This is a genomic window from Paenibacillus sp. HGH0039, from assembly GCF_000411255.1.
GTDB lineage: Bacteria > Bacillota > Bacilli > Paenibacillales > NBRC-103111 > Paenibacillus_F.
The window spans coordinates 161,131-218,801 of sequence record NZ_KE150413.1 but is presented as its reverse complement, the minus strand read 5'-3'; the positions used below and the strand labels follow the sequence as shown (position 1 = coordinate 218,801).

Annotated in this window: 52 protein-coding genes and 1 pseudogene (1 of these 53 running past the window's edge); 11 read left to right on the top strand and 42 right to left on the bottom strand. The window is 52.3% G+C overall.

The genetic code is table 11. From position 1 onward, the window contains the following. The 5 genes from HMPREF1207_RS15290 to HMPREF1207_RS15270 all read right to left on the bottom strand — a co-directional run. Positions 1-68, bottom strand: the start of a protein-coding gene (locus HMPREF1207_RS15290; RefSeq protein ID WP_009675656.1) for a sugar phosphate isomerase/epimerase family protein. The gene continues 940 nt to the left of window position 1, outside the view; 68 of the gene's 1,008 nt are visible here — the first part of the coding sequence; it begins with the start codon at positions 66-68; the stop codon falls past the left edge of the window. Positions 69-85: 17 nt separating this feature from the next. Next, a complete protein-coding gene (locus HMPREF1207_RS15285; protein WP_009675692.1) occupies positions 86-910 on the bottom strand; it encodes a carbohydrate ABC transporter permease in 825 nt (274 codons plus the stop codon). A gap of 58 nt (positions 911-968) precedes the next feature. After that, the gene (locus tag HMPREF1207_RS15280; RefSeq protein ID WP_009675663.1) at positions 969-1,922 is read right to left on the bottom strand and encodes a carbohydrate ABC transporter permease; all 954 of its coding nucleotides are present in this window, start codon (positions 1,920-1,922) and stop codon (positions 969-971) included. A gap of 33 nt (positions 1,923-1,955) precedes the next feature. After that, a complete protein-coding gene (locus HMPREF1207_RS15275) occupies positions 1,956-3,311 on the bottom strand; it encodes an ABC transporter substrate-binding protein (protein ID WP_036740144.1) in 1,356 nt (451 codons plus the stop codon). A gap of 273 nt (positions 3,312-3,584) precedes the next feature. Next, a complete protein-coding gene (locus HMPREF1207_RS15270) occupies positions 3,585-5,858 on the bottom strand; it encodes an Ig-like domain-containing protein (protein ID WP_009675665.1) in 2,274 nt (757 codons plus the stop codon). Between the two features lie 239 nt (positions 5,859-6,097). Between HMPREF1207_RS15270 and HMPREF1207_RS15265 the strand changes: the two genes are divergently transcribed. The 4 genes from HMPREF1207_RS15265 to HMPREF1207_RS15250 all read left to right on the top strand — a co-directional run bounded on the left by HMPREF1207_RS15265 (position 6,098) and on the right by HMPREF1207_RS15250 (position 11,305). Further along, positions 6,098-8,215 (top strand): cache domain-containing sensor histidine kinase, encoded by a 2,118-nt coding sequence (locus HMPREF1207_RS15265; protein ID WP_009675733.1) that lies wholly within the window; start codon positions 6,098-6,100, stop codon positions 8,213-8,215. A 17-nt stretch (positions 8,216-8,232) separates the two neighbouring features. Then, positions 8,233-9,291: a helix-turn-helix domain-containing protein gene (locus HMPREF1207_RS15260; protein ID WP_009675704.1), complete on the top strand. Its 1,059-nt coding sequence runs from the start codon at positions 8,233-8,235 to the stop codon at positions 9,289-9,291. Positions 9,292-9,528: 237 nt separating this feature from the next. After that, positions 9,529-10,557 carry a YrpD family protein gene (locus tag HMPREF1207_RS15255; protein ID WP_231392147.1) on the top strand — a complete coding sequence of 343 codons (1,029 nt, stop codon included), beginning with the start codon at positions 9,529-9,531 and terminating at the stop codon, positions 10,555-10,557. Positions 10,558-10,843: 286 nt separating this feature from the next. Continuing rightward, positions 10,844-11,305, top strand: a complete 462-nt coding sequence (locus HMPREF1207_RS15250; RefSeq protein WP_009675745.1) for a hypothetical protein — start codon at positions 10,844-10,846, stop codon at positions 11,303-11,305. Positions 11,306-11,452: 147 nt separating this feature from the next. Here the strand turns inward: HMPREF1207_RS15250 and HMPREF1207_RS15245 are convergent, their stop codons facing one another. The 29 genes and pseudogenes from HMPREF1207_RS15245 to HMPREF1207_RS15115 all read right to left on the bottom strand — a co-directional run bounded on the left by HMPREF1207_RS15245 (position 11,453) and on the right by HMPREF1207_RS15115 (position 38,198). Beyond that, positions 11,453-11,935 (bottom strand): immunity protein YezG family protein, encoded by a 483-nt coding sequence (locus tag HMPREF1207_RS15245; protein ID WP_016423794.1) that lies wholly within the window; start codon positions 11,933-11,935, stop codon positions 11,453-11,455. Positions 11,936-11,986: 51 nt separating this feature from the next. Further along, entirely contained in the window at positions 11,987-12,442 is a 456-nt protein-coding gene (locus HMPREF1207_RS15240) for a DUF6630 family protein (protein WP_009675687.1), read from the bottom strand. A 23-nt stretch (positions 12,443-12,465) separates the two neighbouring features. Further along, positions 12,466-12,698, bottom strand: a pseudogene (locus HMPREF1207_RS30340) (hypothetical protein); the annotation flags it as partial. A 44-nt stretch (positions 12,699-12,742) separates the two neighbouring features. After that, the gene (locus tag HMPREF1207_RS15230) at positions 12,743-13,231 is read right to left on the bottom strand and encodes an antitoxin YezG family protein (protein ID WP_009675695.1); all 489 of its coding nucleotides are present in this window, start codon (positions 13,229-13,231) and stop codon (positions 12,743-12,745) included. Positions 13,232-13,368: 137 nt separating this feature from the next. Beyond that, the gene (locus HMPREF1207_RS29315; protein ID WP_231392146.1) at positions 13,369-13,422 is read right to left on the bottom strand and encodes an HNH endonuclease; all 54 of its coding nucleotides are present in this window, start codon (positions 13,420-13,422) and stop codon (positions 13,369-13,371) included. Positions 13,423-13,613: 191 nt separating this feature from the next. After that, on the bottom strand, positions 13,614-14,270 hold the full coding sequence (locus HMPREF1207_RS15225) for a hypothetical protein (protein WP_009675715.1): 657 nt from the start codon (positions 14,268-14,270) through the stop codon (positions 13,614-13,616). Positions 14,271-14,505: 235 nt separating this feature from the next. Further along, positions 14,506-15,048: a DUF6560 family protein gene (locus HMPREF1207_RS15220; RefSeq protein WP_016423792.1), complete on the bottom strand. Its 543-nt coding sequence runs from the start codon at positions 15,046-15,048 to the stop codon at positions 14,506-14,508. A 227-nt stretch (positions 15,049-15,275) separates the two neighbouring features. Further along, positions 15,276-15,989 (bottom strand): pentapeptide repeat-containing protein, encoded by a 714-nt coding sequence (locus tag HMPREF1207_RS15215; protein WP_016423791.1) that lies wholly within the window; start codon positions 15,987-15,989, stop codon positions 15,276-15,278. A 25-nt stretch (positions 15,990-16,014) separates the two neighbouring features. Next, entirely contained in the window at positions 16,015-16,806 is a 792-nt protein-coding gene (locus HMPREF1207_RS15210; RefSeq protein WP_009675666.1) for a hypothetical protein, read from the bottom strand. Between the two features lie 59 nt (positions 16,807-16,865). Then, complete coding sequence (locus HMPREF1207_RS28830) at positions 16,866-17,039, bottom strand: hypothetical protein (RefSeq protein ID WP_231392095.1); 174 nt, start codon at positions 17,037-17,039, stop codon at positions 16,866-16,868. Between the two features lie 835 nt (positions 17,040-17,874). Then, positions 17,875-18,312, bottom strand: coding sequence for an SMI1/KNR4 family protein (locus HMPREF1207_RS15205; RefSeq protein WP_009675699.1), 438 nt, complete (start codon positions 18,310-18,312; stop codon positions 17,875-17,877). A 5-nt stretch (positions 18,313-18,317) separates the two neighbouring features. Next, positions 18,318-21,083, bottom strand: a complete 2,766-nt coding sequence (locus tag HMPREF1207_RS15200; RefSeq protein ID WP_231392093.1) for an HNH endonuclease — start codon at positions 21,081-21,083, stop codon at positions 18,318-18,320. Positions 21,084-21,201: 118 nt separating this feature from the next. Next, positions 21,202-21,591, bottom strand: coding sequence for a DUF4280 domain-containing protein (locus tag HMPREF1207_RS15195; protein ID WP_009675709.1), 390 nt, complete (start codon positions 21,589-21,591; stop codon positions 21,202-21,204). A gap of 27 nt (positions 21,592-21,618) precedes the next feature. Beyond that, positions 21,619-22,050, bottom strand: coding sequence for a hypothetical protein (locus HMPREF1207_RS15190; RefSeq protein WP_231392092.1), 432 nt, complete (start codon positions 22,048-22,050; stop codon positions 21,619-21,621). Positions 22,051-22,193: 143 nt separating this feature from the next. Beyond that, positions 22,194-22,742: a hypothetical protein gene (locus tag HMPREF1207_RS15185; RefSeq protein WP_009675676.1), complete on the bottom strand. Its 549-nt coding sequence runs from the start codon at positions 22,740-22,742 to the stop codon at positions 22,194-22,196. Continuing rightward, a complete protein-coding gene (locus HMPREF1207_RS15180; protein WP_016423790.1) occupies positions 22,739-23,374 on the bottom strand; it encodes a hypothetical protein in 636 nt (211 codons plus the stop codon). Before HMPREF1207_RS15180 ends, HMPREF1207_RS15185 begins: the two co-directional genes overlap by 4 nt. Then, positions 23,371-24,783, bottom strand: coding sequence for a contractile injection system protein, VgrG/Pvc8 family (locus tag HMPREF1207_RS15175; RefSeq protein WP_009675672.1), 1,413 nt, complete (start codon positions 24,781-24,783; stop codon positions 23,371-23,373). The genes HMPREF1207_RS15180 and HMPREF1207_RS15175 overlap by 4 nt, the downstream gene beginning before the upstream one ends. Beyond that, positions 24,780-25,379, bottom strand: a complete 600-nt coding sequence (locus HMPREF1207_RS15170) for a hypothetical protein (protein WP_009675754.1) — start codon at positions 25,377-25,379, stop codon at positions 24,780-24,782. Before HMPREF1207_RS15170 ends, HMPREF1207_RS15175 begins: the two co-directional genes overlap by 4 nt. Before the next feature lie 29 nt (positions 25,380-25,408). Further along, positions 25,409-26,185, bottom strand: a complete 777-nt coding sequence (locus HMPREF1207_RS15165; RefSeq protein ID WP_009675762.1) for a hypothetical protein — start codon at positions 26,183-26,185, stop codon at positions 25,409-25,411. A 26-nt stretch (positions 26,186-26,211) separates the two neighbouring features. Further along, entirely contained in the window at positions 26,212-28,863 is a 2,652-nt protein-coding gene (locus tag HMPREF1207_RS15160; RefSeq protein ID WP_009675728.1) for a molecular chaperone, read from the bottom strand. A gap of 22 nt (positions 28,864-28,885) precedes the next feature. Further along, complete coding sequence (locus HMPREF1207_RS15155; protein WP_170318700.1) at positions 28,886-29,581, bottom strand: iron-dependent peroxidase; 696 nt, start codon at positions 29,579-29,581, stop codon at positions 28,886-28,888. Then, on the bottom strand, positions 29,572-30,858 hold the full coding sequence (locus tag HMPREF1207_RS15150; protein ID WP_009675674.1) for a hypothetical protein: 1,287 nt from the start codon (positions 30,856-30,858) through the stop codon (positions 29,572-29,574). The genes HMPREF1207_RS15155 and HMPREF1207_RS15150 overlap by 10 nt, the downstream gene beginning before the upstream one ends. After that, positions 30,855-32,621 carry a serine/threonine protein phosphatase gene (locus tag HMPREF1207_RS15145; protein WP_009675681.1) on the bottom strand — a complete coding sequence of 589 codons (1,767 nt, stop codon included), beginning with the start codon at positions 32,619-32,621 and terminating at the stop codon, positions 30,855-30,857. Before HMPREF1207_RS15145 ends, HMPREF1207_RS15150 begins: the two co-directional genes overlap by 4 nt. A 50-nt stretch (positions 32,622-32,671) precedes the next feature. Continuing rightward, complete coding sequence (locus HMPREF1207_RS15140) at positions 32,672-33,514, bottom strand: PP2C family protein-serine/threonine phosphatase (RefSeq protein ID WP_009675710.1); 843 nt, start codon at positions 33,512-33,514, stop codon at positions 32,672-32,674. Beyond that, a complete protein-coding gene (locus tag HMPREF1207_RS15135) occupies positions 33,514-34,050 on the bottom strand; it encodes an FHA domain-containing protein (RefSeq protein ID WP_009675759.1) in 537 nt (178 codons plus the stop codon). Before HMPREF1207_RS15135 ends, HMPREF1207_RS15140 begins: the two co-directional genes overlap by 1 nt. Positions 34,051-34,110: 60 nt before the next feature. Further along, on the bottom strand, positions 34,111-34,689 hold the full coding sequence (locus HMPREF1207_RS15130) for an FHA domain-containing protein (RefSeq protein WP_009675753.1): 579 nt from the start codon (positions 34,687-34,689) through the stop codon (positions 34,111-34,113). Between the two features lie 168 nt (positions 34,690-34,857). After that, on the bottom strand, positions 34,858-35,289 hold the full coding sequence (locus HMPREF1207_RS30585) for a DnaJ domain-containing protein (RefSeq protein WP_009675685.1): 432 nt from the start codon (positions 35,287-35,289) through the stop codon (positions 34,858-34,860). A gap of 195 nt (positions 35,290-35,484) precedes the next feature. Further along, the gene (locus HMPREF1207_RS15120) at positions 35,485-35,910 is read right to left on the bottom strand and encodes a hypothetical protein (protein WP_009675650.1); all 426 of its coding nucleotides are present in this window, start codon (positions 35,908-35,910) and stop codon (positions 35,485-35,487) included. A 119-nt stretch (positions 35,911-36,029) separates the two neighbouring features. Further along, entirely contained in the window at positions 36,030-38,198 is a 2,169-nt protein-coding gene (locus tag HMPREF1207_RS15115; RefSeq protein WP_009675680.1) for a hypothetical protein, read from the bottom strand. A gap of 428 nt (positions 38,199-38,626) precedes the next feature. Here HMPREF1207_RS15115 and HMPREF1207_RS15110 point away from each other — a divergent pair, with 428 nt between their 5' ends. Beyond that, on the top strand, positions 38,627-40,681 hold the full coding sequence (locus HMPREF1207_RS15110) for a VWA domain-containing protein (RefSeq protein ID WP_009675673.1): 2,055 nt from the start codon (positions 38,627-38,629) through the stop codon (positions 40,679-40,681). A 92-nt stretch (positions 40,682-40,773) separates the two neighbouring features. On the opposite strand, the gene HMPREF1207_RS15105 is transcribed toward HMPREF1207_RS15110, so the two are convergent. From HMPREF1207_RS15105 to HMPREF1207_RS15080, 6 genes are all read right to left on the bottom strand, one after another. Then, positions 40,774-41,763 (bottom strand): serine/threonine protein kinase, encoded by a 990-nt coding sequence (locus HMPREF1207_RS15105; RefSeq protein WP_009675678.1) that lies wholly within the window; start codon positions 41,761-41,763, stop codon positions 40,774-40,776. 213 nt (positions 41,764-41,976) lie between these two features. Then, on the bottom strand, positions 41,977-43,155 hold the full coding sequence (locus HMPREF1207_RS15100; protein ID WP_009675675.1) for a response regulator transcription factor: 1,179 nt from the start codon (positions 43,153-43,155) through the stop codon (positions 41,977-41,979). Next, positions 43,152-45,401, bottom strand: coding sequence for a histidine kinase (locus HMPREF1207_RS15095; RefSeq protein ID WP_009675726.1), 2,250 nt, complete (start codon positions 45,399-45,401; stop codon positions 43,152-43,154). The genes HMPREF1207_RS15100 and HMPREF1207_RS15095 overlap by 4 nt, the downstream gene beginning before the upstream one ends. Before the next feature lie 54 nt (positions 45,402-45,455). Next, positions 45,456-46,280, bottom strand: a complete 825-nt coding sequence (locus HMPREF1207_RS15090; RefSeq protein ID WP_009675707.1) for a carbohydrate ABC transporter permease — start codon at positions 46,278-46,280, stop codon at positions 45,456-45,458. Between the two features lie 14 nt (positions 46,281-46,294). After that, a complete protein-coding gene (locus HMPREF1207_RS15085; RefSeq protein WP_009675755.1) occupies positions 46,295-47,185 on the bottom strand; it encodes a carbohydrate ABC transporter permease in 891 nt (296 codons plus the stop codon). Positions 47,186-47,306: 121 nt separating this feature from the next. Next, positions 47,307-48,647 (bottom strand): extracellular solute-binding protein, encoded by a 1,341-nt coding sequence (locus HMPREF1207_RS15080; RefSeq protein WP_009675659.1) that lies wholly within the window; start codon positions 48,645-48,647, stop codon positions 47,307-47,309. Positions 48,648-48,887: 240 nt separating this feature from the next. Here HMPREF1207_RS15080 and HMPREF1207_RS15075 point away from each other — a divergent pair, with 240 nt between their 5' ends. The 5 genes from HMPREF1207_RS15075 (at position 48,888) to HMPREF1207_RS15055 (ending at position 54,167) form a co-directional block, all read left to right on the top strand. Next, positions 48,888-50,048 carry a Gfo/Idh/MocA family protein gene (locus HMPREF1207_RS15075; protein ID WP_009675662.1) on the top strand — a complete coding sequence of 387 codons (1,161 nt, stop codon included), beginning with the start codon at positions 48,888-48,890 and terminating at the stop codon, positions 50,046-50,048. Positions 50,049-50,363: 315 nt separating this feature from the next. Then, positions 50,364-51,221 carry an AraC family transcriptional regulator gene (locus HMPREF1207_RS15070; protein WP_009675667.1) on the top strand — a complete coding sequence of 286 codons (858 nt, stop codon included), beginning with the start codon at positions 50,364-50,366 and terminating at the stop codon, positions 51,219-51,221. 139 nt (positions 51,222-51,360) lie between these two features. After that, positions 51,361-52,461, top strand: a complete 1,101-nt coding sequence (locus HMPREF1207_RS15065; RefSeq protein ID WP_009675648.1) for a Gfo/Idh/MocA family protein — start codon at positions 51,361-51,363, stop codon at positions 52,459-52,461. Positions 52,462-52,674: 213 nt separating this feature from the next. Next, positions 52,675-53,535 carry a sugar phosphate isomerase/epimerase family protein gene (locus tag HMPREF1207_RS15060; RefSeq protein ID WP_009675764.1) on the top strand — a complete coding sequence of 287 codons (861 nt, stop codon included), beginning with the start codon at positions 52,675-52,677 and terminating at the stop codon, positions 53,533-53,535. 242 nt (positions 53,536-53,777) lie between these two features. Continuing rightward, positions 53,778-54,167, top strand: a complete 390-nt coding sequence (locus HMPREF1207_RS15055) for a hypothetical protein (protein WP_009675691.1) — start codon at positions 53,778-53,780, stop codon at positions 54,165-54,167. 98 nt (positions 54,168-54,265) lie between these two features. Here HMPREF1207_RS15055 and HMPREF1207_RS15050 read toward each other — a convergent pair whose 3' ends face one another. Both HMPREF1207_RS15050 and HMPREF1207_RS15045 read right to left on the bottom strand, forming a co-directional pair. Continuing rightward, positions 54,266-55,531, bottom strand: coding sequence for a glucuronate isomerase (locus HMPREF1207_RS15050; protein WP_009675706.1), 1,266 nt, complete (start codon positions 55,529-55,531; stop codon positions 54,266-54,268). A 64-nt stretch (positions 55,532-55,595) separates the two neighbouring features. Continuing rightward, positions 55,596-56,363: an SDR family oxidoreductase gene (locus HMPREF1207_RS15045; protein ID WP_009675671.1), complete on the bottom strand. Its 768-nt coding sequence runs from the start codon at positions 56,361-56,363 to the stop codon at positions 55,596-55,598. Positions 56,364-56,669: 306 nt separating this feature from the next. Here HMPREF1207_RS15045 and HMPREF1207_RS15040 point away from each other — a divergent pair, with 306 nt between their 5' ends. Beyond that, on the top strand, positions 56,670-57,524 hold the full coding sequence (locus HMPREF1207_RS15040) for an AraC family transcriptional regulator (protein WP_009675698.1): 855 nt from the start codon (positions 56,670-56,672) through the stop codon (positions 57,522-57,524). Positions 57,525-57,671 lie beyond the last annotated feature (147 nt).

The window sequence follows — 57,671 nt, the reverse complement described above, 5'->3', positions numbered from 1 at the left end:
GCCGTGATTTTCATCGCTTCCTGAATACTGTACTCCATGAGAGCCCCGCTAAATGCCGCGATTTTCATAAGGGAGCCGTCTCCTTTCACTTAATGCCCGAGGCACTGTGGTTCTGCACGAAATATTTTTCCGCGAACAGGAAAACAATCAGAATCGGCACGAGGCTTAGCAGAGCGGCCGCAACCATCAGCTGCTCGTTGCCGAACCACTGGCCCCCGAGGGAAAGAATCCCGATCGGAAGCGTAAACTTATCGTTCGAGGTCAAATAAATGACCGGCGTCAAAATTTCGTTCCATTTGCCCATAAACGTAAAGATCGCCAGCGTGGCCAGGGTAGGCCTCGCCATCGGCATGAAGATCCGCCAGTACACCTGGATCGGGTTGCAGCCCTCCAGCTTCGCGGACTCCTCGTACTCCTTCGGAATGTTCATGAACGCCTGCCTCATCAGGAAAATACCGAACGGCTGCGCGAGCCATTCGATCACCCATAGAGGCGTCAATGTATCGAGCAGTTGCAGCTTATTGAAAATAATAAAATGCGGGATGATGATGACGACCGGCGGGATCATCATCGTTCCGAGCACCATGACGAACAGCGCGTTCTTAAGCGGAAACCGGAGTCTGGCGAACGCATAGCCGACCATGGAGCACGAGAGCAGCGCCCCTATCACCGACAGCAGGGCAACGGTAAAGCTGTTCAGCGTGTACCCGCCGATATTGCCTAGCTTCAGCACCTCCGCGTAATTCGACCATTGGAAAATTTCCGGTATCCATTTCGGTGGTACGGTTGTGTACTCTTTATACGTTTTGAGCGAGTTCATCAGGGCCGTCGCAAACGGGACGATCATCACCAGCGACGACAAGATAATGGCCGTATAGCGAAGAATCGTCGGCAGCCTTTTATGTTTCATACAGGGTTCTCCTTTCCGGCGGCGGAACCGCACCAGAGTCCATTCCGGAGGATACGGGTCAATCGTAGTGGACCCATTTTTTCTGCACCTTCATTTGAATCAGGGTAAGCGTGAACAGGATCATGAACAGCACCCAGGCGATAGCCGAGGCATAACCCATCCGCATGAAGGTGAAGCCCTCGCGGTACAGATACAGCATCAGGACGAGGCTCGAATTGTTCGGACCGCCTGCGGAACTGATATCTCCGCCTCCCGTCAGAACGTACACCTGCTCGAAAGCCTGGAACGTGCTGATCGTACTCAGAATGACGACCAGGAACGTGGTCGGGGAGATGAGCGGAAACGTAATCGACAGAAATTTACGCAGTGTACCCGCTCCGTCTATTTCAGCCGCCTCGTACAAATCCTGGGGCACGCTCTGCAGTCCGGCCAGATAAATGACCATGATGTAGCCGATCCCCTTCCAGACGGCGATCAGAACCAGCAGCGGGATAACGAGCTTCCCGTCCTGCAGCCAGCGCTGCGGATCGAGACCCAGCGAAGCCAGAATCGAGTTGGCGAAGCCGAAACGGGGATTGAAGATGGCGTCAGACACATACAAAATGACCGTCCACGAAGAGATCACGGGGATGAAATGGGCCATCCGGAACAGCTTCAGCCCCTTCAGCTTCTGATTCAGCACGACGGCCAGGATCAGCGCCAGAATCGTCTGGGCCGGCACGAACAGAACCGCGAAATACAGCGTGTTCCACAACGATTTCCAGAAGAGAGCGTCTCCGAACAGACGCCCGTAGTTGTCCAGTCCCGTCCATTTCGGAGGGTTCATCATGTCGTACTGCGAGAAGCTGAAATAGAGCGAAGCGATAAGAGGCCCGGCGACGAATACGATAAAGTGAAGCAGGTAAGGGGAGACGAGCAGCAGTCCCCACTTCCCCTCCTGATCAAGTTTTCCAAGCTTTCTTGCCGGGGTCTGAGCTTTCGCATAGGCTTTGCCGCTTACGGTATCGTTCATAGAAAGCCCGACCTCCCTTCCGTAAATTGCGGTTTACTTCTTATAAAAATCATCCAGCACCTTCTGCACCGCCTTGTCGGCATCCGCCAGCGCGGCGTCTATAGGGGCGTCTCCGAGGAAAGCCCGCTGCGCGTTCTCGTTGAACTTCCCGACCCACTCTTCCCATACGGCGTTGTTGTCGAGCGTCTTGGCGAAGTCCAGGCTCTCGAGGAACGCCTTGCGGTTAGCCGGCTTCTCGCCCGCTTTCAGGAATACGTCGGAATTCGCGACGGATTTCTTCACCGGAATCGCTTCGCCGAGCGCCGCCCATTCTTTCTGGACGTCGTCCTCCGTGGCCCAGTATTTGATCCATTCCCAGGCTGCCTGCGCCTTGGCGTCCGCCGACTTCTGGTTCACGACCCAGGAGTTCGCGATAACCGGCGACACCCGCTTGCCGTCGGGCCCTTTGGGCAGCAGCGTGACATCGTAGTTCAGCTTCGCTTCGTTGGCGGCCAGCACGCGGGCGTAGATGCCGATGCGCATCGCCGCGGAGCCGCTCGGGAATACCGCCATGGAGCTCTGGAAGCTTTTCAGATCCACCGGGTCGGTAATAATGCCCTTCTTCATGCCGTCCACCATCCACTCGAACGCCTGCTTGTTCTGCGGGGTGTTGATGATCGACTTCTGTGCCGTCTCGTCCAGAACGCCGCCCCCGTAGGATTTCATCACCGAGAACCAGCCTTCCGTAATGCTGAAGAAGGTCAGCCCGAATTGGTTGACGTTCTTCGGATCGAAGCCGGATTCGTCCGCCTTCTTGCCCTTGGCGTCAAGCGTAAGGAGGGCCGCATTCTTCTTCAAGTCTTCCCACGTCCAATTCTCATTGGGGTAGGCCACTCCGGCTTTGTCGAACAAGTCCTTGTTGTAGAAAAGCGCTCCCACCTGAATGCCCTGCGGCACGGCCCAGTACTTCCCTTTGGCGTCTTTGTTGAAATCCAGCCCGTAGTAGTCGTCCTTCTTCAAATCTTTGCCGATCCATTCGGTGAGGTCTTTAACCGCGCCCCGCTCGGCGTATTTCATGACATAGACTCCGTCCGAGAGCCACACGTCCGGGGCCTGGCCGGCCGCGATCTGCGTATCGAGTTTCTGGTAAAACTGCCCGTAAGGCGCACTCTGGGTGTTCACTTTGATGTCCGGGTGCTTCTTCATAAACTTATCGATCAGTTCTTTCATCTTCGCATCCGACTTCCCGTCGGAATAATAACCGAGCAGAATTTCGACCGGCTTGCCGCCGTTGTCTTTGGATTCGCCGCCCGTTCCCGTCGTTTCCGCCGTCCCTTTCGAGCAGCCGGCACCTACTACAGCCAGTGTCAATGCCGATAGAAGCACGGTCGTCCAAGTCTTTCTTCTCATCTCTCGTTCAGCCCCTTGTCTCTTCAAAATGAGGTTGTTCGTTTGGTGGTTGACCACCGTCATGCGACGCCAAGCATCGCCCGCCGGGAGCCGCGCGCGGCATTCATTTGCGCGTTGAAAGCATGTCTTATAAAGTCCGCCGTCCTCGCGGATGCGGTTCGCGGTACGCCGGTTCGACCGGCCTTCGGTTCCGGCCGGCCGCCGCGGAATGCCGCAGCGCGCGCCTGCGATTCGCGCACGCCGCTTAACGCCGGAAGCCCGGAATGTCCGCCCCTACTCCCCCGCGCCGCCCCAGACGGCCGAAGCTTCACGCGGCTTATCGTAGGCATGCGCCCAGTAATAGCCGCCCGCCATCACCCGCCGAGGCGCGAAGCCGATCTCGCCGGACGCGGCCTGGACAAGCTCCGACACCGCGGTGAAAGTCCCGTCGCCGGCGGACCGGCCGTCCACGTACTTGCCGCCCATCCGCGTGAATCGCCCGTGGACCGCGGCCGCGACGGGTTCGCCCGTCCGCATGTCCGCCGTCTTCAGCCGGACCGTGGCTTTCGTGCCGTCGTATGTCACCTGCATGCCATCCACGATCATCGGCTTCAGGCCGGTGACGCCCGTCTTCGCGGATACTTCCGGCGAGGCCGGACCTTCGTTCCCCGACACGTCGACCGCCGCTACACGGTAGTAGTACACCGTGTCCGGCAGGAGACCGTCGTCCTTGAACGTCAGCCCGCGCGCGGTGCCGGCCAGCAGCTCCTCCGCAGGCTTGAATCCCCGGACCGTGCTCCGGTAGATCTTGTAGCCCTCGACTTCCATGTTATCGGAAGCCCGGCCGTAGGCCAGATCGATCCGCTGGTAGTCGAAAGCGGCCGCTTGGGGCTTGCCTTTCACTCCCGAAGGAGGCCGGTTGTCGGCAGGCGGCTGCCAGAAGCGGGCGCCGGGACCCCAGGCGGAAGGCAGCGCGCGCAGCGTATCGTAGTGATGCAGCGCGATTCCGCCGAATGCGGCGTTCCCCTCGAACGCGGCGTACACTTTATCCAGCTCCCGCTCCATATAGGAGCGCCCTTCCTCGCTGAAGGAGATCGTTTCCGGATCGCCTCCGTCCGCGATGTCTTTGGTCTCTACGCCGAGGATGACGGAGTTCGGCTTCCCGATTTTATTGGCATAGTCAATCTCTCCCTGCGCCTGCTGGATGATGCCGACGCTGCCCTCGGCCTGATCCCGGTAATCCATGATGGCGATATAGTCCGCCGTATCCTGGATATGCTCGGACAGCCATTTCGTCGAGCCGTTCCACGTAATGCTTTTCGCCGTGTCCGACGAATCGTACCATCTCGGGATAGCGGGACCGACCGGCAGAGACAGGCCCGACGCCTCTTTACGCTCCATCAGCGCGGCAAGCATATCGAGGTATTGAATCTGAACGTCCGGGTAGCCCGTTTTAAAATCAGGCAGCGAATACGGCTCCGTGTCCACGTTCACTCCGTCAAACTGTTCCGCAGACTCGGAAGCCAGGTTATAATTCAGCACTTTCTCGAATTCCCGGAGCGCGTCTTCCCTATATCTCGGATAAGTTCCGAAGTACGGCGGAACCGTGCCTCCCGCTATCAGCGCCTGCACGCGGTAGCCTTGGGCATGAGCCCATCGCACGAAATCCCGCACCTTGGGCCTCTCGTCCTCCAGCATGTCCGTGCCCCCTAATTTGTCGACCCCGAGATAAAGCGTCGTAACGGGGTCCTGCCCGAACGTCTTCGTATCCTTCGCCATCGCATCAAGCACTTGGCGGGAACCCGGCGTCCGGATGAGGTTGTAGGACGCGTTCTCCCAGATCCACATGGAGCGGTCCTGGCGGGGCAGCACGGTAACCGGCTTCGTTCTTTCCCCTCCGCCCGTCTGAACGTAGGTCGTCAGACTCCGGCCCGTATGGCCGCGGACGTCAGTCGCCCGGGCCTCGATGCTGTTCGTGCGGCTCCCCGTTTTCTTCGTGTCCCATTTGTAGATATAGCCGCTTCCCTTCTTCTCGGCCCGCTTCCAGTTCCCCCCGTTTATGCGAACCTCCACGGATTTAACCGGACTCGCGCCGTACACATTCACTGCTACGTCGGCAGTGCCGCTCACCTTGTCACGATCCGCAGGGCTCAAGATCGTTACCTGCGGGACGCCCGCGGCCGGATTGTGCACCGTCAGCCTGGTGAAGGCCGACCAGGCGTTGTACCGGGTCGCCGTATCCTTCGCCCTGGCGATCAGCTCGACTTCTCCGTCGTATGCGGTCGTATCCAGGTCATAATACCAGGTACCCGCATCGTCTCCGTCGGGATCGTCCATGTGCGCATCCGCCACTTTTTGTCCGTTGATCACCAGCTCGACCTCGTAAGCTCCCGCATAAGAGCCGCCGATTCTTACCGTACCGACCTCCAGCCAGCCTCCGTCCCTGTGGGAATCGATCGTCAGCAGGGAAGCCGCATTCCCCCTGGACACCGGAAACGTCATTAAACCAAGCAGAAGAACCAGTACGATAAGAGAACCTTTTTTCCAGCCGTTCCATACGGATGTCACGGGATCAACCTCCTTGTCGGATTCATGTTCGTTTTACGGCCCCCGGCAGGCGTGTATCTTGTTTCGCGCTTACCGACAGGCCCTTTTTTAACGGGTCCATAAAAATAAAGCGTTTTCAATGTGTAGTTGTAGTATACGAGATGAAAAAGCGGCCCCGCATGGTTTTTTATTTACAATTGGTGTTTTTTTGCTACACTATTTTTAACTTGGACAATGAAAAACGGAAAAGGGGTGTGACGATGAAGACCCGGAATTCCCAACGCAAAATCATTTCGATCCACCGGCGGCTGTTTATTCTGATCATTTTCTTCATCGCTCTGCCCGTCTTGGTGATGGGCTGGCTCTGGTACGAATCCTCCACCCGCACGATCGAGCAGTCCGCCATCGAAACGAACCGGCGCTTTATCGAACAAACCGGTAAAAACCTGGACTTGTATATCAAGAACCTGGAAAACTCCACCTACCCCATCGTAACCAGTCCCTTGACCCAGCAGTTTCTGGCGCCCGCTCTGCCCTCCGCTTACCCGTATTACCAGCTTACGGAAAAAGTCGAAAACGATCTGTTCGCGCAAATGATCTACGGACGCTCCGATATTGTCGGCATTTCCCTGGTCGGCAAAAACAGCCTGCAGATCAACGATTTCAGCGAGGCGAAAGAAATTCTGGATATGAACACGATCCGCAGCCGCAACGCGGACCTGCTGAAAAGGCTGGACACCCTCGGCAATTTCGAGATCCTCGGTTTAAATCGGGTCGGCTCCAGCCCCGTTCTGACCGTTGCGCGCAAGCTGCACAGCAGCTCGACCTATTTGTACGAGGGACTTCTGATCGTCGACCTTAATCTGGAGCAGATCGAAAATATATGCAAAGACGAATCGCAGGGAAGCTTCAGCGCCTGGGTCTCCTCCGCAGACGGAGAGCTTGTCTACCATCCGGACGCCTGGAAAATCGGCACGCGCATTTCCGGGGAGCAGTTGCTTCGGTTTCAGGGAGGGGAACACGCCTCCGCTTCCTTTTCCTTCCGGACGGATACGCCTCAGGGAGAGGAACTCGTCATTTATGAAACCTCCCGGGTAACCGATTGGATCGTCGGGGCCAACATTCCGATGGAGACCATTATCGGGAATCTGATCCGCCTGCGGAACATCTCTCTTGCGGCTGCGCTGCTGCTGTTCATGATTGCGCTTTCAATCGTGGGCGGCTATTCGCTCTCCATCACACGCTCCCTGACTTATTTGCAGCGATTGATGGCAAAGGTCGAGAACGGCGATTTTAATGTCCGGCTTACCTCCACGCGGGAGCGCAAAGACGAGATCGGGCTTGTGTTCCGCAGCTTTTCCAAGATGGTCAGTGAGCTCAACCGGCTTGTGAGGGAGGTTCATTCTTCCAAGCTGAAAGAACAGGAGCTTATTATCAAGCAGAAGGAATCGGCTCTGCAATCCATGCAAGCGCATATCAACCCTCATTTTCTGTATAATTCGCTGGAAATCATCAATTCTCATGCGATCCTCGAAAATAACCGCAGCATCAGCAAAATGACGGCGGCTCTGGCGCATATTTTCCGCTACAACACGGGAAACGCCGGACCTCTCGTATCGCTCGGCGAGGAAACGGCGCATATCCGCTCCTATCTGGAGATCCAGACTTCCCGCTTCCGCAATCTCCAGGTGGAGATTGACGTCGAGGAACCGTGGGTCCGTACCGTCCCGGCCGTCCGGCTGACGCTGCAGCCCCTGGTGGAAAACGCGTTTATTCACGGCTACCGCGACAAAAAGCCTACGTATATCGGCATTGTCGGAAAGCCCCGCGAAACGTACTACGCCGTCGAAATATCCGACCACGGCAGGGGCATGAGCGCGGAGGCGACGGGGAGGCTGACCTCGCTGCTTGCCGGTGTCACCGGGGAAGGGCCGGCGTACCCGGAACCGGGCGGCGCTGGTCCGGTTGGCCCGCGCGAAGCTCCAACGGCCGCTCCCGGCCATGCCTCTGAGGCAGCCCAGGAAGCGGCTGCGTCTTCCGCTGGCCGGGATGCGGGGGCCGCTGCCGGGAACGGGCCTGGAGCAGCCCCCGTGCCCGTGAACGATCCGGATGCGCCGCAGAGACCTGTCGCCGGGAACGACCCGGCTTCGGAGACCTTGAGCGGCCCGGGGACGCCTCAGAAGCCTGCCACCGCAAGGTCATGGCCGGATGCGGCCGGGACGCAGCCGGACGAGGGCGTCCGCCAAGGCGGAATCGGCCTGCTCAATGTGCATCAGCGCATCCGGCTTACGTTCGGGAAGGAGTACGGAGTCTTCCTCCTCTCTTCCTCTCCCGGCGCCGGAACCTGCTTCGAGATCCGCCTGCCGTATACCAACTAAATCAAGGAGGTCTTGCCATGTATCGGATGATGATTGTCGACGACGAATACATGATCCATTTGAGCGTCCGCAAAATGGTGGAAACTTCCGGACTGGACATTATCATCGCGGGCGAAGCGGAAGACGGTGAGGAAGCGCTCCGGCTTCTCGGGAGCTGTTCCCCGGACATCGTCCTGACGGATATCCGCATGCCCGAACTGGACGGGCTCTCCTTCATCGAAGCGGCGAAAAAGCGGAATGAACGGACCCAGTTCATTATTTTGTCGGGCTACAGCGATTTCGAGTACGCCCGGAAGGCAATCCGCTTCGGCGTTTCGGATTTTCTGCTGAAGCCCGTCGATCCCGACCAGTTCCGCGAAGCGCTCGGACGGGTGTACGATCAGCTCGCGAGCAGCGAGACGAAGCTGTCCCGCCAGCATGAATGGCTGCTGACGCTGCAGGGGCTGAGCGAAGAACTGCTGGAGCAGATCTGGGCCGCCTGCGAGGACAAAGCGCAGCTTCTGGCCGGGGAGGCGCTCCGGCATTACATGAGCTCGGGCCCGGCCGAGCTCAGCCCCCCGCAGTTTGCCCACCATTTCACGGGCATGCTGGAGACGGAGCTGGGCAAACGGGATTTCCGGTTTGCCCGCCCTTACGCAGACCGTGAATGGCCGGGCCGTGCGGCGGATCTCGGAGAGGCCCTGCGCGATGTCTTGAGCGCCATGATCCGTGAAATCAAAGGGACCCGCAACCTCGGGTCCCGGCAGAACATCCACCGGGCGATGCAGTACATGCAGGAGCACTTTGCCCGCGAAGATCTCTCGCTGAGCGAGGTGGCGGAGGCCATCGGCATGTCCGATGCGTATTTGAGCCGCACGTTCAAGGAGGAGACGAACGTGAACTTCGTGAAATACCTCATCCGGCTGCGGATGGAGAAAGCCAGGGACCTCTTGGAGCATACGGATTGTCCGACGACGGATGCCGCGTACCAGGTCGGCTTCTCCGACTACTCCCATTTCAGCAAAACGTTCAAAAAAACGTACGGGCTTACGCCTTCCGAGCTTAGGAAACAAAGCCGGCAGCATCCGAACGGATAGTCCCGCATAAACAGAAGCCGCAAACGGGCCCCACCGCTTGCGGTTTTTTTGCATGGTAATCAAGTGGGAACACCCAAAGCGAACGACCCATTTCCTGGTAATTTGATTACATTTTCTGGTATCTTGATTATAACTTTTTAATTAAATTCATGAAATTATTTACATTTTTACTGGAAGTGTTAAGCTTTTTTTGAAAGAACCCATAAAACTATAAAGGATGTGTGCCGTTTGAAGAAAATGAAGACCGCTCTCGCTTCCAGTCTCACTCTGCTGTCCCTTGTAGTCTCTCTCGCCCCCGTATCCGCTTCGTCAAATAACCGGGACCTGGAGAAAGAAGTCGCCGCCGGAATTACCGGTCAGGAGCGTCAGATCATGATCGACGTCATGAAGAACCTTCCTAAAGAAGAGCGCGAAAATGTTATTTACATCGACGACAACGGGCAAATTCATGCAAACAAGACAGAATTGAAAGATGTCTTCGGCAAAGTAACGGTATCCGAAGAGAATACCATAGCCGTCAGCAACAATGAAACCTTCACCCTGCCGACAAGCACCGACTCGCCGACACTGAACAAGAGCGCTTCCGTTACCCCGCTGGCGGGTTATGCCTGCGGAGAAGCGGGCGGCCCGTACAGACGCGTTTTCTCGAATCCCGGTTATTCCTGGTGGTCCGGCAATGTATACCTGCCCTCCAGCGCCAACAATGAAGTCTACGTGAACAACGCTTCTTCCAACGATACTCCTTACATTTATACGGGTGGACACGCCAGCAGCGGAGCCTCCGAAGTCGATGCCGGATTCCAGTACAGCAAAACTTACAACAACTGGGCCCACTCGATCTTTACTGGCGGTGTCTACTACCATAACAACTCGTTCCGCTTCAAGGCCGGACAAAATCTTACGTTCAAATTCTACGTACCGGCAGACGGACAAGTCGCTCTATATGCCGCAGGTATCCGGTATGACACGAATACGGCGGACAACTACACCGTTGTAACCAATGTGGCCGGCTGGAAAAAAAGCGGCGCCGGCAACGAGCTCAAACGGATCACGGCCATCGCGAGCAACGCCCCTAAGCCCTACAACACCGGTACCTACCTGAAAAACGTCAAATGGTCGAATTCCATGATCGGCACCAGCTCGACCAGCAATCATCAATGGCTCGCGTCAGATACGGGCGGCTACTGCACCTATCCGAACTCCACCCAGGTCAGCGTGAACTATGTCAACGCGGGTGAGGAGACCGTCAGCATCAACATGAACTAGCCGGACCGCTTTCGATTCCATTCGTTCCCGCACTATTTCCATAAACTAATCCCTTCGGACAGGGCTTAAATAAGATAATCGGCCCTCCGTACGAAAACAGAAAAGGTATATCCCCCGTCTTGAGGAGGATATACCTTTTTGCTTGTTGGTTTACCGAGCAGAAGAAAAATTATTTCTCTATTTGAGACCATCACGCGTATCCCCGTAGAATACCGCCCACCTTATTCCCATATAGTGTAAACGCAACCTGATTTTAAATCCCACTAAAAACAGAGGAGATGAGTTGATGAGAGTAAAAAAATGGGTGCTCGGTTTAATGACAGCCGCCCTGCTGTCGTTAACGCTGTTAATCAGCGGAGCAGCCGCAGCGCCGGTAACGAGTGTACACAGTATCTGGTCTACGAAACCTATTCAGGTCATAGACAACGGTACCGCTTACAAAGCTAAGGCGGGAAATGTCATCATCAGTTGGACGAATGAACCCCTGTCCTCGGGTGACAGCGGTTTCTTCAACGCTATCGTTCAAGCCAACGGCAGCCAATATGAGTTCCGGCTCGTGTCGTTCGGCTCCAGCACAAACGATGAGATTGTAGGCAAATTCGACATTTACAAAAATTCCACCTTGGTCGCCTCTGTGGCCGGAACCGCTTACGGATTGAGCCAGCCGGTCGGAAACTATTTCAAGTTCTACGACACGACCCAGCAGTGGCATGTCTCGGCTTATATTACGAGCCGGTTCGATTATTAAAATCCCGATGAAAAAGAGAGCCGTGTAAACCCCGAGCTCCGTCACCGGAACAAGGGCTGCCGTGTAAAAAGGTACATTTCCCTTCATGTTAAGGGAGATGTACCTTTTTTAAATCGCGACATCCTGATAACCGACTTCCGTTACTTGTTAATAAACGGAGCCTTCAAACTCTCTCATTTTATCCATTTTAATTCTATCCGTTTCATCTTGGGGTACAGTATTCAGGTACTTGCTTTCCCAATATTCCAACCTGTCTGAAGGGCCAAAATCGGATTCTCCCCATTTTGTGTAATCATATTCTATATTTAGTTTGCCTTCAGAAGTAAGTTTCATGGTTATTGAGAACCAAGGCTCTTGTCCATCTTCTAAAAATATATTTTTCAGATCATTGGTAACTTTAAATAGCCTTCTCATCGTTTTTTTATAGATCTCTGAATCAACATTGTATTTCTTTAAAATACCTCGACAATAAACATAACCATGCTTATTTATTGGCTTGAAGAAAAAGAAAACCCCTCCTTCTCCATTTTCTACCTCACCATTAAAATAAAAATCTTCCCAGTCTTCTGGTATCAATTGATTGATTGTTTCTGCTATCTCTCTATATAAATCATTCATCTGCTGTTCCATCCTACTAACCTCCCGGATGCCATTTGCCCAATCAACAGCGTTTCTCTCATCTTAGAAATAATACTGTACATATCTTTCTTTTGAAGGAATTCTTTCATCATGCAGCAGATCTACTTGCAGCAATTTAGTTTTATTCTCTAGCTTGGCAATGAAAAGCGCATAAAAGTCACCGGAGGTCGGATAGGAAAATAACCCGTATCCCCTTTTCGATATAATTTTATTAGCTTCCTTTATCTTGTCAGGTAACAATTCATATTCAAACTCTCCAAGCTCCTCAAGTTCTTCTTGTAAAGCTAATTCAATGTTACGAGCAAATTCATAATCTAAAATATAATTCACGATCTCGCGATCATCCTCGCCTTTATAATCAACATAGAGAAATTTCTTCGTAGACAGCCCATAATTTAATATACACTCGTGTACATCGAATGCTTCCGGGTCGCCTAAAATCGCTTCTACATCTTTCCTATCATCAAATATGAGCCGCACGATATCTTTATCTGACATGCTAATTTCCTCCGTAAAAATTATTAGAACAATTCCCCGTGTTTATTGGGAATATATTCGGGATAGTTCTTGCGATAGAAGGTATCGATAAGACGTAGTAAAGGGGCCCATTCGGATAAGGTTCGGGATCTTGAACAGCCATTTTTGCTTCCGGCGTATTCATTAACAGATTGTCAAAATGCTCGGGGACCGGTAAGCCCATCTTATTTCTTACAAATATAAGGAACAAAATTTCATATGGGTAGAACTGTTTCCTCAACCACACCTGCAATTCTCCCTCTCACCTTGCTTTTTGCTTACTTAAATTGGATTATCCGGGAATTCCTCGGAGTACTTAGTTATTAGATTTTGTAGAGCTATATCTTGAGGAATTTCGTTTAAGTACTTGTATTGCCAGATAATAAGTTGGTCACTAAAACTATAATTGGTAGCAAACCATTTTGTATAATCAAAGTGAACTTTAAATTTACCTGTTCTTTCTAAACTTAAAGTGAAAGAATACCATAATTCCTGTCCTTCATCTTTAAATATTTCTCTCACTTTTTCTGATAATGACAGAAGTTTTCTTTTATTTAATTTGAATTCCCTCTCGTTAACTTGATATTTAAAAGGAATCTCAAGACTGTATTCATACCTTTCCGGGCTCGTTTCTGGCTGGTAGAAAAAATACGTACCTCCACCATCATCAGAAATTTGAGCATAAAAATAAAACTTCCCCCAACTTTCCGGTATCATTTCATTGACTGTTTCAGCTATCTGCCGATATAAATCATTTAGTATTTTCTCCAATTATTTCAGCCTCCCGATTGATTTTTTATCGTTTTCTCAAAAATTCCTTTGCCTTTAATTTACGCACGCTTCTCGCTCCAACCTGTCTATGAATTGAAGTACTTACCACCATTAGGAGTTGTAATATTGTGAATACCCTAGGACACTAACTGCATTTTCCCCGGTACTTCAGTGTGATGCCATGTATACATTCCGTTGTCAACCATTTTCATTCATCAAATTTCTTATTACCTGACAAGAAATCATCAACGTTTTTTAAATAAGCTGGTTTAGTACCACTGTTACCTTGTCCCATCCCTTAAGTTGTAAAGCTATATTAGACAACAAAAAAGCAGTAACTGGGTTACCAATTACCGCATAGCGATGCCAAACAATTGGTGTACTATATTATCACAATTATTTTATTTTCAACGATGGTTCTAAAATTCGAATAATTTCTCATCATATTATTACCGTATGCACTTACAGCCTTATTGCCATTTATCATACTCTCATAATTTTCTTTAAATTCTTTTTTTATCGATTCGTCTAAACTAGCATAGTATCTTTTAGTGGCTTCTTCGGCTAACTTACGTGAACCATACGTTAAGATAAAACTAATATCAACCACATAACCATTCGGAGGATAAAATCCTCTCACAGCAACTTGTTTAACAAAGTTATCCAGATCATTCATACAGCATTCTACAATCGGTATTAATACACTATCTAACCAAGTAGTGAATTCTTTAACGGTACGTTCCCAATTTTCCTCATTTGCGATATTCCAATATAATTGACCACTCGGAACATTGCATTGACGGGTATTAATATGAAATATTTTGTCTTTCGATTTTAATGGGATAATTGCACATTCACCATAAAATGCTACATTTGTATCAGATATATTATTCCAACTTGTATAAAAAAACAACTTGTGCATGAAATTCTTATCTTTTTTCGTCATCCAATGACCTGACTTAGAATATTTCCATCCACTGGCCGTATACTTTTCAGATATTAAACTGCATACGTTATCAAACGCTTCGTTTGCTTTCATATTTACACCTCAGTCTAAATAGTCTGCATTCATTAAAAAGGGGCAATTATGATAATATACGACCATAATCAATCTGTTCGATGCAACGAAATAGCGTTATTTAACGCTCCACCAAACAGTAGCCCCTTCAAAAACTTCTTACCTGTTCGCTGAAGACTAGGTGGAAACAAAGAAAAAACAGGTCAATCATAGTAGCAACTCACCATAACCGACCTGTATATTTTTAATGAAGAGATTACTGGTAAGAATTTATTACACGTATTCGTTCAGAGATTATTGCCGACGCATGAGCAACCCTCTCCGAACCTAATTTTCGAGATAAATGCTTTACGAAATCATGAATACCTCGATTCTCAAGCGTGACTGTTATAGACTTTTTGTTCGATCTGATAACAATGGCTCCACCGTAAAGCGTAGTGCTCTCAACTCTAGTAATATCGGCAAAACGTATTGTTTTCTTTCCATACCATTTGTACGTACGAATTGCCTCTTCATTTATAACCATCTTAGAGATCGCCGCTCCAATCGAACAAAATCCAAGAATCAGCGCAATCATTCCACATGCGGCAACTGCTTCTTCTTTTATCACTGGGTCAAAAAGTAATACAACTGTAACGGCAACAAAGACTAGAGCAAATAGAAAGACTCCCCATTTGATAAACCAGTGAGGGGAAATCACCATCTCCCCATTTCGATTTATTTTGGCCGGTTTTAGGCAGGATGCCCACATTCTTATTTTCATCTTATGTGAAAGCTTCTGAACCAAATTGTGTTCCAATATGATTTCTCCATTTCAAAATTTGTTGATTAGTTGATGATAATGCCAAACATACCCTGCTGGTCGATTTGTTGGAGAAGCTAACTTCATTGTTCTCCTTCTAGGCTTGCATCTCTTTTTACGTAGGGACTACAGTACTTGGTTTTATCCAAGCAACTATTCCTCCTCACTTGATTTTGGACATAGCGAAGACGGCCACCCAAAGGTAACCGTCAACATGAAGTTTATTATACCATCTTTAAAATCTCTTCTCTAACAGCATCATCGAATATGGCTCCCTCTACAATAGCGCCTTTCCAAGAAACATCGTTAAGTTTTACATTTGTACAATTTGCCCCTGTAAAATTCCCGTTACAAAGTATGGCTCCTGTTAAGTTCCCACCTGTGAAATTAGCATAACTAGCATCTACCTCAGATAAATTCGCACTTATAAAATCTGATTCTTCAAAATCGCCATTTACAAGATTAGCCCCTCTCAGATCTGATTCATCAAAATAGGCTTTTGAGGCACTTATTCCATGTAAATTGGCTTGACGGAAAGTGGCTTTTATCAAGGTTGATCCTGACAAATTACCATTACACAGTTCAACTTCATCAAAACATGTCTCTATGCATGTACTTATTTTTATTTCAGCATCTTTCATTTGTGCATTACGTAGAGTTGCTTCGCTCAAGACACAATCAGCAATATCGGCACCCTCAAAATTACAGCTATCAAAATTAGCTGAAAGAAATTCACAGTCCCGAAAGGACGTTCTAATAAGAGACGAAGCTCTTAAATTTGCACCGTTAGCAAATATACGATTTGCTATGACCCCCGTTAAATCTGAAAACGAAAGATTCATACCACTCACTTCCAAGCCATCGATAAGTTCATTATTGTATCGGGATTTATTTAGTATTCCCAATATTTTCGATCTTTCATCATTTTGATTATTCATTTCCCACACCACCATTCAAACACATTTATCCTTCCAAATACTTCTTCCATGCGGAACTGGGACTAAATGATACTCCCATGTGATCTTCATCAAAACTGGGCAAAGCAAGGACATGAGCTGATTGTAAATAATTCATTACATTCAACCACTTATCTAGAAGAACCTCTTTTTCTGCCTCCCAAGGTTTATCCATAATATCAATACGGACTCCTCCCCAGCTAAGTTCAGTTACAATTCCAGGAGATTTTTTCAAAAAATCTCTTCCAAATAAATCTAATATGTGACCTCCAAAATAGGTTCGTATTCCTACACCCAGCGGCCCGTTAGGAAGAAATTTTACCGGCACAGGCTGTGAGCATAAATTCATCCACATATGCTGACGCTCCCTCTCAGAATTCCAGGGATATGTTGGAGGCCAAAAAATATGAGTCACTCCCCATCGAGGTTTAACATTTTCGGCAATTTGATCGGATAGTTCAAAGAAAACTGGCCACAATTTTTGAGGCATAGACTTATTAAACTCAAAATCCAAGTAAGAACGTGGATTTGTCAGCAAACTAAAACTCCCAGAATACTTGACGGATTTATCCCTATGAAGATTAATTTCAGATACCCTACGTTCCATGATCGCTTTTTCAATGATTTCATCACGATTATATTCTACACGTATCGTCTCACTATTCCCCCATTGAGTGGGGGTAAACTTGGCATTATTTTCAAATACACTTAGTAAATTACCAAGAACCTGTTCATCGCATATAGATACTGTTGGATACATACTTATGGAAAATAAATTTGGGTCTTTCCAGCTTATCATTTATAATTGCCTCCTTTTTCATCCATAAATCTCAAGCCATAATTAACTATGACTATAGTTTATAGAGTTTTCCAACGTCCACCATTAGGTAAATCCTTATTGTATTCCCATACATGCGTTATTTTTCCTGTTTTAAGATCGGTATAAAATACATCGCTATCTTTTCCTAATGGATTTCCAAATTTGCAATGCTCATGAATTTCTGAAGCTGCACAGCGTTCATCCTTTCCCACCCCCTCATTGGGTGGTTAATATATGGGCCATTCACTAAGGGGCTAGTATTGTTAGCTCCGCTTGTTACCTTATCAACTTCACCCGTTGACAACTGATGGAAATCGCTTGGTAAATGCCGTTATTATATACTGAGCATAGCTAGCCAGTGTTTCTGTCTCAGTGAATTTGTCTATCGGCAAGCGTCTTTCGTGAAGTCTCTGGAATCGGGCGGTAAACGCCTTGTAATCCTCGCTCTTGACTATCCCCTGAATCTACAGCGTCAAGTCTTTCTTGTTAACCTGTTTCTTTACGCTACCAATGAACTCATAACGTCTTCTCCGATAGGAGCAAGTACGGGTGAACATGCAGATAGTTCGGCAGATAGTACGTAACCTGAGACGTTACCTCACCTATTCTAGGTCAACTGATCGTCACCAGATTGTTCATTCACTGTAACCATCGCGGCAAGTAGCCAGATTGTTGTGGACAATTTGCAGATAAGTCCCCTGACAATATTAATGGTCGGGCTATCCTAGCTTTTTGTTGCGATGTTCTTGACACTGTATCTATCGGGGCGGCGTATGTTACAGTTGCGTAGCACTTTGAAAAATCCTGTGAGAAAACCGACATAACAAAAAACAGGTCAATCATGGTGGCATCTGACCATAATCGACCTGTTCGATGTAACGGAATAGTAATATTTAGGGTATAAAATTAATCTTTATACGGGTATAGCATGGGCTGTATGCGTTATTGGTTGGATCTTTAATTCATTCGGCAATGGGCACCGGCTATTTCAGTATTAATGCAAAATGTGTAGTTTTCGCTTTTTAATTGTAACAAGAAATATTAACTTTATTCATCATCGTACAAACTATCAATAAATTCTTGGATATTTTTCGCCAAGAAATGCATGTTATCCATAGCATCATCATACTCTTCATCATGTATCCAGAAAAAAATCTGATCATGAAACTCTTCTCTTATACCTAAACAAACTTGATTACCCCCAGAATCTCTCGCTATGGGAATAAATCCAATTTCTAGTATTTCTTCAAAAAATCCAATTTTCTTTTCAAGATTATTTTTCATATTACCAATACCGTAAAAAACATTTAATGCACTTTCACCCTCATCAGATGAAATTTTAAAAACATTCGGTTCTACACGCCCCCCATTATACTCCAACAAAAAATCTTTATATAACTTAGGTAATTCAATCTCATTAGTTTTCTCAAAGTTCTCTACTTGCTCTAATGATACCGTTTCATGGATTTTTACAATTTCAGCCATTCTTATTACTCCTCACTTTTTTTATTTTTACCATTGACATTAGATTGTCCACCTCTATGTTTAAACTCATCATGAATATCAGAATCCACTAGAACCATAGTCTCTCCATCTTCGTGGTGATGCCAAGTATATCCTTCAGGAGGTTCGTTTTTGCTTGGTACTGGTGGATCAGAATCTTTAGTTAAACCTGCTTCTAAGTTCGCATTTTCAAAATCTTTTTTATTATTTTTCGGAGATGCTACTTTTATCTTTACTGGCTCTATAGTAGGGTGATAAAATGGCGAGAAATCAGGATATCCATTAGGATAACTGACTGATATCCCCTCTTTATTAGTATAAGTCCACGTTCCATTCTCATCAATTGAAATAGTCCCGCCTTTATCATACCATTTTTTAGGGACAGGTGAATTCTTCGGCTTTGTTTCCATTACTTGCTTGGTAAAATCCGACAATTCTAAACGTTTACCGTTACCCGCTCCCCCGGTTCCCCCGCCGCCAACCGTACGAGTCACAGCCTTAGAAGAACTTTGTAAGACGTTCGCACTGTTTGTAACGGATTTCCCAAAATGATTGCCTATTTGATTGGCAGGCAACGGTGGACCATCAAAAGCCAATTCATAACCGAACCTTGGCATCTGGACGCTATTCTGAATTTTCCGACCCAGCTCTTTGCCCATTTGGCCTAAATCGGCAATGTCCTTGGTTAATCTGTTGACGGATTTATTAAGTGCTCCGGTTACAGAACCCGCTATACTTTGAGCAAATTGCTGGGTTTCCTTCATGTAGCCCTTGCCCAAACTCGTACCCCAATCATTTAAATTCCCTACAAATTTTCCAAAACCTTCTCCTATTTTGCCAAACCCGTCCGCTATCCACTTAGGGGCTATTTTAGTGGCTCCCTGTGAGATATATTCGCCTATCGTCTTCTGGGCTATCTTGGCATCCAGCAGACCTGCCGTTCCAAACCCGACCCCTGCAGTGAACAGCACTTGTCCCCAACTGAATCCCGGATCGCCGTCGGTAAGTTGACTGACGATACTTTCGGCGGCGCCTGAGACGCCCCCTACAACCATCTTGCCCAGTATCGGGGCGCCTGCGCCCAACGGTCCGAATACGGCCCCGGATACGGCTCCGATAACGGATTCTCGGAAAGCATCCGCCGCATAATCTCCAAAGTCACTGACTTCCCCGCGCGAAATATCCGAGATGGCCTTAGCCGCTACCGCCGCTGTTCCGGCCGCCACCGCTCCGGCAGCCACGGCGGCAATGACAACGGTACCTGCCCCTAATGTCGCTACTGTTACGGCCGCTACAACAGCTACGACCGCTACAATGGCTAGGGCGCCGACAACATTTCCAAGCAGCTTCCCCCAACTGAATTTCTTCTCCGGCGGCGGAGGTGGCGGCGGTGGCGGCGTCCCCTTCTGCGGCTCATCGTTGTACGGCGGGTACGCAGTCTGGTCCCTTCCCTCCGCAAGTACGTTCTCGCTGAGGAAGTGGTACTCGCCTTCAATGGCAAACCCGCTCTGCGCCGCCAGCTTCTTCGCCATCAACTGGCTCGTCGCCTTGATCACGATCCGTTTGGGCGTGTACAGCGAGATGTCCTCTCCGGCATTTAGCGTCAGCTTCTTGTGGCTCGTAATGGTGACGCCGCTCGCATCGTCGAAGCTCAGCTTCAGCGGCTCTTTGCTGCCGCCCGCCACGTTGACGGCCGTCGGCGTCAGCTCGACTTCGCTTCCGTGCTCCGTGCCGAAATACCGGTTGCTCGGATTGCCCGTCTTGGCGCAGCTGTCTCCGTTCTTGCGCACGCAGTCGAGCACCTTCGCATTGCTGCAGCTGTCGTCGGGCAAGTACAGGCTCGCATCGGTGCCGGCCTTCGGCATGCAGTACATCGCATTGCCTGTCGGCGGCGCAAAAGCGAACCAATGCGCCGAGGCTTTCGGCTGCTCCTTGTCGATCGTCAGGTGAAGCTTGACGAGCTCCCCTTTCACGTCGAGCACCTTGCCCTCCAGCGAGATACCGGTCAGTTTGTCGTTATGCAGGCTCGGCTGGTACATGCCTTCCAGACGTGAAAGGCGGTACGTGTATTTCAACTGTCCCGCTTCCATCCGACCGGATGCCTCACTGACCCGCATCGGCTTGTCCTTGAATCGAAGCTCTTCCCCGATGGCATAGCGGCTGCCGCTTTCGAACTCATAGCCGAAAAAATCCGTATCGTGCAGCCCCGCTTCGCTGCCGCCCGCTTTCTGATACGCCAGCAAATCCTTAAAAGCTTTGTAGGATGTATCGGAAGGCAGCGTACGGCTTTTAAGCTTCGGGATGCCGAAACTGAATTTGGGTTGAACGCTCCAAATATCGCTGATGAGCACCGTGTGAAAACGGCTCGCCAGCCGCTTAAGCAGCTCCCAGTCCGTCTCATCGTACTGGATAACCGGAGCGCCGATAGGCACGCCCGCGCCCGCTTCGCAAATGACATCGTGGCCGGGATAATCCGCCAGGATGGCGGCAATCAGAGCGGGATAATCCATATCCGCCTGCTGAAAAGAACGCCGTTTCCTGCGGACATCCAGCAGATAGCTGCCGGCCATCGCCTCGATTTCGAGGGTGTACACACCATGGGTAAACACGGCCTGAACGTCCGTGATTAAACCTTTGAAGATAGGCTCTTCCCCATCTTCGCCGTTTTCAACTACTTGTATTTCATCCTTCAAGGAAGCTTCGAGTACCGCGCCGACATGATCCGCATCATCCACGATGCCGCGCAGTTTCATCCGCCCATGTTCGCCCGGCTTCCAGGTAATCTCCACATGATCAATCCGCTTCATCCGGTAGGGAGATGTTACTCTGATTTGGTCGTACCCTATCATACTCCGTCAGCCTCCGATCGGATTAATTGTCATGCTGTCCGTCGTTTAAGAATTTAATGACCCCCTGCAACTCGCAGTGCAGCTCGGAATCTGTCGTTAAGGCCGGTTTGCCGGCCACCTTTGTAGTTTCTTTGGAATGGGTCCATTTGGCCAATATAGACGGCAGACACGGTTTCCCGGAAATGGTCTCCCCGCTCTCGCTGATCAAATAAATCGTTTCCCCGCTCTGATTGAGCGGACTTATACAAATACCGAAATGGGAAATATTATCCGGCTTATAGTCCTCTTCATTCATCATAGGTTTCTCGTTCACGTAAGAGCCGTGGCTGTTAGGCAGATTGATGTGCCTTTTATGGGATCCGCACTGGCATTGAATGTACGCTCCCCTGACCACATACCGGGGTCCTGTCATGACGTGCCACCTCCTCGGTCAAATGATTTATAACCGTTCTATCTGTTGCTTTTGCTTGGCTAAGGCTTCTACAGCCGCCCCGGCCCGTTCCCTGCCGAGCTTCTCGCTCAGCTTGTCCACAAATTCCGCGGACCCCACGCTCATTAGGGGAACCTTGACGGCTTGGCTCGTCCCCTGCAAAATAAATCGGCCGCCGAAAAAACGGGAGTAGCCGACTTTCTCAATATCCGAAAAGGAGATCGTTTTACTTGCGAACCAGCTATGAGAACGTACTTCATGATCGGTCACGATCGTTTTAGACAACAGCAGGAAAATAGCAAGGAATCCGAGAATGAACGCACACGCCCCGATAATCGCGATGAACTGCCCGCTTTCTTCCGCATCCATCTCCATAGACGGCATCAGAAGCAGAGCACTTACCGCACATAAAAAACCAAGGCTCACCAGCCAGCGAAACATTCCCAATCCGACCAGTTTCAGGTCTCCTGCAGAGTTTCTTTTCGCGGGTCCAAACATGAGATTGAGCATTTTTTCTGTCATTTTTCTTACAATTGAGATGTACATGGTCCCAAATAGCCCCGCTTTCTATGAATAATTTCTGGTTATCCCAAGTTTCCCGTATCCTCTTCAACCGCCGCGCGTTCCAGCCGGATTCCGGCGAAATCTCTTCGCAGCAGGCTTTCGGCAACATCCAGACGGACGATGATCAACGGCTTGGCGCTTTCTTTGATCTTGAAAATTTTGCGTCCCGCTAGCTTGCTTCTCTGAAGGACCAGCTTTTTGACCACGGTTCCGTCACGGTTGAGCTCGCTGGAGGGGCTCAATACCTCCGCCTCTTCAAAGAGAGGCAGATAGTAATTGCTCTGCTTCCGCTGGACTCTGTCCATCAGGGGAATGAGCTTGACCGGCAGATCCGGCTCATAGGCGGCCGCGATTCGTTTCAGCCGGTCGGAGATCAGATACAGCTGCCCGTCCAGCACATCCGGGTACTCCGTTTCCAGGGTCGACTTCACCTGCATCACAACCGTGTCGGCAATCCGGTGCGCCCTATCCGGACGAATATCCCGGAGATCGATCCGGCTTCTCACATCAAGAAGAACCGGCGCGTCCGTGCAGCGTTCGTCCTGCTTCAGCACAAAGTAATCCATCATCCGCTGAGCGCCTCCCCACTTGCGCCGTTTTGTGGTCCCAGCGAACCGTGCAGAAGCTGGCACTCATCCCGGTATTCTCCGGCAAGCAAGGCGATTTCCGGAACCTTATTCATCTGTTGATAGCTCTTGCAAGCAAGAAGTTGCGGCACCATATTCCTCATAAATTCCACGGTCAGCAGATGATATTTCACGGCTTCAATCTGCATGATGCGGTCCAGATCTGCGGAAGTGATACGCCTTGCATAAGATTTCTTCGTCTCCTCCAGCTCTTCCATGCGCCGGAATAACGGAGCAAATATAAAATCCGCCCTCCACTCCGACCGGCAATCCGCCGTATCCATCAACCAGTTCTCATCGTAAGCTTCAATCCGGTAACAAGGGTTGTTCTCCATTACGCTTGTCCGCATAAGGGAAAAGTAGATGTAGCGGATAGTTCCCTTACATCCTTTGGCTTGAAGTGCGGCGGCTTGTCCGCAAACCGCCTCGAAAGCGGCAAGAAACTCCTCTTCTATACGCTGCCGTTGTTCTTGGTAGGCGGCATCAACCGTCATCAGATCATCCTGCCACTTGCCGAATATATGTTTCTCCAGGAAGTCCCCCAGCGCCGCCTCTTTATCCATCCGTCTGCTCATTCGATGTTGACCTTGGCGCCGCTGATTTTGACTTCATCCATAATACTCAGGCTTGCATCGGCCTGCTTCAGGTCAATGCCTTCTTCCCCTTGAATGAGCACCTTGCCGCCCCCGGTAATCTCGATGTCTTCCATCGCCGATATGGATATTTTTTTGTGGCTGTTGATCTCGATTCCGCCGTCGTCGGTTAGCCGCATCAAGAGGCTGCCGCTGCCGATAATCTCAACGGATCCGGGTTTGAATACAATTTGCTTACCGTATTTGGTGCTGATGCTCTTAACGGAGGGATCGCTGCGCTTCTGGGGGTCGGAGGAATCGGTATCCACGGAACTGGCGGCATAGGCGTTCTTCTCCTGCTCGTCCGGGAAATACAGACGGACCTCGTCCCCGACCTCGGGCATGCAGTACCAGCCGCTGCCGTCGGGAGACGAATAGACCGTCGAGTACGGGAACCACAAGGCTTCGTCGGAAGATGATTTCCCGTCGATATGAAGCTTGACCTTCACCTTGTCTTTGGATACGTCCTTGATCGATCCGAACAGTGAGGTGCCGGCCAGCTTATAGGCATACAAGGTCGGGCAGCTGAAGCCCTGCTTGTCTCTTAATTCATACCGGTTGGTCAGCGTGCCGCCTTCCATCCGCGTGCCGGCCCGGTATACATACAGCTTCCTCCGCTGAAACGTAACCGGACTGCCCAGCTCCAAAATCATGCTGCTGCTGACCTCGTAGCTGATGCTGTTCTGTTCGTCGATGCCGGAGACGCCGTTTTCCGACTTCCGCTTGAAGTCCTTCAAATTTTTGCGGATGCTGTAGTTGTAGGCGTCGAGCTTATGGGGCTCTCCCAGGTCCGGCACGCCGACATAGCATTTCATGCCCTTCTGCGAACAGAGCGGAATCAAAGGCAGATGCAGACGGGAAGCCAGTCTCCTGGCGAATTCCCAGTCCGTTTCCTTGTATTGGACGACCAGTCCGCCAATGCTTGTTCCTCCGGCAGCTTCCACGACAACGTCCGAATTCGGATAAGAACCCGCGATGCGATCTAACAACCCGCGATAGGTCAGCTGCTTATTTTGAAAAGAACGGGTGACCTTCCGGATGTCCATCAGCAGTGTCGAGCTCTGGGCTTCGATGGTTAGAGTGCGGACATTGTGTACAGCCTTTACAGCCATGTTCGTTACGATTCCTTGGAAAATGACCGTCGTACGCTCTCCGTCGCGCACCGAAACGGCAATCTGTTCATTCTCATCGGCCTGCTCTACGTACCGGTCCAGCATCTCTTCCGGAACGATCCCGCTGATCGTCAGCTTGGCATGTTCATTGACTGCTTTGTCCATATGGAGGTCCATAATCTTCTCGAATTTGTACGGCGCAACGGAAATGTCGGCAAATGAAAACACCGTTTGGCTCATGCTGGCTCCGCCCCTTCCTCCACTTGAACGACCCGGACGGCCCGCACGATCTGAAAAGCTACGTCCCTCCAAGCCTCATACTCGTCGTATTTGCAGCTGAAAGTTCCCATAAGGGTCTTGCCTCCCAGCTCCAGAAAAAACATCAGATTATAGAGAAAAGCATCCAGCGCCGGACTCTTGAACTCGAAATAGCCGACCTGTTTTCCGTGGATTTCCTCGACACCGTCCGTAAAAAACACGTTGGAGGGATTCACTTTTTTCAGGATCGTTTTCATTCCCTGAGTCAATTCTTCGACCCATCCCTCTTCCAGGTCTTGATCGATCCGGTTAAGCGTAATATTGATGCTGCCGTCCTCATTGGTTTTGATCGTTTCCGGCCGCTGGGAATGAGGATATTTGATGGCACTTAATGCTTCGGGCATGTCTGTGAAATCTTTCGGGATAAAGACCAGAAGCTTGTCATCGTAAAAAGCCTGCTGCTCAAACTCGTAATAACGTTGTCCGATCCGCACAGGCCCTTCGCCAATGGTGTTTGCTTTCTGGGATTCTTCCATCTTGTTCAGCATCGCAATAATCTTCTCGTCCGAAAACGCCACGGCACTTCCCGCCCTTTCTTCTTTCTGGATTAATCCACGATCATCCGTTGAGGCGCCCCGAATCTTCCCCCGGGTACCGGCCGGCTTCCGTTCCCCGCTTCCTCCAGAATGCGGGACAAATGGGCGTGGATCTGTTCATTGGTATAAGGCTTGTATTCCCTGCCCAGCCGTACCGCCAAGTAATGAAGAATCGCTTCCCGGTCAACGGACTGCATACTCAAGCACTGCATGGCGAAGGCGAAATCCTGGGTGCCGGCTGCCCGGCTTTTCAACATCTCCGCCGCAAAATGCCGCGTGATCTCTGGATGGAGCGTACTCTGCCGGAAGCCCGCATATTGTGCACGAATCCGATTAAGCGTGTTGTACTCGGTCGCCAAGTCCGCGAAATTGCGGTAGTCCGAGCGCAGCCTCGCTCCTTCCTTCAGCTTGAACCGCGCCAGTTCCAGTTCCCCGGGAGAGACGGATACCTGCTCGTCCAGCAAGGGCTCGGCCCGGCAGACGGTAAAATCGCCCTCGGTTTCGGCCGGATAGAACCGGATTTTCACTACGGTTTCACGCCCCGTGGCCGCGTAGGGAAGCTCAACTTCACGGGTCAGCGTGTAGATAAGCCCTCCGTGCTTAACAATTCCGGGTCCGATGCACAGACTGTCTTCGCCGACCCGGATTTCGGTCCCGGCTACGATACCGTCTGAATAATCCCTGAGAAACAAATCCGTCAGCTCGTGAGGGAAATCCCTCAAATTTTCGAGCATCTCTGTTTTCAAAATCCGCCCTTTGGCGAAATTCGGATAGGTACGGGTAAACATAAACACCCCCCTTTCGTCCGCGTTTCTTACTTCAAGCCGTCGAAGAAATCAATTTCCGACAAATCATTTTCAAAGGCAAAAAATCGTTTGGTGCCCACATACAGCTGTTCCTGGCGGCGCGCTACCGGCACGACGTGGAACCCCCAATTTTGGCCCCCTCCGAAGACGAAAAATTTCACTTCTTCATTGACGATGGAATCGGTCTCGTCCTGAGGTATGTTGCGGCCGTAAGTCTCCGCGATGTCTTCGTAGAGCACGGATTGGAAGCTGTCAGGCCGGCTCGGATAGCTGTATTTCTGCCGGAGCTTCCCGTTCATATCTTTGAGGCAGAACTCGATCTCTGCGGCTCCCCAAGGTCTCGAAATCGAGCCTTGCGCGGTATTGACGCGATCCAGTGTGCTGATCAGCACCTTTTCGCTGCGGCTGTGGGTATAAGCCGTGACCGCGTAAGGGATAACGGCGGCCTGATGCGTCACGTGAGTCTGGATGATTCCGGCCTTCTTGTCCCCCAGATAACGGATAGCGCCTCTCAGACAAGCCAGCTTCAAATCCGGCACCCGATCGGTTTCGCCTGCCTTTTGCGTAAATTGAATGGTTCTGCCGGGGACAAATTCTTTCAGCGCTTCCCGGAAAACATCGATCCGGCAGGACTGACCCGTCAGCTTGATGATGGAGTAAGTCTGCAGCTCGCCGCTCTGGTAGAAATCTTCCAGAAATTTGCGTACAATTTCATAAATATCCGCTTTGATCAAATGGTTAATTTCCTGAATGGTGAACACCACATCGGGGAATTCATACCGGTCCTTGAACCTTCCCTGCTCACGCACGGACAAATACCACCGGTCCACTCCCGTGATTTTGAGGTCATGCTCGCGGACATCTCCGCTGCCAGAGTGAAACCGGTTCCTCAAGATGCCGGTTTTGCGGAAAAACTCCGTCTTCATGTTCTCCGCCATTTCCCACAGGAAATGAAAATTGTTACGAACCCGGTTATAGTCCTCCCGGGTATGGCTGCCATACTCCCGGAAACGGGTAGGAAGCAGCAGTTCCGCTTCCCTGTACCGTTCTTCCAGCCGTTCGTATACCGACGCCACCCCAACCTCATCGACATGCCGGAAAACATCTCCGCTCGGAATCCCGATAAGACTGTCGATGTCCGTCACTGTTTCTCCACAGCTGTAATACTCGGCGAACACGATTTTCATGTACTGCATGATGCGGTAAGTCAGGTTATTGCCCCCGAAGTTGGTGTCGCCGTTCTCATACGTAGTCTGGACGTCAAGCCTGTAAGACATATGGCCGTCCTCGATACGGAACCGGCAGGAAGACAGGTCCGTCGTGCCCCCGCCGCAATCGATAACGAGAGCTTTGTAAGTTTCTCCGTCTTCAAAACGGTTCTGCCGGAAGCCGTCCGCAATCGTGTTATAAAGGACAGCCATCCCTTCATCCAGCGAATCTTCCGTTTCCAGTCGGTATTCCGGCAAAATATCCGTATACATGTCTAGGAACTGGGCTTTGAGCTTGACCGGGCTGGACATGTGCAGATTCCGGAAGCGGCATTTGAACTGATGCTCGGCGGTCTCGATAATATACGCGAGGTAGGCGCGGATAATATCGCTTCTGCGCACATGCGTGCTGTTGCCGCTCGCATCGCTTACTTCCTCGGATCTCGCGTAATCGTTCACCCACCGTTTGATCCCGTGAAATACGGTCGCCTGCGTGCCGGATCCGAGTTTCTTCCGGTATAGAAGGGCTTCGTGTCCGAACTGGTACCGGGGATTCAAAGGATCGGAACAATCCGCCACGCGGACGACCGTCGGCAGAAGCTCGATCCATTGACCGTCCGGGGCGGCCGGATCGGGGAACGCCGCGTAGTTAATCGCATCGAGCCGGACCGTTCCGTTCAAGAGGTCCTGGCTGCAGGGCGTTCGAACATAGGCGCCGTCGAGATAAGCCCCCGCCGTCGTATTGGAGGTGCCGAAGTCTATGGCCAATACGGCCTCGGTCAGCTCCGGCTCCCGGATTTCCAGATCGGCTGCCGGCAGGCGGCAGTAATGCAGATTAACCGGGGGAAGGGGCTTGTTCTGGTGGTAGATCCGGTACAAATAATCGGAGTCGTGCCGGCTGAAGAAGAGTAAGCTGTAGTTGCGGTTGGCCGAGCGCTTCAGATAGGCGTCCCGGTTCCTCGTCAGACAGAATGTGCCCGGCTTCGATACACTTTGGACCACATTCAGTATGCCGCACAGCTCCATCTGCTCATTTACAAGGAGGGCGTTCGTTCCCGAGAAAGCGGCAGCCCCCTCCAGCCTGCAGCCGTCCCGCTCATCGAGACGAAATCCCTCGTAGAGCGTGATTCTGGCCGGGACTTTGGTGCCCCTCTCTCCTAGAGGCGTACGCAAATAGCGCCGGATCGCCGTTTGCAGCCGTTCTTCGCCGCCCGGAACCGGGCTTCCGATCAACAGGCATTCTTCCGTCCCCCTGTATTTGAGGATGGTGGCAATGAAGCCTTCACGGTCCAGCGTATTGGCGAACCCTTCAATCAGTTTCTCTTTACTGCAAATGGTCCGGAGCTGATACGTCGTCATTTCCGTCAGCTCCTCACGGCTGTAGCGTACGGCGCCCGGATCGGCCATTCTATCCTCCGGATGTTGATACAGCCTGTATGAGTATCCCTTCATCGTTGTCCTCCTTCACGGCTGGTCAATACATCGCAATGCGGTCCAGCCGCATAGTCTCTTCTACGCCCAATATGCCGAAATGCCGGTTCCAATACAGCTCGGTATGAAAACGGACGGGGAGCAGCAGATCCAGCAGCAAGCTGATCTTGGCCCGGCCGGACTCGCTCTCCTCCTGGTTGATATAGAAGAGAAGTTCATTCTTTTCCTCGCAATTTGCATAAATAGTAGACCCGGGAAACAAAAGGCGGGCTGTCCGCTTCAAGGTAAAGAGCGCATCCCCGGTCTGAACCGTCTGCAGAACGCTTGCCGCCACAATATCCTGCTCCTCCTTGCCGCACCTCTGGAAGTTACGCCGCACCTTGTCCCCGAAAATTCCGGCTTCTATGTCACGGCGGACAAACCGGATGTAAAATTCCCTTTTGTTCATTCCCTGGAGCAGATCGATCTCACCCAGAAAATGAATGAGAATATCGAACAAGGCACGTCTGAATTCCGGGTACTCCGTGTAATTAATATCAAGCATCCCCCGGAACATCTCGTCAAAACGATAGAACGGATTAATTTCAACCTGTTTCTCGACGTGACTTGCGTTCATATGTTCCAAGCTCAGCTCCATATACGGGGAGTACACGGAAGCGGCGGAGAATTGAATGTCTTTCTTGTCCAGACCGCACTGCTCGGCCCGGATCAATAGATCCCATATGTAATTCAAACCCATACCCCTTCGCATGTGTATTCGGGCAGGTACATTTGAACCTCCGACACGACAAAGCTCATGAAGTCGTTTCTTATAAACTCATCCCTTCCGAACGAACGGCCGGGCCGAAAGCTCATACACAGCGCGGCCCTGCCGCTCGACGCCCGCACCTGGTCACTGATGAAAGGGTTCATTTCGTACGTAACTGCCGTTGAATCCGCTTTGTCCACGATCCGGATATCCTCCAGCGTCAAATATTCGGAAGCTTCAAGGGAATGCACAATCCGTGCCACTTCCCCTTTGGAGCGCACAATCGTGGCCTGCTTTCGTGCATACTTGCCGACAAAACTGCTGGCGCAGCGGTTCGAGACAAGCGCGTATTGAAGTCTCCCGATCTGGATATCTACCGGCTGCACAACCTTCAGCACGTTCCAGACTCCCGCTTTCTCTTGCGGCGAAACGATCGTCAGCTCTTCCCCGGATCGTTTGATGTACCGGATATCGTCCGTGTGCCCATCCACCAGATACCCATGCTCCATCCCCGTTTTTCTCAGTGACAGAACATGTTCGAAATTAACCTTGTCCGAAGCGGGAACCGGAAACCCGCTGTTCTTGATCTCAAGCCGTTCCATATTCCAAAGCGGAATCCGGTCCGTCCGCTTGTACGCTTCGAACTCTTCCAGATTCACTGAAATTTCCGTAACGGTTTCGTCTTCCCCGGGTATTGCGGCGCATTCCGTCAGGACGACGTCGATAAATTTATAGGCAAAAGGATGGTTGATTGTCCGCCATGGAATACCATTTTTCAGGAATATCTGATACAGATTCTCGATCTCTTTGATGTACTTCTCGCAAGGCCGAAGCGCTACTTTAATCGGATAAGTTCCCGAAAGCGTCTTGAGATGTCCGTCGAACAGCCTACCGCTCTTCGTCAGATCCCGGATACGCACGGAATCACATTCCAGGAACAGAGAGATCAGCCGTGCTTCTCTGCCGTCCCTCAGCCCTTCGATAACGTGAAGCATATCAATCAAAGTATTCTCCACATCCTCCGGGCACATGGGATACAAAAATTCATGGAGAGGGTCCCATTCATCCCGCGAACATAAGCTGGCGTAAATATCAAACCGGCCTTCCCAATCTTCAATCTCGTCAAATACCCGCTTTTCCAGCTGCCGGTTCATTTGCTCCTGATAGTCCACCAGATTCAGAAAAAGCCCCGTCATCAACTGCTTGAGCATACGGCGCTGCTCCAAATCCTCCATTTTGTTCAGCCGGTCCAAAATAATATCCTTCATGCGGGAGAATTCCCTCCTTCGCCCTTAGCGGGCCGAGACTGCTCTTCTCCGCCGGCCGGTGACCCGGATGCTCCCGCCGAAGAAGGAGAAGATTGTCCTCCTCCTGCGGAGGGTGGTGTCTGCGGCTGAGCCGGCTGATTCGGTCCGGATGGATGATCCCCTGATCCTTGACCCGGAATAGCTTGTCCTCCTTGAGCCGCAGGAGCTGCGGGCGGTGCCGCCGGGACAGGATTTTGCTTTTCCTCGGCTTTGGTAATCTTCCTCTCCATCCCAAGCACCCGTTCCAGCATCTTGATTTCCTGATAAATCTCCTGGGCCGAGGCAAAAGCCGTGATCGCCCCGGCGTAGTCTTGGGCGGCCATGCTGCGGTCTCCCTTCTTGTCCAGCTTGTCCGCTTCAAGAAGCTTCGTCTCTTTCTCGAGACCGGCGATCTTTTCCTGAGTCTCATCCAGCTTTCCCTTAATGAGCTTGTCCCCGTCCGGAAACGAAGCTTCCGCGGATGCCTGCTTCGCTTTCTGGTAAATCTCAAGAGCGCCTATGTAATCGAGAGCGGTAAACTTCTGGTCCCCTTCTTTGACCGTATTCATGACAGCCGAATAAGCCTGGACACGCCCTATGCGCTCTTCCAGATGCTGAGGGTTAAAATCAGCCTGATTTTTGATCTCGGACTGGGCTTTAGTAAAACTCGCCGAGGCTTTATCGTAATCCCCTTCCTTAAGGAAGGTGTCCCCGTCCACGATATACTGGGCCGCACGCTGTTTTTTGGTAAAGAGCACGGTGTGCACCTTATCTTTGATCTTCTGGGAATCGCTGCGCGCTTCGCTGTATTCCTTGAGCGCCTTGGCGTAATCCCCCTCAGCCGCATAGTCGTCCCCACTCTTGCCGTGCTCCAGCATGCCCTGGGCCGCTTCCGCTTTACGCGCGGCTTCTTTGGCCGCGTACACATAAGCTCCGCCTCCGACCAGCAGCAGAGGAATGAGAATCAACGCGATCCGTTTGGCCCACTTCCGCTTTTTTCCCTTCACTTCTTTGTAGACTTTATTGGCATAAACAGCCGCCGCCGTATAGTTCGGAACCATCCGCTTTTGCCTGCTCAGAAGAACTTCTTCCAGCAGATCCGTAAGCTCCGCAGGCCCTTTCGCTTCCTCGACGGCGTCCACCATCTCGGCGGATGCGACGTTTTCCCACATGCCCGGAGTGCTCATCAAGAGCACATCCCCGTCTTCCAGCATGAATTTCGGAGAGACGTACGGTTCGAACACATCCGGTTTGCCTGCATAATTCAGCAGGTTATGCCTTTCTTCATGCCGGTCCACGGCTTCAAGCGGAATACGTTCTTCATCCGCCCAGGATTGGGCCAGGCTCTGGTCGCGGCTCCGTTCCACGAGCCTGCCTCCCCGGATCACATATAATCGCGCGTTGCCCGCAACGGCCCACACGATTCTTGTGTAGTCCGTCACGACGATCAGCACGCTCGCCTTAAGGCGGACCCGGCGGCTTTCCTCATTCAGCCATTCGCTGGCTTCCTGCATGTAGCGTTTAAGCCGGGTGGCCGACAAAGCGGGCTTATTCAAAAAGCGGGACAAAATACTGCGGACAACCATTTCCGCACTGTTTACCTCGCTGTCCGAATCAAGACCGTCCGCCAGCACCCAGCAAGCCATATCTTCAAGCTCGACAAAGGCGAAGTAGTCCCTGTTCTGCACAAAGGTCCCCGCTTCGGTAACGAAACCGGTCTTGAAATCGCTGTTTTCTTTTCTCATTCGTCCCCCCGCTCCCTTTGGTCAAAACCGGTTTCCTTCATCCGGCACTGTCAGCCCTTCTCCAGAATGATGACCGTCGCATTATCCTGCTTATGAAGCCCCTTGGCTTCAATCGCATCGATCATGCCCTGTGCGGATTCCTCCGGCGAGCTGCTGCCTGTCAAGATTTGCTCCATTTCAACCTCTGTTAACGTGTTATACACCCCGTCGCTGCAAAAAATGATTTTGTCCCCTGTCTTTAGCCGGAACGGCGTCTCACTGATTTCCATGTTCTGAAACTGCTCATACCCGAGGTAGTTAACCAACTGTCTTCTCTTGGGATTGGCGGCCATTTCATCCTTTGTAATTTCACCCGACAAATATTTCTGCTCCAGTACGTTCTCATACGTATGTTTAGGATTAACAGGAAGAAACTCCCCCTGCCGATAAATCAGAATCACGCTGTCACCTACAGCCCCCCAATACAGGTTATCCCCGTTGATGATTCCCGCCACAAGAGTCGTACCGCCCTGAGCCCCTCTCAGCTGTTCGACTATCTCGGCATTCACCCTTCGAGCCGTTTCGCTTAAAAAATGAGGGATATGCCGCACATGCTCCACATTCAAGAAATTCTTCAAGAACGCGGACACCGCAAGTGTACTGCACATTCTGCCGTTCGCCAGTCCGCTGATTCCATCTGCCAGTACGGCCAAAGTTCCGATGGTCGTTGTGGTGCTGGCGAAATAATCATCCTGCTCGTTCCTGGCTCCGATGGTCTGTCCGTTCCCTATCCGTACCGCGGGCACATCGGGCTTCCGCTTGTACAGCCGGCTCCGTACATACAGCATCAGCAAAATGAGGAGAATGGCAGCTCCGACAATCAGATACGGTGTTCCATTTGATCCCGCCGGCATTAGCCGATCCCCGCAGCGGCCGTATTATTCCACTCGAAATGCGCCCCGCACAGCGGAATGAAAACAAATTTGCTCCGTCCGAGCTGGAGCAGATCGTAAGCGGTTAATTCCACCGGCGTATAGACCGCCTCGTTATTGTGGTACGCCAATCCCGATGCGTCTCCGGGCAGCAGATAAAAATTCCGCTTCTTCGGGTCATAGACAATGACCGCGTGGTTCCGTCTGGAAATCGCGTTGTCTCCGATAATCCGGATGTGCATTTCTTCCGAGCGGCCAATAAAATTTTTCTCAGCCATGATGCGGTAATCTTGTCCCATTTGCGGCCCTTCGATGCAAACCAGCCATCCCGCAACCGGCTCAATGCCGGTCGTCTCCCCCAGAAACGGCATCGTCTTATCGTCTTCCTGCACTCTCTGCGGCCTTGATTCTTCGGCTCGTGAAGCCGGCGGCTCGACCACAACGCTGCAGTAAGGGCACGTATTGCCATGTTTTCTGGTGCTGAACATGTGTCCATTGGCGCATCTTGTCAAACTCATCCTGTTCATTCCTCCGTTTGTCCTATCGGATCGGCTGTCAGCTTCTTCTCCGCTTGCTCCTTATTTGACCAAAAGCCTCGTATTGGCTATGTACACAATATCTCCGACATCCAGCTTGTGAGGCTCCTCGACTTCTTGCTTGTCTCTGGGACCCCTGCCGCTTTTCTGGATGCCCACACCGCTTTCGGAATCGATGTCCTCAATAAACCACTCTCTGCCGCTGCGGTTTAACACGGCATGTTCGCTATGGATCAGCGATGCGTATTCGGCATCGGCCAGATCTATATCAACCTCGTTTTGACCGGAGCTTTTGCCGATCAGCAAGGATGTTTCCCCCTGGATATACCACTCCTTCACGCTTTCCCCGTCCTCATTAAGCAGAACAAGCTTCGCGATCGCCTCCCGTTCCGGCCTTTCTACCGGCATACGGTAGTATACGAACCCCAGAACGGACAGCCCTATCGCCATTAGAAGACTGACGAACATTTTCAGCGTATTGTCGGTATTAATAAAATAGACATAAATCAAGACGGCTGCCGCCAGCCCTGCAATAAGAACGTCTAGTAGAGTAATCCATCCGGATTTTCTGCCTTTCACGCCGGTTTCCCCCATGTCCTTCGCTTTATTGCGTAACAACATCCGCGCCATCGGGAACGCAAAAAAGTTCCCTTCCTGACGGCAAGATGTCTCCGACACATCCCGTACACCGTAGAAGTGGAACCTACTGCTTCATTGGCACCCGCCAGCTTCTTCACCAGAGGGGTATCCCGCAAGCCGACTTTGCTTACGCGTTGTTACCGAAGCAGACTACTTCTTCTTCGCATCGAAGAACCGGTTAAAGAGGTCTGTCGTATCCATCGGATTTTTCTGAGATGGTTTGGCTTCCCCGCCTCCGGCTTTGCCGGCAAAACCGAAAAAGCGCTCAAAATTCTTTCTTACGTCGCTTGGATCAAATTCAGCCTGCTGTGCTCCGGCACGGCTGCCTGCCGCTTTTTCTTGCGAGCCCTTGCCGCCGCTCCCTCGCCGATCCCGCCCGTCGAGCTTATGATCGTAAGCGTTTCGCGACGCTTCAGCTTCCAGCGTCTGGTACGCTTCATAGATCTGCTTAAACTTGCGCTCCGCATCCGGATTGCCTGGATTAAGATCCGGATGATGCTTCTTGGCCAGCAGCCTGTACGCCTTCTTGATCTCCGCTTGCGGAGCGTTCCTTGCCACGCCAAGCACCTGGTAATAATCCATTCTGACCTCGTCCCTGCACATATGAGATAAACCTCTGCCAAGGTCTTCCGAAAATAAAGGACCGCGGTGTAGAGGTAGTTTATTCGCCAATCAGGATCGCTTTCCGATGCATACATGGTACATGCCGGAAAATTCCGGAACAGAATTCAAGAGGCATAACGCCTCTTAAATTCTGCTCCGATGAACGGCCGGAATTTATACGGAGTAGCCGCCTTCGACTTTCGCGAATTCGGTTTTGTCCTTTTTCTGCTTAATAAACAGGCTGAAACTTCCAACGCCTTCGGTGTCTCCGAAATTCTCGGTGTAGTCCACTACGAAAGCATTCGGGAAATAAATCTTACGGACAACTTGGTCAGCCGCAATGACTTCAAGCGTCACTTTTCTGTAGCAGTCCGCTTTCTCGGCCGGAACCAGCGACCACAGACCCAGCTTCAGCGTGTCATCCGCGCTGTCGCCGTCCGTAGCCGTAATAATTTTGCCCGAAATTCGGAGCGTTGCCCCTACATCGGTCGATCTTGCATTGGAATCGTTTGGCGTGTCGGTATCGTAAGTTACCGTTTGAATGTTATCCATGCCCAATTCGAATGTTTCTGCGCCTTCTACTTTAAGTCTGAAACCCATTTGTATTACCTCCTTGAAATTGGTTGATAAGGTTCCCGCAGGCAAGGATTGCTTACGGGATTTATGTATAAAGGCAGGTATGGGAAACCATGCCTTTAACATACGCTTTAGTGCACCGATCATACTTTGACCGGCGACGTACCCTTCGTAATCGTCACTTCCAGGTTCTTCACGTTGCCGTTAAATACAAGATCGATATGGCACAAGTTGCTCTTGTCGTCGATGATGTAGCTCATATCGTCTCCATCCTGAATGATCGAGTTTACGAATCCCCGGGTGCCGAGCCATTTGCTCTTCTGGCTGCTTGGATTGTTGCTGAAAAATTTAACGATATTTTCATGTTTGAAATCACCGGTCTGGAAACGAAGAATCCGCTCTATGTAAGTGCTGACCAATGTTTTATAAATGGAATCGAATCCGTCTTCCGCCATCGCAAGACTGCGGGCCTTATACACGGTAATTCGTTTGATATCCCGGTCCTGTAGCTGGGCATTCTCCGAAGAGAAAATGAATCCGAAGTTTTTGCGGTTAATGGCATCCTTGATGTTGTTGGTGAAGCCGGATATTTCCTTGGCCATAGTGGACACGGCCCGCAGACTATGGTCCCCCGCCTCGATATCGAAGCGTACGCCCGGATAGTCTCTGCTGACGCTCTTAAACTGCTCCCGCAAATATTCCGGGCACTGGTAAGCGGATACCAGACCGGCCGCCACGTAACTCGCGCCGATATAAACGCCTTCGATCCACAGCCTCAGAATGTCTTCCTTCTCCTGAGACAGACGCGCTCCGTCTTCGGTATGCAGCATACGGCTGTCGATCACCACACCCGATTTGTCTTTCGGGATAATGGTAAAGTTCGGTACGCACGGGACAGCAAACTCGCTGTACTCTTTGCGGACAAGCACACCGCATTTATCGATATATTTATCGATTCCCGCTGTCGCCATGCTGTTGAAGGTGGTGTCTTCGCCCGATTCGAAGCTGAAGAACAGCTGCACTTTATACTCCTTGAGAACTTGGAGCAGCATGGACAGCGATTCCATTGTGTTTCCGTCAGGCTTCATGACCTTCTCGTTGCCTTTGAAACGCTCCCGGCTGACTTTGACTTTGCCGGCCGTTTCGAGTTCAACGGAAGGTACGATACCGAACCAGATCGTATCGCTGAAATCGTTTTTGGAGTTGACTGTGTTGAGATAGGTCTCCAGACGCGGAATATTGCTGCTCTTCACCGTCATGTCCAGCTTACTGTTCGTCACGAGCAAAGTAGGCTGCATGCCCTTGTTCTTCGTGGCGTACTGTTCGAAAAACATTTTGACGCCCAGTATCTTCTCAACGAGAGGCTTTACCGTTTTGACGAAGTCGTCCTTGGCGTTTTTGTAGAATTCCAGATAGGTGTTGTAGTTCTGTACTTCCGTCTCCACATCCACGGTGCTCTGCACAGCGGGAAGCGGGCAGAACGTGCGGACAACCAGATCTTTCACATATCCCGACGGCGTTTCCGTGATGGACTCATAATCTTCCTCGAACACGGAAACGAGCTCGTTAGAGCTGTTATCGTCGAGCAGCATAAGCTCCGTGCTTCCGCTCTTCGGCGCCTCGATAATTTTGAGCTCGCCGTTATTGCCGATGGTCAGCATGCCGATCTGGAAAGCCTCCGACTTGTTCTCTTCTTGCGCGCTGCCGAGCAGGAGCCGGGTTTTGATATCCTCGATAGCAAGCGGAAGCATCGCCATGACGTTGTTATAATTCTTGCTCGCATCTTCGAACATCCCGTTGAGCTTGTCACCCAGATCGAATTTCTTCGGATCTCCTTCATCCAGCTTTTCGTACTGCCCGTATAAATAATGGATTTCTTTCCGGACCTGGCGGATATCGTCCATCACTTTTTTGGGGGAAATCATATCGAGCAAATTCTCGAATTTAAAATCCACATTGGGGATACCCTGGCTGCGTTTGGTGTCGATCAGGGTGAAGAGCATTTTAAGAAAGTCGTTGTTCTGGTCGATCCTGATTTCAGAAATGGCGTCATCCGCCAACCCTTCCGGCTTTTTTAACGTGTACATCACTTTCTGATTAGCCGCATTGTAGAAGGAGTAGACCGTGGGAGAAAATTTGTCGAGAAACTCATCGAAATTACGTACAAGCAAATGCCTGTTAATTTCCTTGATTTTGTCATCGCTCAAGCTGTCAATGGCTTTGACATCTCCTACGATGGTCACTAGGTCTAATTTCTCAGGATTAATTTCCTCAAAAAGCATCGTTCGGTTCGTTTGATTGATAATGTCCATAGCGGTCAGCGGAAAGTTTACCTGATCAAGACCTTAGGCAAGGCTTGTTTAATGGCGAAACAGTAAACCTGCCGCCCCCTCCTTCCTGTGAGTTTAGTACTAGTTTCTTCTAATTAAGTAGTTATAAAGAACTATTTATGTAAAAACATGACTTCACAAACCGAGAATGGAAAAATATCCGGTTTGTGACTTTAGAAGTATCATAATGATCTGTGTTTGAATTTGTCAATATTTATGAAAATAGGGATAGAACACCTTTTATATAAGTAAAAACGTAGCTTAAAAATAAAAATTTACTTTTTTTAACCACGATCTAACATTTTTCATTTTTAAAGCCGATGAACTATTCTGTGGAATAAAAGAAAATTTACCAATTATTTGTATATTATTAGTAGTATAGTCCGATATCTCTACAAAAAGGTGATGTCATGTCTCTCGTCCGCAAGCTTATTCACTCTAAAAAATGGCTCCAGGCCGCACTACTCGTGTCTCTGGTTGCAGGTCTGTTGATTTATCCCCGGCCGCTTTCCGCCGCAAAAGTGGAAACCCCTCAAGGACTCGATGCCATGTTTGTGCTGGACACGAGCTTTTCCATGAATGAAACAGACAAAGACGGCATTGCCGCCGAAGTCGTCAAAATGTTCATGGATCTCGAGGGAACCGGCCATTCCCGGATCGGCTACGTGGCCTACAACGATAAAATTGTCTCTTCGCTTCCGCTTTCGGACCTCGGATCGAGCGAACGCTCCAACGCCTGGAAATCAACACTGGACGGAATCAAACGCCGCTGGTACTCCGATATGGGCCTTGGTCTGCGCAAAGCGGCCGAGCTAATGGAGAACGGTTACGATCCCGCCCGGAGACCGTTCCTTATTCTGCTGTCCGACGGAGGGACCGACTTCGGCAAGCACGCGGGCGGGAGAAACGCGGACATTTCGGGCCGGGACGTTGAAGACTCTATCGGCATCGCCAGAAAGCTCGGCATCCCGATTTATACCGTGGGATTAAACCGGGACGGGTCCGCCCGTAAATCGGAACTGGAAAACATAGCCGCCGAAACCGGAGGCACCTCCTTCATGGCGGGCAGTGCGGATGATTTGCCGGAGATTTTCAATCTCATCTTCGCCAAACAACTGCAAGCGTCCCTTATTTCCGTATCTGCCGTCTCGGCAACAGGCGAGCTTCAGGAAGTAACGGTACCCGTTGCGAACTCGAGCATAAGCGAGGCAAACCTTATTCTTTTGTCTCCGAATCCTCTAACAGAGGCGCAAGTCTATTCCACCTCCAAAAATGTGAGGCTTTACAAGTCGGACAATTATACGCTTATGAAAGTGATCGAACCCCAGAAGGGCAGTATGAGGGTCATTTTCCGGGGGAAACCGGGCGATCTGGTGAAGGTGAATCTCCTCGCCGGCTATAAGCTCCAAGCGGGGGTTGAACTACCGGAGGAAGCGCAAAAGGGAGTCGCCTTCCCCTTCACAGCGCGTCTGTATCATTCCGACGGCAAGCCTCTTGGGGATTCAGACCTATACGGTTCTATGAAAGCGGAACTAGTCGTGACAAATCCGCAAAAGAAAACAGAGGAGCGTTTCCCGCTTAAGCAGGAAGGAAACGGCTTCGAGCTTGCGCATATTTTCCCGGCGACAGATACTTATCCGTGGAAAATCGTTATGACCGCTCCCGATTTTTACCGGGAAACCACGACGGCCGAGCTGAAAGTGCTCAATACCCCGCCTGAAGCGAAACCCGGAACGATCAAAATCAGCCGGGAGGACGGCGAACAGAAGATTGACCTCGGGGAATACTTCCATGACGCGAACGGGGATAAACTTACGTATTCCGTTACCGCTGACGACGGCCGGAATTCTGTGGAAGCAAAATTCCAAGACGGCTTTCTGCTCTTAAACCCGCTGAATACCGGCAACAGCGAACTGCGGGTTACGGCAACCGATGAAGAGGGCGCGAGCGCAACAGCAATCCTGGCTGTAACCGTCGTTTCGATATGGACGCTTATTACGAAAGTCCTGCTCGGAGTTGCGGCCGCGGCAGCCTTAGGCGCGGTTCTTTACTTCACCCTTCGTCCGAAACCTAAATTCACGGGACGTCTGGAAGGTTATTTTCTGCAAACCGCCAGCGGCAATGACATCCCGGTAAAATACTGGCCGCTGACTTCTTTTGATACGCGGAGCATCAGTCTCCAAGAGCTGTTCCTCAGCCTGAATGTGAACGAATCGCTTCCCGAGGCTGACCGCATCTTCTTCGAGGCACGTAAGGACGGCAGCCTCCTGTTCCGTCACAGCACACGCTGTGCGGTGCAGAAAGGCTCGTCTCCGCTAGGCAAGAAGCAGAAAGACAAGCTGGAATACGGGGATAAACTCTACATCACTTTCGAAGACGGTGTCACGGAGATCGAGCTTCGTTATAAAGCCGTCAAGGCCAGTTACCGGCCGCAAACACAAGAAGCGCAAACCGTCCGGACATAACCGGACGGTTTGCGCTTCTATAAATTAGGGAGCAGGCTGCGAGTCACGAGAATCGGCTTTCATTGATGAAGCCAGGCGGGTGTTAAGAAGAACTAGATTTCTGACTTAACCAGATCCTTCTTCTTACCGGAGGCGGCAGCGTCTCCCGGCGGGGACTTTCGCCCGGGGCGAAAGTTTGCACGCAAACCCTCTACCGCTTTCCACAAAAGCGACTCCGCTTTTAACGCGGTTCTCAAACGCTGCAAGCTCCCCCTCTGTCCGGCATCCATGGACAAGCAGTTCATAATGCGGCGGGACAGCAAAGGCGTCACTCTACCGCCCCGCTTACGTAAAACTTGTTCAACCGGGTCATGGAACAATCTCCGGCTAGCCTCGACCGGTGCTTCTCCGCACAGGCAGTAATACAGAGTCGCACCCGTGCTATACAGGTCGGAGAAAGGACCTTGGCGGGATGCGGCCGAATAAAACTCCAAAGGAGAATATCCCGCCGATGTAAAAATAGGCTTGTCCTCACTCAGCGAGTGGACGGCCGATCCGAAATCAAGCAGCTTAGCCTGACCGTCCGGGCCGACGATAATATTGGAAGGTTTGATATCGCGGTGCAGCACGCCCTGCTCGTGAATATACTCAAGAGCATCTAGGAGACTGGGCACCGTCGTTGCATAAAATCGGCTTTTCGAGCGTAAACGGTTTTTACGGATACAGCGTTCCAATGACATTCCGCGGCAGCGTTCGAGAATGATATAGGCCGTCCCGTTTTCCTCCACATGTTCGGTAAGCCTCACAACGTTCGGGTGCCGCAAGTGCCCCAGAATCACCGCTTCATTCAAAAAGACGGACTTCAATGTCTCGTATTTGCTTCTTAGAGAAGGAGTCCGGCACAGCACGGACCTTCCGTCCACATCCCTCAAAGCCAAACTTTTAGGGAAAAATTCTTTTACGACGCACGCTTCGCCTGTTCCGGTTTCTCGTGCCGCATAGACAATGGACAACTCGCTGCAAGCAAGTACCCTACCAATCCGGTAGGCTCCGTCGTGAAGGAATGTCTTCGACGCCAGCCCGCAATCAATTCTTACCGACATACTCCCCGCTTCCTCGCTCCCCTGCCAAAACGGCGGCATTCTAATCGATTCCATAAAGTCTCAAATAATATGCTCATATTAACATATAGCCCACCATCTGGATAATACTAATTTTGTTAAAAGAGCTATCTACATAAAAAGGCTCCCTCCGGAAGAAGGGAACCCGTTAGATCGTGTAAAGTCCGGAGCTGCGTTCAACCCAGCAATCCCCGCTCATACCACCGTCACATGATGCTCCTGCCGGTATTCCGTAGGCGTCTGCATAAATTTCTTGCGGAACACCTGCGTAAAATGCCGCACATCCTGGTAGCCCACCCGCTCGGCGATTTCCGCCAGTTTCAGCTGCGGGTTGCACAAAAGCTGCTTGGCCTGATCCAGCCGCAGGCCCGTTACATACTCCTTGTAGCCCTGGCCGGTCTTCTGCTTGAACAACTGGCTGAAATAGACCGGGTTCAGGAAGACGACGGAAGCCATCTTCTCCAGGGACAAGTCCTCGGAATAATGCGCCTTGATGTATTGAAGCGCAACCTCGATGGATTTGTCCCCGCTTACTTTGATGCTGTCGTACTCAACCGCAGCGGAAGCCTGCCTCAGCCGGGTGACGGTTTGCGGTACGCTTTTAAAATCATGAAGCAGTCCCGAGTTCAAAATCTGGAACGGTACCTTCAGATAGTGCTTGAGATGACTTTTCAGCGCGTCCAGCAGGGTATCGATCCGGATTCCGTCGTTCAGCGCCACGAGACCGAGCAGGCTCTGGCGGTCGTAGCTGACGACAAACCCCTGGCCATGCGTCTCGATCATCTCGGAGAGGACATTTTCCACGATAAAATGCTCCAGATGAACGCTCTTGCTCCCCGCATCCATTTGAACGAACACGAGGTAATAGTCCGGGAAATCCTCCACGAACGACTGGATATCGAGGTTGCCGGTATCCAGCCCTGCCGCCAGCCGTAGAAAAACCGCTTCGCGCAAATATTTCAAGCTCGACTTCAGCCTTACGCTCTCTTTGCTTTGAAGGTTTTCGCGTCTGATCTCGCCGGTGAGGCTCTCGATCAACTCGATCAGCTTAGGCTTGCCGATCGGTTTCAGAAGATAGTCGCGGGCGCCGAGCCGGACCGCCTCCTGCGCGTAAGCGAATTCGGAGTGGGCGGAAATGACGACCCACTTGATGGCCGGATGCTTCCGCTTCGAAATCCGCATAAATTCGAGGCCGGTCATGCCCGGCATAATAATATCGGTAAGCACGATGTCTACGTGCTGTCCGCTGAGGATCTTAACCGCTTCCTCGGTAGAAGCCGCCAAGAAAACGCCGTACCCGGGATAGGCGTGCTCGATGGTGCGCTTGACCCCTTCCCGGATGACGCTTTCATCGTCCGCAACCAGTATATTCATACGTTTCTCTCCTCCTTCGGAAGCGGGACCCGCACGATGACGGTCGTCCCCTCGCCCGCTGAACTTTCAACGGTGACGCCGTATGCTTCGCCGTACATGTGCTGCACGCGCCGGTGCAGATTTTGCAGTCCGATGCCTCCCTGGGACGACGCATCTTCCTCACTGCGGCTTATGTCCGGCCGGGGAGGGAAGCTCGCACCGGGCGCAAGGACCGGGGGACCGGCATGTGCCGGAGCCTGCGCCGGGCCGGAGGAAACACCGGCGGCAGCGACAGTTCCGCAGGCGGACGCACCGGCGCCTGAAGTGGCGGATGCTCCGAAGGACACGCCATCGACGGTACCCGAGGAGGCTGTGTCGGCACCGTAGTTCGCTCCGGTATCCCGGGCAAGGGATGCATCGAAGGCAGCCCTCGCGCCGCTGCCCGAGTCTGCTGCGCCGGCGCCCCAGGCCGCTCCGGCACCCGGGACGGGGGATGCCTCAAAGGCTGCGCCATCGCCGGTACCGGCGTCTTCCCGGCCGCCCGGCTCACCTGCCGCAGCGGCCGCGTCCGCTTGCGCTGCACCGCCGCCTGCGCCCGGACGGTCCGCGCTCTCCGCAGCGCCCGGCGCCCCTCCCCCGCTCCGCCTGCCTCCTGCGGTGCACTCGCCGTACAGCGACTCGCGCAGCCCGCGCAGCTTCTCCTCTTCGATGCCGACACCGTTGTCCTCGATTCGGATCGCCAGCTCCCGGCCGTCCGCAAACGTCGAGATGGTGAGCATCCCCCGACGGTTAAGCGGCTCCAGGCCGTGCTTCACGGCATTCTCGATAATGGGCTGGAGCGTCATCTTCGGGATACGGATGTCCATGTACCGTTCATCCGTCTTCAGCTCCACCTCCAGACGGCCTTCGAGCCGGATGAGAATAATGGTCAGATAGTGGTGAATCTGCCGGAATTCTTCCCGCAGCGTAACCTCCGCCCCTTCTTCCCATTGGCTGCTGTAGCGGAACATATGAGAGAGCGAAAGCACGACTTCACCCAGCTTGTCGTTGCCTTTCTCGTCCAGCATCCAATAAATCATATCCAGCGTATTGTACAGGAAGTGGGGATTGACCTGGGACTGGAGTGCATGAAGTTCCGCGTTCTTTTCGCTGACCGATGAAATCTTCACCCGTTCGATAAGCTCCTCGATCCGGTTCACCATATGATTGAACGATCCGACCAGAATGTTGATCTCCCGGTAGGACGTCACATTCACGATTCCTTTGAAGTTGCCCTGCTCCACCTGCTTCATCTGCCGGATCAGCCGGATGAGCGGCATCGAAATCCGTTTGGATACGATGGACGCGATAAAAGCCGAGACAAGAACGAGAATCGTTCCGATCAGAATAATATAACGCTGCATCTGCACGAGTTCGACGTTCAGGTCTTTGTAGGGCGTAAGGCTGACCACCAGCCAGTCGGCAAAAGGCAGCTTGGAAGCTACCGCCAGCCGCCCGTTCTTCTGATCGACGGTCATTTCCTGGGAATCGTCCGGCAGAGGGACATCTTGGAGAGAAGGCAGCGATTCGGCCGAAGCCGTGGAAGACACGAAACGCCCCTTGTCCGAGACGAGATACACCTCGCTGTGTTCGCTGAGCTTCAAATTATTCAATGCGGACAAAATCGCCTGCGGATTCGCTTCGTAAAGCACAATCCCGATCGGCTTATGCTCGTTGAGATCGTAAATCTGGCGGCCGAAGGCAAACACGGTCCGTTTCTCGTTCTGGTCGATCAGGGAGTGCGGAAACACGCCCAGCCAGACCATTTTGCCCGAAGATTGACGGACGTCCCGGTACCAGTCGGAACTGCGGTATTCGGGATCGACCACATTCATGTAGTTGCCGTAGTTGTAGATCTTTCCTTTGTCCATGATGACGTGGATGCCGATCAAATCTTCCCGGGAGTAGAAAATCGCCCCGATCATGTTAGTGACGGAGCGAGTGTTAATATAATCGAGCGCAGGCTCTTGCGGCGATTCCGTCAGCAGACGGACCAGATCGAAATTGTTGCCGATCGTTTTGGACAAGCTGTCGTAGCCTTTGAGCAGCAGGTCGAAGAGGTCGACGGTCTGCGAGACGTTTTTCCGGGAAAGGTCGCTGATCTTCGTCTGAAACTGCTCGGTCGTGCGGCTGTAGAACAGTAGGGAGATGATGATCAGAATACCGGACATGCAGAACAGGAACAGAAAAAACAACCGGTGGTGGATGGATTGGAAGCCGCGTCTCAAGGATTCGTCCCCTTTCGTTGTTTCGCCCGGTTCCCCATGCCGTCCGTGCGGCGCCTACCCTTTTACCGCCCCGGCAACCATACCCTTCGTGATTTTTTCCGAAAGAATGAAATAAAGGAGTATGACGGGCACCGCCCCCATGACGAGAAAAGCCCCGATGTTGCCGTAGTTGACGGAATACTGGCTCACAAAGGTGTACACGCCGAACGGAAGCGTCTTCAACTTCTCCGAGGAGATGAAAGTCGCCGCCAGGATGTATTCGTTCCAGATGTTGATGAACGTCAGAATGCAGACCGTCATGACCGGCGGAACGGAAATCGGGAGGATGATGCTCCGGAAAATGCGATACACGCTCGCCCCGTCCATGTAAGCGGACTCTTCGATTTCGTGCGGAACGGATCTCATAAAGCCGCTCAGGATAAAGACGGCAACCGGCGTCTGGAACGCGATGTAGGGCAGAATCAGGGACAAGTGCGTGTTGAGTATGCTCATGTTTTTGAAAATAATCATTAGAGGCAGCAGCGTAGCCTGCAGCGGAATCATCAGCCCGATCAGGAAAACGAGCATGACCGCGGGGGCCAGCTTCCAGCGGAACCGTGAAATGGCGTAGGCCGCCATGGAGCTCAGCAGAATGACGCAAACCATCGTAACGACGGTGACGAACACGCTGTTGAACAAATACTGCAGATAGTGTCCCGCTTCGTACGCTTCTTTGTAGTTGCCCCACCTCGGCGATGCGGGCAGGGAGAAAAAGCTGCTGCCGAGAATCTCTTCGTTGGTCTTCAGGGAGTACGTAAGCAGCCAGAGAAGAGGATACATCTGAGTGACGATCAGAATCGCGAAAAGCGCATAGACGATTCCTTTTTTGACGGATTTCACAGGCGTTCCTCCTCCTAGCTTACCTTATTTTCCAGACGTTTGAAAACTACGTTAATCAGCACCGTAAACGCCAGGCACAGGATGACCAGGAAGGTGGCAATCGCACTGCCGTACCCGTATTTCTGGGACAGGAACGACATGTTGTACATATGCGTCGAGATGACGTCCGTAGAGTGTGCGGGCCCCCCGCCCGTCATGACCATCACGAGATCGAACGCCTGTAGGGAGCCGATAAAAGCGAGCACGAGCGAGATTTTCAGAATGGGCACGATCATCGGGAACGTGATGTAGCGGTCGGCCGTGAAGCCTTCCGCGCCGTCGATGCGGGCCGCCTCGTAGATCTCGGCCGGAATGTTCTGCACCCCGGTGAACTGGATCAGCAGATGGTAGCCGAAATACTGCCACAGAGACACGATGTACAGACAGAACATGGCAATGTTGGGCTCGGTCAGCCAGCTGTGCGTCCATTCGGTCAAGCCGAACGCGGTCAGCATCCCGTTGATCATCCCGCCCATCGAAGCCGGGTTGTAGACGGTTTTCCAGAGCTGCCCGATAATGACGACCGACAAAATAACCGGCAAAAAGTAGATCGATACGAGTGAGTTGGCTTTCTTCACGTACCGGTTCAGCAAAATCGCCACCATCAGGCAAATCGGAATCTCGATCATGGAAAAGACCGCGTAAAGCAGCGTCCGGCGGACAGACGGCCAGAAGACCGGGTCGTCGAAAAACATCGTCTTGAAGTTGGCCAGGCCCACGAATTTGGAGCCGGATATGCCGTTCCAGTCCAGCAGACCGGTATAGAACGAGACCAGGATAGGAACGAACACCATGCAGACGTACAGCAGCAGGCTTGGAAGCACGAAGACGGCGACGGTTCGCGCAGGTACTTTTAACACATTCATTCTAGTACGCCTCCAGTAGACAAACGGCCGCTTGCTCTTTCTCTCTCCGCTGCGGCCCTTGCAAAAAAAATGTCGATGAAAAAGGGGTCCGGTCCGAACCCCTCCATCCCAATGCCTCGTTTTATTTGATGTTGGCCTCGAAAGCGCTCTGATGTTCCTGTGCGACCTGTTTCGGATCGGCCTTCTGGATGAACAGGTTCTGGATGCTGCCCAGGTGGACTTGAGCGGTGGCCGGGTTCATCGTGTTGTCGAACGCGAGGTCGCCGCCTTTGACGTTTTTGAACAGATCGAGGATGGAAATCGCCAGATCGGAGTAACCCGCGGCTTTAAAATCCCCCTCTACCTTCTGCCCGATGCCCACGGCGTTCTTCAGCTCGAACTGGACTTTCGGCAGATTCAGCGTGAAGTAGTTCAGGAAGTCCTTCGTCTCCTGCAGATGCTTGCTGTTGGCCGAAATGGCGAAGGCGCTGCCCGGTGCGATCATGTACTGGTTCACGTCGCCCTTGCCGCCTACCGTCGGGAACTGGAACACGCCGACCTTGCCGCCCACGGAAGAAGCGTCGATAGCGCCCGTTTCCCATGTACCTATAATGTGCATGGCCGCTTTGCCCGTTTTGAAAATGTTGCCGCCCGCATTATAGTCGACGGACGTCGCGCCTTCGTTAAAGGCGCCGGCCTGCACCAGCTCCTGGAACTTCGAAACGGCCTCCGTGAACGCCGGATCGTTGAACGTCTTCTTCTTGTCGAGCACGTCCTGGAGGAAGCCCGGACCGCCGTTTGTGCGGAGCAGCATATTCATAAACAGGAACGAACCTGTCCATGAATCTTTCTCCCCGATGGCGATCGGAGTAATGCCTTTGGATTTCAGCAGCTTCACGTCTTCCAGCAGTTCCTCGAACGTTTTCGGCGTATCTTTGATGCCTGCCTGGGCGAACAAGTCCTTGTTATAGTAAACGACCTGAATGTTATTGCCGTCCGGCAGGGCGTACACGTTGTTGTTAAAGCTGTAGTAATCGAGCAGCCCGTCCTGGTAAGTCCCTTTCAGACCGTTCTTGTCCAGCATGTCGTTCAGCGGAGCGAGAAGCCCGGCATCGACGAAAGGCTTCATCTGGGCCGCCGGGTTCACGATCGTGATGTCCGGGATCTCTTTGGAAGCGGCCTGGGTTTTCAGCTTCATTTTCTGCTGGTCGGTGTTCATGGAATCAAGCTCGATATGAATATTGGGGTTTTCCTTCTCATACTGTTCCACAATTTTATGAAGCATTTTGTACGTAGGCGTCGTCGGATCAGGGTAAATGTTCTGGAATGTGATGGTGACTTTCTTGTCCCCTCCCTTTGATCCCGTATTCGTATCCTGCGTGTTCGTACCCGCGGATTGATCGGCGCGTCCGCAAGCCGCCAAGCCGACCGCCAAGACACCGGCCAGAGCCGCGGCGGAGATGCGAGCTGTTTTTCTGCCCATTTTTCCTGACCCCCATTAAGTTCGAAATGTAAGTTTATTATCATCGTTTGGAGCGCTTTCAACAATGCAAGAAATTAAGGTTTGTGGTTTACTTTTTCAAGATTGTTAACTTTTTCAACTGAACAACCAGAGTCAAATCCTCCGGCCAACTGGCAAAGCGCAGTAAAACGTTCCCCGTCACAGCCGTGCTAAACTAATACAAAACGGCCTTGATCTATGCCGGGGAGGATGGTTATACAGATGGAAGTTGTCCGTATCGGAATCATCGGATTAGGTAACATGGGTTCGGCGCACGCGAAATATTTGATTGAGAACAAAGTAAAAGGCGGGGTGTTGGCCGCCGTGTGCGACCCGCGTACCGAGCGGCTGGAATGGGCGGCCCGGGAATTCGGGAACGCCGTGGCGCGCTTCACCGGGATCGAAGAAATGTACGCTTCCGGCACAATCGACGGCGTGATCGTCTGCACGCCGCATTACGGCCACCCGGCGGAAGCCGTCGCGGCTTTCCGGCACGGTCTGCACGTGCTGACGGAGAAGCCGGCCGGCGTCTACACGAAGCAGGTCCGCGAAATGAACGAAGCGGCCGCGGCGTCCGGCAAAGTGTTCGGCATCATGTACAACCAGCGCACGCAGCCGCTTTACAAGAAGCTCCGGGAGCTGATCAGGCAGGGCGAGCTCGGTGAAATCCGCCGGATCAATTGGATCATCACCCTCTGGTACCGGTCCCAGAGCTACTATGATTCCGGCGGATGGCGCGCCACATGGGCCGGAGAAGGCGGCGGGGTGCTTATCAACCAGTCGCCTCATCAGCTCGACCTGTGGCAGTGGGTGACTGGCATGATGCCCAAGCGGCTGCGCGCCTTCTGCGCTTTCGGCAAGCACCGGGACATCGAGGTCGAGAACGAAGTGACCGCCTACGCGGAGTACGAGAACGGAACGACGGGCGTATTTATCACGTCCGCCTGCGAAACGCCGGGTACGAACCGGCTTGAAGTGGTGGGTGACCTGGGAAGAATGGTCATCGAAAACGACAAGCTGACCTTCTACCGGCTGCGGCAGTCGGAGACGGAATTCAACCGTACCTATAAGGGCGGCTTCGGGGAGCCGGAGGTGTGGAAAATCGACATTCCCGTCGGAGGCGAACGCGGGCAGCACCACCTCATCACCCAGGATTGGGTGAACGGCATTCTTCACGGCACTCCCCTGATCGCTCCGGGCGAAGAGGGCCTGAAGGGGCTCACGCTCTCGAACGCCATGCTGCTGTCCGCGTGGACGGACGAATGGGCGGAGCTGCCGTTGGACGAAGACCGGTTCTACGGGCTGCTCCAGCAGAAAATACAGGCTTCCGGAGCCGTGAAAAATGCGGAGGAGAAGACGCTCGATACGACAGGTTCTTACTGACAGGAAGAGGACGATGAAGAGCAGAGTTCATCTATGAAGTACCGGCACAAGGAGCCCGCCTCCGTCTGTGGGATTCATAGCGAACTGCCGTGATGCGCGGTGCGGTGCGGCTGCGGACACTTGTCTCGTGCCCTGTGATTGACCGCCGTCACAAAGGACGGCGCTCCATAGTCACACCATGTGCCGCAAACGTACGAAGCTCTGGACACACATTGTCTGCGAATAGAAACAGGAAGCGCTTCCATGCTACACTGAAGACAGAAAGGCCGCTTCCGGGCGGCCCTTACATCCCGATAAAGCGTGGTGCTCTCCCGCATGTTCATGAACCTGCACGACCGCGAAGATATGCTCGGCCTGAGCTACCGCAACGAGGGGAAGGTCGATTCCGTTTTTCACTCCCATGCGTATTATGAAATTTATTATTTCCACGGCGGAAGCTGCAATTATCTGATCGGCGGCAACATCTATATGCTTCAGCCCGGGGATCTCATCCTCATGAACGGCATGACGCTCCACTGCCCCAAGGTCGACACCGCCGTCCCTTATATCCGGACGACCGTGCATTTTGAGCCGGCGGGGCTTAAGCCGTATCTTGAGCTGCCTCATGCGGTCAATGTTCTCCAACCTTTTCAGGAATTAAAAAACTGCCGCCTCACTCTTCGCGGCCCCGAAAAGGAGGAAGCGGAGCGCATCCTGCACGAAATGAGCGTCCACTGCAAGAAGGACGGTTTGACCGCCTACAACCGCCTCCACCTCTCATTCCTGGACCTGCTGTATTTTATTCACGAGCAGTGTCAGCGGACGCTGCGTGCGGGGCGTGAATTCTCTTCCGAGAAAGAAAAACACGTCCAGCGTATCGTCAGCTTTCTTGAAGAGCACTTTGCGGACGATCTGCACTTGGAGCATCTTCAGGAGCACCTAAACTTCAGTAAATTTTATTTATCTAAAATATTTAAGGAAATCACGGGACTGACTATTTTTCAGTTCGTATACCGCCGCAGAATCAACGAGGCCAAAACGTTGTTCCTGCACAATCCCGGCCACTCCGTTACCGATGTGTGCCTGCAGGTCGGCTTCAAGCATCTCGCCCATTTCAGCCGCTTGTTTAAGCAGCAGGTCGGACTGACGCCGGAAAAATACAAGAAAACCGTCCGCGAGCAGCTTTCTTCTTAACGGTCGGCCTCCGGATTGGCCTCATTTGAGAAGGGTTCACACAGTCGGGGGATTCACACCAACCGGTTCGGCAAATAAACCGCGAACCGGACTTGGTCTGCGCCAGCACAGGCCATAGCCATGAAAGGAAGGGTTTCTTTTGCACAAAAAAGACGGCATGAACTACGCTCCCGAAGGAAAACCGGCGCCGGTCGTCACGCGGGGCGACTTTATTTTCGCCGCTGCGGGATTGGAGCACGGCCATATTTACGGCATGTGCAACGGACTGCGTGAAGCCGGGGGCGAGCTGAAATGGGTCTACGACCCCGACCCGGTAAAAGTAAAAGCTTTCCTCGCGGCCTATCCCGGCGTACGCCCCGCCACGTCGCTGGAAGAGATTTTGCAGGACGAAGAAGTAAAGCTCGTAGCTGCCGCCGCCATTCCGTGCGACCGCGGGCCCCTCGGCGAGAAAGTCATGCGCAGCGGCAAGGACTACTTCACCGACAAAACGCCGTTTACCGCGCTGGACCAGCTTCAATCGGCCAAAAAAACGGCAGCCGAGACCGGCCGCAAATACGCGGTCTATTTCAGCGAGCGGCTGCATGTCGAGAGCGCCGTCTTCGCGGGGCAGCTCATTCGCGACGGAGCGATCGGGCGCGTCGTGCAGGTGCTCGGCCTCGGCCCGCACCGGCTTAACGCCGCTTCGCGGCCCGGCTGGTTCTTCGAGCGGGCCAAGTACGGCGGCATCCTGTGCGATATCGGCAGCCACCAGATCGAACAGTTTCTGTTCTTTGCCGGCTGCCGGGATGCACAGGTGCTGCACAGCAAGGTCGCCAACTACAACAACCGGCAGTATCCGGAGCTGGAGGATTTCGGCGACGCGACCCTGCTCGGAGACAACGGGGCGACCCAGTATTTCCGCGTCGATTGGTTGACGCCGGACGGCCTGTCCACCTGGGGTGACGGCCGCACCGTCCTCCTCGGCACGGACGGCTACATCGAGCTGAGGAAATACGTCGATATCGCCCGCAGCGCGCAGGGCGACAACCTGTACCTCGTGAACGGCGAGGGCGAGCGCCGGCTTGAGCTGAGCGGGAAAGTCGGCTATCCGTTCTTCGGGGAGCTGATTCTTGACTGCCTGAACCGCACGGAGCATGCGATGACCCAGGAGCATATTTTCAAAGCGGCCGAGCTCTGCCTGTTTGCCCAGCGAGACGCGGTCAGGGCCGAATTTCCCACTTCAAACACTTGGGGACCTTAACTGATGATCTGGGCTGCCTGACAATGGATTTAGCACTCGCTGTCTGATTCCCGGGTTAATGTTTTGGGCATTCAGAGTTTGACTGGACTAGGTAACCCTCAGCCCTATAAACTCCCGACCACAGTCATGAGATACCTCGTCGAGCGCTGTTAGCTGAACGCGGTATGGCGATTTACACATAACCAACCTATCCGACCGGAGGTGTCCTACCGAATGAAACTGTCCGTGTTTACCGTCGCTACACCCGAGCTGTCCCCGGAGCAGCTTGCCGCCGCTGCCAAAGAAGCCGGAATCTCCGGTATCGAATGGCGATACAAAGAGATTCCGCCCGAGATGGCCGGTGAAACGCCGTCCTTTTGGCGCAACAATCTCTGCTCCATCCCGCCGGAGTGGGACGATGCCGAGCTGAGCCGCTTTCGAGACGCCGCCGCGCGTTACGGGCTGCGTTCCCTCAGCGTGACGCCTTACCTGGGCGCCGGCGATCTGGAAGGCACGGAGCGCGTGCTTGACGCCGCCCGGCGGCTCGGCGCTTCCTTCATCCGGCTCGGCGTGCACCGCTATGACCGGACGCGTAACTTCCGCGAGCTGTTCGAACTGCAGCGAGCCTATCTGCGCGAGGCGGAAGCCTTGTGTCGGCAGTACGGCGTGAAAGGGCTTGTCGAGACGCACCACGTCACGATTGCGCCGAGCGCCTCCGCCGCCTACCGCCTCGTGGAAGGGCTGCAGCCCGAGCATATCGGCGTGCTGTACGACCCCGGCAACATGGTCTACGAAGGCTTCGAGAATTACCGGATGGGGATGGAAATTCTCGGCCCTTATCTCGCTCACGTGCACGTCAAGAACGGGGGCTGGGCGCCGGGTGCCGATGAGAACGGCATGACCCGCTGGGTTTCTTCCGCCCGCCCCATGAACCGGGGAATGGCCGACTGGCGGCAGGTCGTCGCGGACCTCCGGGCGGTCGGCTACACGGGCTGGCTGGGCGTCGAAGATTTCAGCGGCGAGCTGCCGGGCCCGGAGATGCTGAAGAAGTTCAGCGCTTTTATGAACGGGCTGATGCAGCCTTCCGAGGCATAGAGACGCCGTTCGAGCAATGAAAAACCAGCCGTTTTTTTTCGGCTGGTTTTTCTGTTTCGGGGGGGGCGAGGGGAGTGGGAAAACATGCGACTCTTTTTCTTGCAGACCGCCCCCCCACTCTATTTATCCACACTATTTAAATTCCATTATTATCCATGTACAATAGAGATACTTCGGTTCCTCGTGTGATGTCATCCCCGTACAATTCAGTGCCATTCAAAATCTTACTTGGGAGGACGCCCGTGAAGAGAATTTTCTTATTAATCGTGCTGATTTTATCCGCGGCAGGATGCGAAAGCCGCCCGGAAGCCGAACCGGCTCCAAAACCATTAGCAGATTTTTACCAAACCGATTGGGGCAAAATCGATCGGATCGATATCCGCAACGGCGCCACCGGCGAACTGAAAACATTTAAGGAGAAAGAAATTCTCCGAAAATGGATCAATGAAGCCCGCATTATAGAGATAACCCCCGATCCAAATCAGGAAGCGAGAACAGGTTTTAGATATTCAGCCAATTTATATGAAGGCGATCAACTGAAGTTCGGCTTTACGGATAGCCACATCGGAAACGTATATATACTTCCTTCCGAACAGCTTCATAATCTGCTTAAGAATTTGTTCGAATCCTAAAATTTTTAAAAAAGGCGTCCCCTTTGTTAGCTAACTAACAAGGAAGACCGCCTTTTCTTCATTTTCCAGCGCCAAACCCGCGCGTCACCTCTCTCCTCCTACCTCGCCTCTCTGCCCAAAAACCGCCAGAAATTGCGATGATACAGGTCATCGAAGTCGCGCTGTATCTCTTCCTCCGTCACGTACCAGCCGCTGCCGTGCAGCTTTTCGTACTTGTCCGCAAGCACCCGGCCGATGATGGAGCGGGAGTGTTCCCACTTGTAAATAAGCTGCTCGAGAACGCGGCAGTCCGAGTGCTGCGGGATGACGGAGGTTCCGAGAAGCTCCACCCGGAAGCGGGTCATCTCCTCCACGATGGATTCCACGTGAAGGAACCACCAGCAGCCGAAAATCATCAGATTGCGGAATTTGCGCGCAAGCACCGCAAGCTCATGCTGATTTTCGCGGGCCAGCATCGTGACCAGGAATTTCTGGTCCGGATAGCGCCGGCAGAGGGCTTCCACCGCGGTCACGTCCGAGTGCATGCTCATGTCGCCCGCCAGACGGAGGCCCGGATTGACCGAGCGCCGCACTCCGATCATGAGCGCAAAAGGAATGCCGTACTCACGGCACACCGGGATCATCGCTTCGTCAATCATCCGGCTGCGGTGATCGTCCGACGGATACACGAAATCCCCCGGCATGGAGACCGCCAGATATAGCGCATCCATCCGCCGGATCCATTCCGACAGGAAGCGGCGGACTTCCCCGCGCGTCTCCTCCGTCCATGCCTCCTCCACGCGGTATCCGAGCTGCTTCAGCTCGCCCACTGCCTGCGGCCAGTTGTTCAGCAGCGCATCTACACGCAGAGCCGCGGAGAAACGCGGATCCGTATTGCCTCCGCGGTCCAGCCACACCGTTCGCTCGGCCGCATCGAACGGGTCGTTCGTCATGACGATGTGCTCCACCTTGGCGAGCTTCATGACCGTGTCGAGCTGTCCGCGCAAATCCCGACCTGCCAGGTTGCGGCGGTATTCTTCCAGGTTACGGCTGGAAACATCCAGTCCGAGCCGGTTCAAAATCGTGATCAGTCCGCTTGCGGCCTCGCTCACCGGAGAATGATCGACGAACAGCTTTTTCCAGATGGTATCCGCCTGTTCCCTTTTCGACATCGTCCAGAAAGCCTCGTATGAATCTTCCGACCAACGGAAGGACTCCGAAATGAGATAGTGATAAGTCAGCAATTCATCGATTCCCCAGAGCAGAGAGTCTTCAAAATCCGCAGAATACATATGGGTATGCATATCGGTGACCGAGGTGGAGGCGGCCAGCCTCCCGACGATTCTTCTCAGCTCCGCCGCGTTTTGGATCGTTTGTGCCTTCATGGTTCCACATCCTTTGATAGGGGTAGATTTCGCAAAAAAAAGTCCCGACAAGAAGCGCTATGTTCTAAATCGTCATGGCCCCGAATCCCCCGTCGACCCGCAGGATAGAGCCGGTTACGAACCCCGAGGCCGCGGATGAGGCCAAGTACACGGCGGCGCCTTGAAGCTCGCGCGCTTCACCGAACCGGTTCATCGGCGTATGGTTCATAATGGAGGAAATCCGCTCCTCCGAAAGAATTTTGCGGTTCTGTTCCGCCGGGAAAAATCCCGGTACGATCGCATTCACGCGCACTCCGGCCGGAGCGAACTCCCTTGCCAAATATTGGGTCACGTTGTTCACACCGGCCTTTGAGGCGGAATAGGTGAACACCTTCGACAACGGCGGATCGGCCGATACGCTCGAAATGTTGATGATGCTGCCGCCGCGACCGCTTTCCACCATATATTTGCCGAAGACCTGGCAGGCCAGCATGACGCTTTTCAGATTGACGTTCATGATGCTGTCCCATTCCTCTTCCGTGATCTGGAAAAAAGGAGTCGCGCTGTTTTTGCCCGGACAGTTGAGCAGGATATCCACTCTGCCCGTCCAGTCCAGCACTTCATCCAGGACACGCCGCAAATCCGCCGAGGACGTCGCGTCCGCCTGGAAGCAGCGGGCCTCGCCGCCCCCTTGCTCTATGCGGTCGCGGACCGCAGCGGAGGTATCCGGATTGCGGCCCACAACGGCCACCTGCGCTCCGTGTCCCGCCAGTCCGGCCGCCATCTCCCCGCCCAGCGTGCTGTTGCCGCCGATGACGACAGCCGTTTTGCCCGTTAAATCGAATAAGTTCATATGAGTGTGACTCCTTTGGGGTGCTCCGGCTATGACGGATTGTCCGATTACATATAATAAGGACATTAACTATCTTCTCCCACGCATAAGCCGGGCCTTTTAGTGAGACAAACGGATTCGCTTTATTGATCTGCTTCTACCGTACCATGAGATGCTGTAGAACGCTTTCTTCTCGTTATGCACCTGCCTTTACTTATTTATATCTGGTTGGTGTGATTTTCGGAGAGGGCATGCTAAACTCTGTATAAGATTAGGTTGATTAATTAACTGACTGAACAGATACCCGCAAACCCGGAGGACAGCCTTATGAGCCTGATGGAAACCTTTACGAGGCCGATAGAAGCCCTGTATAACACATCCCGCATTCCCGCCGGCTTCCATTCCCATCTTTATTATGAGCTTTATTATTTTCACAGCGGGCAATGCAGCTACCTGGTCGGGGACCGGATTTACAATCTTTCCCCGGGCGATCTTCTTCTGATGAACGGTATGACTTTGCATTATCCCAAAATCAATCCGGCTTTCGAGTACTGCCGCACCATTGTGCACTTCGATCCGGCCTATGCCGAGGGGCTGTTCCGCGCGCCCTTTCACACTCCGGTGCTGAACCCGTTTAAAAGAACGGATAACCGGCTGATTTCTCTGGAGCCTGGCGAACGGGCGATTTTGGAACCCATGCTGGAAGAATTGTGCTCCCTGTCCGGAGAAAGCGATTCTTTATGTCGCGACCGGTTCCTCGCTTCTTTTATGCGGATCCTGCTTCAAGTGTATGAAATCGCCGACAAACCCCGTAACCGGAGCCACGAGCCCGCCGGACCCAGACAGCAGCATGTGCAGCAGCTCATTTCTTTTGTGGAGGCGCATTACACCGAGGATTTGTGCCTGGATGACATCGCCGCCGCCGTCCACTTGAACAAGCACTACCTCGTCAAAATATTTAAGGAAAAGACCGGTATCACCTTGTTTCATTATTTGTACCGGCGCCGTATCAACCAGGCGAAAGTTCTTTTCACCCTGGAACCCGAAAAAAGCATCACCGAGACCGCCTATGAGGTCGGCTTCAAGCATTTGTCGCACTTCAGTCAGACGTTTAAAAAGTTTACCGGCCTGACGGCGGACGAATACCGCAAACAGGTGCTGAACACCTATCCGAAGGAGTAAGGTGCCGTTTAGGGTCTTCTTCGCGTTAAAATACAAGAAGGCACCGCAGTTACTTGCTGCGATGCCTTCTTGTTCCGGCGGGTAAACCTCCCCGGCAAAGGGTTTGCTCTTGCTCTTGCTCTTGCTCTTGCTCTTGCTCTTGCTCTT

What these genes read in the sequence shown, in the direction of transcription:
- HMPREF1207_RS15285 (WP_009675692.1), bottom strand. Translation starts at nt 910, where the DNA reads ATGAAACATAAAAGGCTGCCGACGATTCTTCGCTATACGGCCATTATC.
- HMPREF1207_RS15280 (WP_009675663.1), bottom strand. Translation starts at nt 1,922, where the DNA reads ATGAACGATACCGTAAGCGGCAAAGCCTATGCGAAAGCTCAGACCCCG.
- HMPREF1207_RS15275 (WP_036740144.1), bottom strand. Translation starts at nt 3,311, where the DNA reads ATGAGAAGAAAGACTTGGACGACCGTGCTTCTATCGGCATTGACACTG.
- HMPREF1207_RS15265 (WP_009675733.1), top strand. Translation starts at nt 6,098, where the DNA reads ATGAAGACCCGGAATTCCCAACGCAAAATCATTTCGATCCACCGGCGG.
- HMPREF1207_RS15260 (WP_009675704.1), top strand. Translation starts at nt 8,233, where the DNA reads ATGTATCGGATGATGATTGTCGACGACGAATACATGATCCATTTGAGC.
- HMPREF1207_RS15255 (WP_231392147.1), top strand. Translation starts at nt 9,529, where the DNA reads ATGAAGACCGCTCTCGCTTCCAGTCTCACTCTGCTGTCCCTTGTAGTC.
- HMPREF1207_RS15250 (WP_009675745.1), top strand. Translation starts at nt 10,844, where the DNA reads ATGAGAGTAAAAAAATGGGTGCTCGGTTTAATGACAGCCGCCCTGCTG.
- HMPREF1207_RS15245 (WP_016423794.1), bottom strand. Translation starts at nt 11,935, where the DNA reads ATGGAACAGCAGATGAATGATTTATATAGAGAGATAGCAGAAACAATC.
- HMPREF1207_RS15240 (WP_009675687.1), bottom strand. Translation starts at nt 12,442, where the DNA reads ATGTCAGATAAAGATATCGTGCGGCTCATATTTGATGATAGGAAAGAT.
- HMPREF1207_RS15225 (WP_009675715.1), bottom strand. Translation starts at nt 14,270, where the DNA reads ATGAAAGCAAACGAAGCGTTTGATAACGTATGCAGTTTAATATCTGAA.
- HMPREF1207_RS15215 (WP_016423791.1), bottom strand. Translation starts at nt 15,989, where the DNA reads ATGAATAATCAAAATGATGAAAGATCGAAAATATTGGGAATACTAAAT.
- HMPREF1207_RS15210 (WP_009675666.1), bottom strand. Translation starts at nt 16,806, where the DNA reads ATGATAAGCTGGAAAGACCCAAATTTATTTTCCATAAGTATGTATCCA.
- HMPREF1207_RS15205 (WP_009675699.1), bottom strand. Translation starts at nt 18,312, where the DNA reads ATGGCTGAAATTGTAAAAATCCATGAAACGGTATCATTAGAGCAAGTA.
- HMPREF1207_RS15200 (WP_231392093.1), bottom strand. Translation starts at nt 21,083, where the DNA reads ATGAAACTGCGCGGCATCGTGGATGATGCGGATCATGTCGGCGCGGTA.
- HMPREF1207_RS15195 (WP_009675709.1), bottom strand. Translation starts at nt 21,591, where the DNA reads ATGACAGGACCCCGGTATGTGGTCAGGGGAGCGTACATTCAATGCCAG.
- HMPREF1207_RS15190 (WP_231392092.1), bottom strand. Translation starts at nt 22,050, where the DNA reads ATGTTTCGCTGGCTGGTGAGCCTTGGTTTTTTATGTGCGGTAAGTGCT.
- HMPREF1207_RS15185 (WP_009675676.1), bottom strand. Translation starts at nt 22,742, where the DNA reads ATGATGGATTACTTTGTGCTGAAGCAGGACGAACGCTGCACGGACGCG.
- HMPREF1207_RS15180 (WP_016423790.1), bottom strand. Translation starts at nt 23,374, where the DNA reads ATGAGCAGACGGATGGATAAAGAGGCGGCGCTGGGGGACTTCCTGGAG.
- HMPREF1207_RS15175 (WP_009675672.1), bottom strand. Translation starts at nt 24,783, where the DNA reads ATGAGCCAAACGGTGTTTTCATTTGCCGACATTTCCGTTGCGCCGTAC.
- HMPREF1207_RS15165 (WP_009675762.1), bottom strand. Translation starts at nt 26,185, where the DNA reads ATGTTTACCCGTACCTATCCGAATTTCGCCAAAGGGCGGATTTTGAAA.
- HMPREF1207_RS15160 (WP_009675728.1), bottom strand. Translation starts at nt 28,863, where the DNA reads ATGAAGGGATACTCATACAGGCTGTATCAACATCCGGAGGATAGAATG.
- HMPREF1207_RS15155 (WP_170318700.1), bottom strand. Translation starts at nt 29,581, where the DNA reads ATGGGTTTGAATTACATATGGGATCTATTGATCCGGGCCGAGCAGTGC.
- HMPREF1207_RS15150 (WP_009675674.1), bottom strand. Translation starts at nt 30,858, where the DNA reads ATGAAGGATATTATTTTGGACCGGCTGAACAAAATGGAGGATTTGGAG.
- HMPREF1207_RS15145 (WP_009675681.1), bottom strand. Translation starts at nt 32,621, where the DNA reads ATGAGAAAAGAAAACAGCGATTTCAAGACCGGTTTCGTTACCGAAGCG.
- HMPREF1207_RS15140 (WP_009675710.1), bottom strand. Translation starts at nt 33,514, where the DNA reads ATGCCGGCGGGATCAAATGGAACACCGTATCTGATTGTCGGAGCTGCC.
- HMPREF1207_RS15135 (WP_009675759.1), bottom strand. Translation starts at nt 34,050, where the DNA reads ATGAGTTTGACAAGATGCGCCAATGGACACATGTTCAGCACCAGAAAA.
- HMPREF1207_RS15130 (WP_009675753.1), bottom strand. Translation starts at nt 34,689, where the DNA reads ATGTTGTTACGCAATAAAGCGAAGGACATGGGGGAAACCGGCGTGAAA.
- HMPREF1207_RS30585 (WP_009675685.1), bottom strand. Translation starts at nt 35,289, where the DNA reads ATGGATTATTACCAGGTGCTTGGCGTGGCAAGGAACGCTCCGCAAGCG.
- HMPREF1207_RS15120 (WP_009675650.1), bottom strand. Translation starts at nt 35,910, where the DNA reads ATGGGTTTCAGACTTAAAGTAGAAGGCGCAGAAACATTCGAATTGGGC.
- HMPREF1207_RS15115 (WP_009675680.1), bottom strand. Translation starts at nt 38,198, where the DNA reads ATGGACATTATCAATCAAACGAACCGAACGATGCTTTTTGAGGAAATT.
- HMPREF1207_RS15110 (WP_009675673.1), top strand. Translation starts at nt 38,627, where the DNA reads ATGTCTCTCGTCCGCAAGCTTATTCACTCTAAAAAATGGCTCCAGGCC.
- HMPREF1207_RS15105 (WP_009675678.1), bottom strand. Translation starts at nt 41,763, where the DNA reads ATGTCGGTAAGAATTGATTGCGGGCTGGCGTCGAAGACATTCCTTCAC.
- HMPREF1207_RS15100 (WP_009675675.1), bottom strand. Translation starts at nt 43,155, where the DNA reads ATGAATATACTGGTTGCGGACGATGAAAGCGTCATCCGGGAAGGGGTC.
- HMPREF1207_RS15085 (WP_009675755.1), bottom strand. Translation starts at nt 47,185, where the DNA reads ATGAATGTGTTAAAAGTACCTGCGCGAACCGTCGCCGTCTTCGTGCTT.
- HMPREF1207_RS15080 (WP_009675659.1), bottom strand. Translation starts at nt 48,647, where the DNA reads ATGGGCAGAAAAACAGCTCGCATCTCCGCCGCGGCTCTGGCCGGTGTC.
- HMPREF1207_RS15075 (WP_009675662.1), top strand. Translation starts at nt 48,888, where the DNA reads ATGGAAGTTGTCCGTATCGGAATCATCGGATTAGGTAACATGGGTTCG.
- HMPREF1207_RS15070 (WP_009675667.1), top strand. Translation starts at nt 50,364, where the DNA reads ATGTTCATGAACCTGCACGACCGCGAAGATATGCTCGGCCTGAGCTAC.
- HMPREF1207_RS15060 (WP_009675764.1), top strand. Translation starts at nt 52,675, where the DNA reads ATGAAACTGTCCGTGTTTACCGTCGCTACACCCGAGCTGTCCCCGGAG.
- HMPREF1207_RS15050 (WP_009675706.1), bottom strand. Translation starts at nt 55,531, where the DNA reads ATGAAGGCACAAACGATCCAAAACGCGGCGGAGCTGAGAAGAATCGTC.
- HMPREF1207_RS15045 (WP_009675671.1), bottom strand. Translation starts at nt 56,363, where the DNA reads ATGAACTTATTCGATTTAACGGGCAAAACGGCTGTCGTCATCGGCGGC.
- HMPREF1207_RS15040 (WP_009675698.1), top strand. Translation starts at nt 56,670, where the DNA reads ATGAGCCTGATGGAAACCTTTACGAGGCCGATAGAAGCCCTGTATAAC.